Origin of the sequence: Mesorhizobium sp. M4B.F.Ca.ET.214.01.1.1, assembly GCF_004791545.1 — a bacterium.
In the GTDB taxonomy this organism is placed as follows: domain Bacteria; phylum Pseudomonadota; class Alphaproteobacteria; order Rhizobiales; family Rhizobiaceae; genus Mesorhizobium; species Mesorhizobium abyssinicae.
Genome location: NZ_SRUX01000016.1, coordinates 54,745 through 109,984, shown reverse-complemented (window position 1 = coordinate 109,984; position 55,240 = coordinate 54,745). Strand labels below are relative to the sequence as shown.

General features: G+C 65.5%; 54 protein-coding genes, 1 tRNA gene and 1 pseudogene (2 of these 56 running past the window's edge). 33 read left to right on the top strand and 23 right to left on the bottom strand.

Annotation, left to right across the window (positions count from 1 at the left end; translation table 11 throughout):
- The 4 genes from addB to EN857_RS27130 all read left to right on the top strand — a co-directional run.
- Positions 1–1,947, top strand: the 3' portion of a protein-coding gene (gene addB, locus EN857_RS27145) for a double-strand break repair protein AddB (RefSeq protein ID WP_127392975.1). The gene continues 1,173 nt to the left of window position 1, outside the view; 1,947 of the gene's 3,120 nt are visible here — the last part of the coding sequence; its start codon lies off the left edge, out of view; the stop codon is at positions 1,945–1,947.
- The gene (gene addA, locus EN857_RS27140) at positions 1,944–5,456 is read left to right on the top strand and encodes a double-strand break repair helicase AddA (RefSeq protein ID WP_135859391.1); all 3,513 of its coding nucleotides are present in this window, start codon (positions 1,944–1,946) and stop codon (positions 5,454–5,456) included. The genes addB and addA overlap by 4 nt, the downstream gene beginning before the upstream one ends.
- 74 nt (positions 5,457–5,530) lie before the next feature.
- Positions 5,531–5,854, top strand: coding sequence for a thioredoxin (gene trxA / locus EN857_RS27135; protein ID WP_126057124.1), 324 nt, complete (start codon positions 5,531–5,533; stop codon positions 5,852–5,854).
- 133 nt (positions 5,855–5,987) lie between these two features.
- The gene (locus EN857_RS27130; RefSeq protein ID WP_127283612.1) at positions 5,988–6,269 is read left to right on the top strand and encodes a cupin domain-containing protein; all 282 of its coding nucleotides are present in this window, start codon (positions 5,988–5,990) and stop codon (positions 6,267–6,269) included.
- 21 nt (positions 6,270–6,290) lie between these two features.
- Here EN857_RS27130 and EN857_RS27125 read toward each other — a convergent pair whose 3' ends face one another.
- The 6 genes from EN857_RS27125 to EN857_RS27100 all read right to left on the bottom strand — a co-directional run bounded on the left by EN857_RS27125 (position 6,291) and on the right by EN857_RS27100 (position 11,913).
- On the bottom strand, positions 6,291–6,710 hold the full coding sequence (locus tag EN857_RS27125) for a VOC family protein (protein ID WP_127392111.1): 420 nt from the start codon (positions 6,708–6,710) through the stop codon (positions 6,291–6,293).
- A 40-nt stretch (positions 6,711–6,750) separates the two neighbouring features.
- A complete protein-coding gene (locus tag EN857_RS27120) occupies positions 6,751–8,076 on the bottom strand; it encodes a folylpolyglutamate synthase/dihydrofolate synthase family protein (RefSeq protein ID WP_127392112.1) in 1,326 nt (441 codons plus the stop codon).
- 122 nt (positions 8,077–8,198) lie between these two features.
- Positions 8,199–9,125: an acetyl-CoA carboxylase, carboxyltransferase subunit beta gene (accD, locus tag EN857_RS27115; protein ID WP_135859390.1), complete on the bottom strand. Its 927-nt coding sequence runs from the start codon at positions 9,123–9,125 to the stop codon at positions 8,199–8,201.
- Positions 9,126–9,164: 39 nt separating this feature from the next.
- The gene (gene trpA / locus EN857_RS27110; protein WP_127283608.1) at positions 9,165–10,004 is read right to left on the bottom strand and encodes a tryptophan synthase subunit alpha; all 840 of its coding nucleotides are present in this window, start codon (positions 10,002–10,004) and stop codon (positions 9,165–9,167) included.
- A 2-nt stretch (positions 10,005–10,006) separates the two neighbouring features.
- Entirely contained in the window at positions 10,007–11,227 is a 1,221-nt protein-coding gene (gene trpB / locus EN857_RS27105) for a tryptophan synthase subunit beta (RefSeq protein WP_127392113.1), read from the bottom strand.
- 26 nt (positions 11,228–11,253) lie between these two features.
- Entirely contained in the window at positions 11,254–11,913 is a 660-nt protein-coding gene (locus EN857_RS27100; RefSeq protein ID WP_127392114.1) for a phosphoribosylanthranilate isomerase, read from the bottom strand.
- A 111-nt stretch (positions 11,914–12,024) separates the two neighbouring features.
- Between EN857_RS27100 and EN857_RS27095 the strand changes: the two genes are divergently transcribed.
- A complete protein-coding gene (locus EN857_RS27095; protein ID WP_127283604.1) occupies positions 12,025–12,243 on the top strand; it encodes a hypothetical protein in 219 nt (72 codons plus the stop codon).
- A gap of 27 nt (positions 12,244–12,270) precedes the next feature.
- Here EN857_RS27095 and EN857_RS27090 read toward each other — a convergent pair whose 3' ends face one another.
- From EN857_RS27090 to EN857_RS27075, 4 genes are all read right to left on the bottom strand, one after another.
- Positions 12,271–13,029 carry a M48 family metallopeptidase gene (locus EN857_RS27090; RefSeq protein WP_127283603.1) on the bottom strand — a complete coding sequence of 253 codons (759 nt, stop codon included), beginning with the start codon at positions 13,027–13,029 and terminating at the stop codon, positions 12,271–12,273.
- A gap of 119 nt (positions 13,030–13,148) precedes the next feature.
- A complete protein-coding gene (locus EN857_RS27085) occupies positions 13,149–13,634 on the bottom strand; it encodes a DUF2852 domain-containing protein (protein ID WP_127311391.1) in 486 nt (161 codons plus the stop codon).
- A gap of 75 nt (positions 13,635–13,709) precedes the next feature.
- Entirely contained in the window at positions 13,710–14,894 is a 1,185-nt protein-coding gene (locus tag EN857_RS27080) for a benzoate/H(+) symporter BenE family transporter (RefSeq protein WP_127392115.1), read from the bottom strand.
- 2 nt (positions 14,895–14,896) lie between these two features.
- Positions 14,897–15,691: an alpha/beta hydrolase gene (locus EN857_RS27075; RefSeq protein ID WP_127283600.1), complete on the bottom strand. Its 795-nt coding sequence runs from the start codon at positions 15,689–15,691 to the stop codon at positions 14,897–14,899.
- A 219-nt stretch (positions 15,692–15,910) separates the two neighbouring features.
- Between EN857_RS27075 and infC the strand changes: the two genes are divergently transcribed.
- The 8 genes from infC to EN857_RS27035 all read left to right on the top strand — a co-directional run bounded on the left by infC (position 15,911) and on the right by EN857_RS27035 (position 22,932).
- Complete coding sequence (gene infC / locus EN857_RS27070) at positions 15,911–16,447, top strand: translation initiation factor IF-3 (protein ID WP_059187883.1); 537 nt, start codon at positions 15,911–15,913, stop codon at positions 16,445–16,447.
- A 182-nt stretch (positions 16,448–16,629) separates the two neighbouring features.
- On the top strand, positions 16,630–17,280 hold the full coding sequence (locus EN857_RS27065; protein ID WP_127392116.1) for an isoprenylcysteine carboxylmethyltransferase family protein: 651 nt from the start codon (positions 16,630–16,632) through the stop codon (positions 17,278–17,280).
- A gap of 230 nt (positions 17,281–17,510) precedes the next feature.
- On the top strand, positions 17,511–17,714 hold the full coding sequence (rpmI, locus tag EN857_RS27060; RefSeq protein ID WP_027166935.1) for a 50S ribosomal protein L35: 204 nt from the start codon (positions 17,511–17,513) through the stop codon (positions 17,712–17,714).
- A gap of 93 nt (positions 17,715–17,807) precedes the next feature.
- Complete coding sequence (rplT, locus tag EN857_RS27055; protein ID WP_042637600.1) at positions 17,808–18,209, top strand: 50S ribosomal protein L20; 402 nt, start codon at positions 17,808–17,810, stop codon at positions 18,207–18,209.
- A 140-nt stretch (positions 18,210–18,349) separates the two neighbouring features.
- Positions 18,350–19,447, top strand: coding sequence for a phenylalanine--tRNA ligase subunit alpha (gene pheS, locus EN857_RS27050; RefSeq protein ID WP_128346285.1), 1,098 nt, complete (start codon positions 18,350–18,352; stop codon positions 19,445–19,447).
- Positions 19,444–19,881: a GFA family protein gene (locus EN857_RS27045; protein ID WP_127311560.1), complete on the top strand. Its 438-nt coding sequence runs from the start codon at positions 19,444–19,446 to the stop codon at positions 19,879–19,881. The genes pheS and EN857_RS27045 overlap by 4 nt, the downstream gene beginning before the upstream one ends.
- Positions 19,878–22,286, top strand: coding sequence for a phenylalanine--tRNA ligase subunit beta (gene pheT, locus EN857_RS27040; protein WP_127391981.1), 2,409 nt, complete (start codon positions 19,878–19,880; stop codon positions 22,284–22,286). The genes EN857_RS27045 and pheT overlap by 4 nt, the downstream gene beginning before the upstream one ends.
- 43 nt (positions 22,287–22,329) lie before the next feature.
- The gene (locus EN857_RS27035; protein ID WP_135859389.1) at positions 22,330–22,932 is read left to right on the top strand and encodes a nucleotidyltransferase family protein; all 603 of its coding nucleotides are present in this window, start codon (positions 22,330–22,332) and stop codon (positions 22,930–22,932) included.
- Positions 22,933–23,142: 210 nt separating this feature from the next.
- Here the strand turns inward: EN857_RS27035 and EN857_RS27025 are convergent, their stop codons facing one another.
- A complete protein-coding gene (locus EN857_RS27025) occupies positions 23,143–24,138 on the bottom strand; it encodes an aldo/keto reductase (RefSeq protein WP_127391979.1) in 996 nt (331 codons plus the stop codon).
- Positions 24,139–24,234: 96 nt separating this feature from the next.
- Between EN857_RS27025 and EN857_RS27020 the strand changes: the two genes are divergently transcribed.
- The 6 genes from EN857_RS27020 (at position 24,235) to EN857_RS26995 (ending at position 30,905) form a co-directional block, all read left to right on the top strand.
- Positions 24,235–25,125: a LysR family transcriptional regulator gene (locus EN857_RS27020; RefSeq protein WP_127391978.1), complete on the top strand. Its 891-nt coding sequence runs from the start codon at positions 24,235–24,237 to the stop codon at positions 25,123–25,125.
- Between the two features lie 138 nt (positions 25,126–25,263).
- Positions 25,264–25,836 carry a cytochrome b gene (locus EN857_RS27015; RefSeq protein ID WP_127391977.1) on the top strand — a complete coding sequence of 191 codons (573 nt, stop codon included), beginning with the start codon at positions 25,264–25,266 and terminating at the stop codon, positions 25,834–25,836.
- 69 nt (positions 25,837–25,905) lie between these two features.
- Positions 25,906–26,481: a YceI family protein gene (locus EN857_RS27010; protein ID WP_127391976.1), complete on the top strand. Its 576-nt coding sequence runs from the start codon at positions 25,906–25,908 to the stop codon at positions 26,479–26,481.
- A 371-nt stretch (positions 26,482–26,852) separates the two neighbouring features.
- Entirely contained in the window at positions 26,853–27,839 is a 987-nt protein-coding gene (locus EN857_RS27005) for a Gfo/Idh/MocA family oxidoreductase (protein ID WP_127391975.1), read from the top strand.
- 82 nt (positions 27,840–27,921) lie between these two features.
- Positions 27,922–29,580 carry an FAD-binding dehydrogenase gene (locus EN857_RS27000; protein WP_135859388.1) on the top strand — a complete coding sequence of 553 codons (1,659 nt, stop codon included), beginning with the start codon at positions 27,922–27,924 and terminating at the stop codon, positions 29,578–29,580.
- Between the two features lie 125 nt (positions 29,581–29,705).
- On the top strand, positions 29,706–30,905 hold the full coding sequence (locus EN857_RS26995; protein ID WP_135859387.1) for a caspase domain-containing protein: 1,200 nt from the start codon (positions 29,706–29,708) through the stop codon (positions 30,903–30,905).
- 100 nt (positions 30,906–31,005) lie between these two features.
- Here EN857_RS26995 and EN857_RS26990 read toward each other — a convergent pair whose 3' ends face one another.
- Positions 31,006–31,371, bottom strand: a complete 366-nt coding sequence (locus tag EN857_RS26990; protein ID WP_135859386.1) for a VOC family protein — start codon at positions 31,369–31,371, stop codon at positions 31,006–31,008.
- Position 31,372: 1 nt separating this feature from the next.
- Here EN857_RS26990 and EN857_RS26985 point away from each other — a divergent pair, with 1 nt between their 5' ends.
- Complete coding sequence (locus EN857_RS26985) at positions 31,373–31,837, top strand: hypothetical protein (protein ID WP_245511349.1); 465 nt, start codon at positions 31,373–31,375, stop codon at positions 31,835–31,837.
- 56 nt (positions 31,838–31,893) lie between these two features.
- Positions 31,894–32,781, top strand: a complete 888-nt coding sequence (locus tag EN857_RS26980; protein ID WP_135859385.1) for an RNA polymerase sigma factor — start codon at positions 31,894–31,896, stop codon at positions 32,779–32,781.
- 164 nt (positions 32,782–32,945) lie between these two features.
- On the opposite strand, the gene EN857_RS26975 is transcribed toward EN857_RS26980, so the two are convergent.
- Genes EN857_RS26975 through EN857_RS26965 form a run of 3 tightly spaced genes read right to left on the bottom strand, consistent with a single transcriptional unit; the run spans position 32,946 to position 35,580 of the window.
- Positions 32,946–33,842, bottom strand: coding sequence for an NAD(+)/NADH kinase (locus tag EN857_RS26975; RefSeq protein ID WP_135859384.1), 897 nt, complete (start codon positions 33,840–33,842; stop codon positions 32,946–32,948).
- A gap of 10 nt (positions 33,843–33,852) precedes the next feature.
- On the bottom strand, positions 33,853–34,836 hold the full coding sequence (locus EN857_RS26970; protein WP_135859383.1) for an SPFH domain-containing protein: 984 nt from the start codon (positions 34,834–34,836) through the stop codon (positions 33,853–33,855).
- A gap of 21 nt (positions 34,837–34,857) precedes the next feature.
- Positions 34,858–35,580 carry an NUDIX domain-containing protein gene (locus tag EN857_RS26965; protein ID WP_135859382.1) on the bottom strand — a complete coding sequence of 241 codons (723 nt, stop codon included), beginning with the start codon at positions 35,578–35,580 and terminating at the stop codon, positions 34,858–34,860.
- A 223-nt stretch (positions 35,581–35,803) separates the two neighbouring features.
- Between EN857_RS26965 and EN857_RS26960 the strand changes: the two genes are divergently transcribed.
- On the top strand, positions 35,804–36,163 hold the full coding sequence (locus EN857_RS26960; RefSeq protein WP_127286821.1) for a VOC family protein: 360 nt from the start codon (positions 35,804–35,806) through the stop codon (positions 36,161–36,163).
- Between the two features lie 139 nt (positions 36,164–36,302).
- Here the strand turns inward: EN857_RS26960 and EN857_RS26955 are convergent.
- Both EN857_RS26955 and EN857_RS26950 read right to left on the bottom strand, forming a co-directional pair.
- Positions 36,303–36,379, bottom strand: a tRNA-Arg gene (locus EN857_RS26955).
- Between the two features lie 137 nt (positions 36,380–36,516).
- Positions 36,517–38,004, bottom strand: a complete 1,488-nt coding sequence (locus EN857_RS26950) for a HAMP domain-containing sensor histidine kinase (RefSeq protein ID WP_127286822.1) — start codon at positions 38,002–38,004, stop codon at positions 36,517–36,519.
- 275 nt (positions 38,005–38,279) lie between these two features.
- On the opposite strand from EN857_RS26950, the gene rpmH reads away from it, so the two are divergent.
- From rpmH to yihA, 5 genes are all read left to right on the top strand, one after another.
- Positions 38,280–38,414, top strand: coding sequence for a 50S ribosomal protein L34 (rpmH, locus tag EN857_RS26940; RefSeq protein WP_008833937.1), 135 nt, complete (start codon positions 38,280–38,282; stop codon positions 38,412–38,414).
- A gap of 16 nt (positions 38,415–38,430) precedes the next feature.
- On the top strand, positions 38,431–38,784 hold the full coding sequence (rnpA, locus tag EN857_RS26935; RefSeq protein WP_127286823.1) for a ribonuclease P protein component: 354 nt from the start codon (positions 38,431–38,433) through the stop codon (positions 38,782–38,784).
- A 13-nt stretch (positions 38,785–38,797) separates the two neighbouring features.
- Positions 38,798–40,612: a membrane protein insertase YidC gene (yidC, locus tag EN857_RS26930; protein WP_127391942.1), complete on the top strand. Its 1,815-nt coding sequence runs from the start codon at positions 38,798–38,800 to the stop codon at positions 40,610–40,612.
- Positions 40,613–40,886: 274 nt separating this feature from the next.
- Positions 40,887–41,525, top strand: a complete 639-nt coding sequence (locus EN857_RS26925; RefSeq protein WP_127311061.1) for a CatB-related O-acetyltransferase — start codon at positions 40,887–40,889, stop codon at positions 41,523–41,525.
- Positions 41,525–42,175, top strand: a complete 651-nt coding sequence (gene yihA, locus EN857_RS26920; protein ID WP_135859381.1) for a ribosome biogenesis GTP-binding protein YihA/YsxC — start codon at positions 41,525–41,527, stop codon at positions 42,173–42,175. The genes EN857_RS26925 and yihA overlap by 1 nt, the downstream gene beginning before the upstream one ends.
- A 70-nt stretch (positions 42,176–42,245) precedes the next feature.
- Here the strand turns inward: yihA and EN857_RS26915 are convergent.
- Both EN857_RS26915 and EN857_RS26910 read right to left on the bottom strand, forming a co-directional pair.
- Positions 42,246–44,463, bottom strand: a pseudogene (locus EN857_RS26915) (FtsK/SpoIIIE domain-containing protein).
- A 211-nt stretch (positions 44,464–44,674) separates the two neighbouring features.
- The gene (locus EN857_RS26910; protein WP_127311063.1) at positions 44,675–45,391 is read right to left on the bottom strand and encodes a TetR/AcrR family transcriptional regulator; all 717 of its coding nucleotides are present in this window, start codon (positions 45,389–45,391) and stop codon (positions 44,675–44,677) included.
- Positions 45,392–45,537: 146 nt separating this feature from the next.
- Between EN857_RS26910 and EN857_RS26905 the strand changes: the two genes are divergently transcribed.
- From EN857_RS26905 to EN857_RS26890, 4 genes are all read left to right on the top strand, one after another.
- Complete coding sequence (locus EN857_RS26905) at positions 45,538–46,722, top strand: HlyD family secretion protein (protein WP_127391945.1); 1,185 nt, start codon at positions 45,538–45,540, stop codon at positions 46,720–46,722.
- A gap of 132 nt (positions 46,723–46,854) precedes the next feature.
- Positions 46,855–48,462 (top strand): DHA2 family efflux MFS transporter permease subunit, encoded by a 1,608-nt coding sequence (locus tag EN857_RS26900; protein ID WP_135859380.1) that lies wholly within the window; start codon positions 46,855–46,857, stop codon positions 48,460–48,462.
- 175 nt (positions 48,463–48,637) lie between these two features.
- Entirely contained in the window at positions 48,638–49,918 is a 1,281-nt protein-coding gene (locus EN857_RS26895) for an SDR family oxidoreductase (protein ID WP_135859379.1), read from the top strand.
- Entirely contained in the window at positions 49,918–50,406 is a 489-nt protein-coding gene (locus EN857_RS26890) for a DUF2269 domain-containing protein (RefSeq protein ID WP_127284058.1), read from the top strand. Before EN857_RS26895 ends, EN857_RS26890 begins: the two co-directional genes overlap by 1 nt.
- Before the next feature lie 7 nt (positions 50,407–50,413).
- On the opposite strand, the gene msrB is transcribed toward EN857_RS26890, so the two are convergent.
- The 4 genes from msrB to EN857_RS26870 form a co-directional block, all read right to left on the bottom strand.
- Positions 50,414–50,917, bottom strand: a complete 504-nt coding sequence (gene msrB, locus EN857_RS26885; RefSeq protein ID WP_127284059.1) for a peptide-methionine (R)-S-oxide reductase MsrB — start codon at positions 50,915–50,917, stop codon at positions 50,414–50,416.
- A 204-nt stretch (positions 50,918–51,121) separates the two neighbouring features.
- Positions 51,122–51,679 (bottom strand): fasciclin domain-containing protein, encoded by a 558-nt coding sequence (locus EN857_RS26880; protein WP_135859378.1) that lies wholly within the window; start codon positions 51,677–51,679, stop codon positions 51,122–51,124.
- Positions 51,680–51,904: 225 nt separating this feature from the next.
- Entirely contained in the window at positions 51,905–52,609 is a 705-nt protein-coding gene (locus EN857_RS26875) for an anti-sigma factor (RefSeq protein WP_135859377.1), read from the bottom strand.
- Positions 52,606–53,145, bottom strand: a complete 540-nt coding sequence (locus EN857_RS26870) for a sigma-70 family RNA polymerase sigma factor (protein ID WP_127284062.1) — start codon at positions 53,143–53,145, stop codon at positions 52,606–52,608. Before EN857_RS26870 ends, EN857_RS26875 begins: the two co-directional genes overlap by 4 nt.
- 154 nt (positions 53,146–53,299) lie before the next feature.
- Here EN857_RS26870 and EN857_RS26865 point away from each other — a divergent pair, with 154 nt between their 5' ends.
- Both EN857_RS26865 and argB read left to right on the top strand, forming a co-directional pair.
- Positions 53,300–54,796 (top strand): amidase, encoded by a 1,497-nt coding sequence (locus tag EN857_RS26865; RefSeq protein WP_135859376.1) that lies wholly within the window; start codon positions 53,300–53,302, stop codon positions 54,794–54,796.
- An 89-nt stretch (positions 54,797–54,885) separates the two neighbouring features.
- On the top strand, positions 54,886–55,240 hold the beginning of the coding sequence (gene argB, locus EN857_RS26860; protein ID WP_127284064.1) for an acetylglutamate kinase. It continues 539 nt past the right edge of the window; 355 of the gene's 894 nt are visible here — the first part of the coding sequence; its start codon is at positions 54,886–54,888; its stop codon lies off the right edge, out of view.

Below are 55,240 nucleotides of genomic sequence, written 5' to 3'. Positions count from 1 at the left end.
GCGCTGGCGCGGCGCGTCTCCGTCGAGCTCAAGCGCTTCGGCGTCGTCGCCGACGATTCCGGCGGCACACCGCTCGCCAACACGCCGGCGGCGAGCCTGCTGAGGCTGGCGCTGCAGGCCGCATTCCGGCCTGGCGATCCGGTCGGCCTGTTGTCGCTGCTGAAGCACCCGCTGCTTGGCCTCGGCCTCGACCGGGCGCGCGTGCGCCATGCGGCGGAGATCGTCGAGCTGGTGGCATTGCGCGGCGGCACCGGGCGGCCGGACGCGGCCTCGCTGGCGTTGCTTTTCGAGGCCCGCCTTTCGGCTCTCGGCGACAGCCGCCCGCCCTTCTGGCTCTCGCGGCTGTCGGCGCGCGGCATCGACGAGGCGCGGGACATGCTTGCCCGCCTGGCCGAGGCGCTTGCGCCGCTCACCGCCTTTCGCGGCGAACAGGATGCCGACCTCGCCGCCTTGACGCATGCAAGCGTTGTTGCGCTGGAGAACCTTGGCCGGGCAGCCGATGGCGGCCTGGCGCAACTCTATGCCGGCGACGCCGGCGAGAAGCTCGCCGAACTCATGCGCGGCCTTGTCGCCGCTTCGGTGCCGTTCGCCTTCGCGGCAGCCGATTGGCCGGACGTGATGGACGCGCTGATCGCGCCCGAAATGGTCAAGCCGGCGCAAGGCACCGACCGCAACATCGCCATCTGGGGCGCGCTGGAGGCGCGGCTGCAAAGCGTCGACACGCTCGTCATTGGCGGGCTCAACGAAGGCGTGTGGCCGCGCAAGCCGGAGAGCGGCCGCTTCATGTCGCGGCTGATGAAGACCGGCATCGATCTCGAGCCGCCGGAACGGCGCATCGGCCTTGCCGCGCACGACTTCCAGATGGCGATGGGCGCGAAAGAGGTGGTGCTGACGCGCTCGGCCCGCTCCGGCGACGCGCCGGCGGTGCCGTCGCGCTGGCTGCAACGCATGCTGACCTTCATCGGCAGGGAGCATGCGGCAGCGCCCTTGCGGCGCGGCGAGGCGCTGCTCGCCTGGGCGCGCGCGCTCGATGCCGGCGAGCGGCAGGATTTCGCGCCACGGCCGCAGCCGAGGCCGCCGCTCGGCGTGCGGCCGCAGCATTTCTCGGTCACCGAGATCGAGACGCTGCGCCGCGACCCCTATGCCATCTATGCCAGGCGGATCCTCGGCCTGATGCCGCTCGATCCCGTCATTCGCGATCCCGGAGCGGCCGAGCGCGGCACGCTGTTCCACGCCATCCTGCATCTGTTCTCAGCCAGGATCGCCGATCCGCGCCAGCCGGACGCGCTGGCAGGTCTTCTCGAAGCCGGCCGGGCCTGCTTTGCGGAAGCCGCGCTGCCGCCGGACATCGAGGCGGTGTGGTGGCCGCGCTTCGAAAAGCTCGCCGCCAACATCATCGAATGGGAGCATGGCCGCGCCGACGCCGTCGCCCAACGCTATGCCGAGGAACGAGCCGAGAAGACCGTGGTCGGCCGCACCGGCGTGACGCTGTCCGGCTATGCCGATCGCGTCGACCTGCTGGCCGGCGGCATGGCCGACATACTCGACTACAAGACCGGCTCCTCGCCATCGAGGGCGCAGGCGCACACGCTGCTTTCGCCACAGTTGGCGCTGGAAGGCGCGCTGCTCAGGCGCGGCGCCTTCAAGGCGCTCGGCACAGCTGAGCCCTCGCAGCTCGCCTTCGTGCGGCTGAAGCCCAATGGCGACGTGTTCGAGGAATCGATCCTCGAATACAACCGCAAGCCCAGGACCGCCAATGAGCTCGCCGAGGAGGCCTGGGCACGGCTGGAGAAGCTGCTCTTCCACTATGCCGACCCGACAACCGGCTATCTGTCGCGCGCGCTGCCGTTCCGCGAGGGCGAGGCCGATGGCGACTACGACCATCTCGCGCGCGTGCTCGAATGGTCGGCCGGCGGCGATAGCGAGGACGAGGCGGGGGAGGCATGAAGAAGGCCTACCCGATCCCCAGCGACACCGCTGCCAGCCAGGCGCGCGCTTCCGACCCGCTGAATTCGGCCTGGGTGTCGGCCAATGCCGGCTCGGGCAAGACGCATGTGCTGGCGCAGCGCGTCATTCGGCTGCTGCTCAACGGCACCGATCCGTCGAAAATCCTCTGCCTGACCTATACGCGCGCCGCCGCCGCCAACATGTCGAACCGGGTGTTTTCGACGCTGTCGGAATGGACCTCGCTCGGTGACGCCGAGCTCGCCACGCGGATCGCGACGCTGGATGGCCGCCGCGCCGACGCCGACACGATGCGCCGCGCGCGGCGGCTGTTCGCCGAAGCACTGGAGACGCCGGGCGGGCTGAAGATCCAGACGATCCACGCCTTCTGCGAATCGGTGCTGCACCAGTTCCCGCTGGAAGCCAACATTCCCGCGCATTTCGAGATGCTCGATCCGCAGATGGAAGCGTCGCTGTTCGCCGATGCCCGCCGCGACATGATCTCTGGCGCCGGCGCCGGCGCCGAAGGACTGGCCGAGGCCTTCGCCACGGTGCTGGAGCGCGGCGGCGAGGCCGGCCTCGACGCGCTGCTGGCCGAGATCGTGGCGAAGCGCGATGGGCTGCGCGCCTTCCTGTCGGGGCTGGGCGAGGACTTCCGGCCGCTGTTCGCCGAATTCCGCTTCAGGCCAGGCCTGACGGCCGAGGACATCGCCGCCTCGCTCTGGCCATTGCCCGGCTTCCTGCCAGACTATTTCGCCGGCTTCGCGCGCACCGCGGAAACGGCCGATGCTCGCATCGTGCTGAACAACATCCTGCCCTATGCCAGGCTGGCCTTCGCCGAAGCCGACCCGATCCGCAAGCTGCAGCTGCTCGGCAAGGCCTTCCTCAAAGCCGATGGCGACGCTTACGAGCCGGCAAAGACCTTCAAGAGGGCGCTGCTCGACCGGCTGCCCGACCTGCCGGAGCGCTATCTGGCCGCGGCCAAGGCGATCCTCGAGGTGTCGGACCGGCTGGCGCTGTTTCGGATGCTCGAAGGCACGGCGGCGGCGTTGACCGTCGCCCGCTGGCTGATCGCCCGCTATGAGCAGCTGAAGCGCGGCCGCGGCTTCCTCGACTTCAACGATCTGATCACCCGCACCGTCGCCCTTTTGTCGCGGCCCGATGCCGGCCCCTGGGTGCAGTTCAAGCTCGACCAGGGCATCGACCACATCCTGCTCGACGAGGCGCAGGACACCAGCCCCGACCAGTGGGAGGTGGTGAAGAAGCTGACGGAGGAGTTCTTCGCCGGCCTCGGCCAGCGCGAGACGGTGCGGCGCACGATGTTCGCCGTCGGCGACGAAAAGCAGTCCATCTATTCCTTCCAGGGCGCCGCACCCGATTCCTTTGCCGAGAGCAGGCTTTTGTTTGCCGGTCGCGTGCGCGACGCAGAAGCCTCTTTCGCCGATCTCAAGCTGACCTGGTCGTTCCGCTCCAGCGACGATGTGCTAGCCGCCGTCGACCGTGTCTTTGCCGATCCGGGCGTCAGGCGCGGCATCAGCCACGACCCCGATCCGCTCAGCCACAAGGCGATCCGCACCGACGCGCCGGGCTATGTCGAGGTGTGGCCGTCGATCGGCGCCGACGCGGTCGAGGAGCCTGACGACTGGACCTTGCCGGTCAACCATGCCAGCGCGCCGGCGGTGCGGGTGGCCGAGCATGTGGCTGCGACGATCCAGGCCTGGCTCCGGGACGGCGAGGTCCTCGAGGGCAAGGGCCGCAGGCTGACGGCCGGCGACATCCTTGTCCTGGTGCGCAAGCGCGACCGCTTCGTCCATGCTTTGTCGCGCAGCCTGAAGAACCGGCAGATCCCGGTCGCCGGCGCCGACCGGCTGAGCCTGCCCGGGCACATCGCGGTGAAGGACCTGATCGCGCTCGGCCATTTCCTCATCCAGCCGGAGGACGACCTGTCGCTGGCGGCCGTGCTGCGCAGCCCGATCTTCGACGTGTCCGAGGAGCGGCTCTTTTCGCTGGCTAACGGACGGCCGACGGGTCTTTCGCTAATCGCTTCGCTCCGCAAGCAGGGTGGCGAGGATGCCGTACTGGCCGGCATTGTCGCGCGGCTCGACGCCTGGACGGACGAGGCAGCCTTCAAGCCGGTGTTCGAATTCTACGCCGCGGCCCTTGCGCGCGACGGCCTGCGCAAGAAGATGATCGCGCGCCTCGGGCCGGAAGCCGGCGACATAATCGACGAATTCCTGAGCTTCTGCCTTGCTGAGGAGCGCACAGGCCTGCCGGGGCTGGAGGCGTTCCTGGCAACGCTGGAAAGCAGCGGGCCAGAGATCAAGCGCGAGATGGACCAGACCCGCGACGAGGTACGCGTCATGACCGTGCACGCAGCCAAGGGCCTGGAGGCGCCTGTCGTCTTCCTGGTCGATGGCGGTTCGGCGCCGTTCAGCGACCAGCATCTGCCGCGCCTGATGCCGTTCGAGGGTTCGGGCGAGCATCTTGGGGGCAAGGGCTATCTCTGGCGCTCGGCGAGCGACGTTGCCAATAGCTTTTCGAAAGCCGCGGCCGCGCATGCAAGGGAGCTTGCCGACGACGAATATCGCCGTCTGCTCTATGTCGGCATGACACGGGCCGAGGACCGGCTGGTCGTCTGCGGCTATCACGGCAAGCGCGCGCCGAGCACCGGCACCTGGCATGCGATCGTCAGCCGGGCGCTGATCGGCGCGCCGGAAAGCGGGGAGCGCCGGCACCCGGCGACGGACGAGGTCGCAGTGCACCGCTTCCATATGACCAAGCTGCCGCCGGTGGCGTTGGTGGCGGCCGGATCGGCAAGCCCGGTGCAGCATGTCGCGCCGCTGCCGGAAAACCTGTTCCGCCCGTTGCCGCCCTATGAGGAGCTGCCGCGGCCTCTGTCGCCCTCCGGCGCCTCAGCGCTGATCGACGAAGCCAAGCAGACGGTGACCGACACGCGCTCGCCGGTACTGGATGCCGAGGCAGAGCCCGGTTTCGCCGTCCTGCGCGGGCTGGCGCTGCACAAATTGCTGCAAATGCTACCTTCGATCGCTGAAGGCGAGCGTCAGGACGCCGCGGAACGCTATCTGGCGCGCGCCGGCGCCGGCTGGCCAGAAGCAGAGCGCGGCAAAGCGCTGGCAGCCGTGATGGCGATCCTCGCCGATCCCCGCTTCACCGCATTGTTCGCGCCCGCATCGCGCGCCGAAGTCGCGGTCATGGGCAGCCTCGAGGTGAAGGGAAAGCTGCGCTCGATCTCCGGCAAGATCGACCGGCTGGCGATCTCTGGGCACAGCGTGTCGATCGTCGACTACAAGACCAACCGGCCGGCGCCAGCGACGCTGGAGGAGGTGCCGCCTGCCTACGTGCTGCAGCTCGCGCTCTATCGGGCACTGCTTCAGCCGCTCTATCCCGGCCGCGCGGTCCGGGCCGTGCTGCTGTTCACCGAGGCACCAAGGCTGATCGAGCTGCCGGCGCGTGCTCTTGACGATGCCCTTGCCCGACTCACGGGAGCGTGACACAAGAACTGCTTGAATTAGGCCGCTGCCACCACCACATTTGGTGTAACCCGAGTTCTCGAAAGGATTTCCGCATGACCACCGTCAAGGTCGACAAGAGCAATTTCCAGGCCGATGTGCTCAACGCCAAGGAGCCGGTCGTGGTGGATTTCTGGGCCGAATGGTGCGGCCCCTGCAAGATGATCGCCCCGGCGCTGGAAGACATCGCCAAGGAGCTTGGCTCGAAGGTGAAGATCGCCAAGCTCAACATCGACGAGAATCCGGAGCTTGCCGCCCAGTTCGGCGTGCGCTCGATCCCGACGCTGATGATCTTCAAGGGCGGCGAAGTCGCCGACATGAAGGTCGGCGCGGCGCCGAAGACCGCGCTGTCGCACTGGATCAACGGCAGCCTCGCCTGAGCCAATCGAAAAGTTTCAAAGGACAAGCCCGGCCATCGCACCGGGCTTTTTCTTTGGCGCCATGTCTCGGCGCCTTCTGGCCCTCGTGTGCTATGCCTGCATGTCGTCTGCTTGGGACGGACAGGAGAACACCATGACCGGAACAGCCAAGGCCACCGTCTTCATCGACAACGAGCGCGTCATCGTCACCGAATACCGCTTCCAGCCCGGCGACAACACCGGCTGGCACCGCCATGGCCATGACTATGTCATCGTGCCGCTGATGGACGGCAAGGTGAAGCTGCTGACCAAGGACGGCGAATCCTTCGCCGAGATGAAGAAGGGGGCGCCCTATTTCCGCAAGGAGGGCGTCGAGCACGACGTCATCAGCGCCAATGACAGCGAATACGCCTTCATCGAGATCGAGCTGAAATAGCCCATAGACGGCGCGCGGAAGTCACCAGTCGGCGATGCGATCGCCGCCGGTAAATTGCGCGCTTTTGGCGGTGTATTCGAACAGCTCGATCTTCACGCCGTTCGGATCGCGGATCCAGGCCTGAAATGTATCGTCGCAGGCGAGCTTCTTCGATGTGACCTCGACGCCCTTCGACCTGATATGGGCGATCGCCGCGTCGATGTTTTCCACTTCCAGGCAGAAATGGTTGATCTGGTTGCGATCGCTGTATCTGGCCTCGTCCTTCTGGAACACCTCGACATGGCTGCGGCCGCCGCAATCGAGGTAAAAGCCGAAAACCGTGCCGTCACGCAGGAAATTGAACCTTGTGTCCATGCCGAGCACGTCGCGGTAGAAGCTGCGCGTCGCTTCCAGGTCATGCGCGAAGATGCAGACATGGGCGAGTTGCTTGACCTTGATCACGACGGGCTCCTTGCGGTCAGAACAGGTCGGAACCCTGCCCTCAGGTCGGCGGCGTGCCGTTTTCGGCCAGCACCGCGCCGGCCAGGTAAAGCGAGCCGCCGATCAGGATGCGCGGCGGCGGACCGTCCCAGGTGTCGCGCAGCAGCATCAGCGCGCTGGCGACGGAGCTGACGGGTTCTGCCGACAGGCCGGCTTCGGCGGCGCGCAGCGCCAGCTCGTCATTCGGCACGCCGGCGTCGCTGAGGCTCACCGGCACCGTATAGACATGCCGGGCGAGCCCCTTGAAGGCACGGAAATAGCCGCTCTGGTCCTTGGTGTTGATCATGCCGGAGATCAGGAACAGCGGCCGCGGGTGCTTCTCTTCCTGCTCGGCGAGCGCCTCGGCGATGACGATGCCGGCGCCCGGATTGTGACCGCCGTCGAGCCAGATGTCGGCGCCCTTCGGCGCCAATTCGGCCAACTTGCCTTGCGCCAGCTTCTGCATGCGGCCGGGCCAGGCGACGCTGGCCATAGCCTTTTCGGCGGCGCGATGGCTGATCTCGAAGCCGGCGGCCTTGATCGCGGCGATCGCCGCGGCCGCATTGGCGAACTGGTGGCGCCCCGGCAGGCGCGGCGGCGGCAGGTCCATCAGCCCGTCCTCGTCCTGGTAGACCATGCGGCCGTTTTCCTCGAAAGCGAGGAAATCCTGGCCATAGACGAAGGTCGGGCAGTCGAGCCGCTCGGCGGTCTCGATCAGCACCTGCAGCGCCGTCTCGCTTTCCTGCGCGCCGATGACAACCGGGCAGCCGGGCTTGATGATGCCGGCCTTTTCTGCGGCGATCAGTTCGACGCGGTCGCCGAGATAGGCCTCATGGTCCATCGACACCGGCATGATCACCGACACCGCCGGCCGGGCGATGACATTGGTGGCGTCGAAGCGGCCGCCAAGGCCGACCTCGATGATGGCCGCTTCGGCCGGATGCTCCGCGAACAAGAGGAAGGTGACGGCGGTGAGGATCTCGAAGACGGTGATCTTCTGACTGGCATTGGCGGCCGCGACGCGGGCGATGGCATCGGCGAAGACCTGATCGTCGACCAGCTTGCCGCCGCCCTCGGCGGCGAGGCGGTAGCGCTCGTGCCAGTTCACCAGATGCGGCGAGGTGTGCACATGGACGAGGTGACCGGCCGCTTCGAGCAGCGCGCGCGAGAAGGCGGCGCAGGAGCCCTTGCCGTTGGTGCCGGCGATGTGGATCGCCGGCGGGATCAGCTCCTGCGGATTGCCGAGACGTTCGAGCAGCCGCGTGATGCGGTCGAGCGAAAGGTCGAAGCCCTTCGGGTGAAGCGCCATCAGGCTTTCGATTTCGCGGTCGGCGGCAAGCGTTGTCATGGACGAATCCTAGCGCATGACCCCGAAACCGGAAATCGGTTTCGGAAAGGATCATGCGCAAATCAAAAAGCTACAACACCGGACGGTGCGCGCAATCGCGCCTCGCGGCGTTCAGTGTCGCGTCAGGCCTGCGGCCGCGCTTCCTGGTGGGCGAGCGCCGGCGGCAGGATCTCGGGCTCGAGCGGCTTTTCTTCCTGCGGCAGCTTGAGCAGCATCTTCAGAAGCCGCGCGATGGTCTGGCGCATCTCCAGCCTCGACACCACCATGTCGACCATACCGTGCTCCATCAGATATTCGGAGCGCTGGAAGCCGTCGGGCAGCTTTTCGCGGATGGTCTGCTCGATGACGCGCGGCCCGGCAAAGCCGATCAGCGCGCCGGGCTCGGCGATGTGGACGTCGCCCAGCATGGCATAGGAAGCGGTGACGCCCCCGGTGGTCGGATTGGTCAGCACGACGATATAGGGCAGGCCGGCTTCCTTCAGCCGGTCGACGCCGACCGTGGTGCGCGGCAACTGCATCAGCGAGAGTATGCCTTCCTGCATGCGGGCGCCGCCGGAAGCGGCAAACAGGATCAGCGGCTGCTTGCGCTGCAGGGCGACCTCGAACGCATGGACGATGGCGTCGCCGGCAGCCATGCCGAGCGAGCCGCCCATGAAGGCGAAATCCTGCACGGTGACCACCACAGGCAGTCCGTCGATGCTGCCCAGCGCATTGACGATCGCGTCCTCCAGGCCGGTCTTGGCCTTGGCGTCCTTCAGCCGGTCGGTGTAGCGCTTCTCGTCGCGGAACTTCAGCGGATCCTGCACGACCTTGGGATTTTCGAGCGTCTCGTATTTGCCGTCGTCGAAGAAATATTTCAGCCGCTCCTTGGCCGAGATCTTCATGTGATGGCCGGACGACGGGATGACGAACTGGTTGGATTCGAGATCCTTGTGGAACACCATCTCGCCGGTCTCGGGATCCTTGATCCAGAGATTCTCGGGCATGTCGGTGCGCCGACCGAGCATCGAATTGATCTTCGGGCGGACGTAGTTGGTGATCCAGTTCATCGCTTCGGCTCCCGTCCTGACTAGGAAGAGGTAGGAAAACTATTCGGCGGCAGCAAGGCGGGCGGAGCGGACACCCTGGGCAAGGCCGCTGACCAAAGTAGCCACCGCCTCGGCCGGATCGGCGGTCTTTTCGCCCTTCGGCCCCAGCACATTGGCGACAGCGTTGACGATCGCGGTGCCGACGACGACGCCGTCGGCCGAGGCGCCGATGGTGCGCGCCTGCTCGGCGGTCTTGACGCCGAAGCCGACGCAGACCGGCAGCGCGGTGTGGCCCTTGATGCGCTTGACGGCCGCCGCCACCTTGGCGGTGTCGGCCAATGCCGAGCCGGTGATGCCGGTCATCGAGACGTAGTAGACGAAGCCGGAGGTGTTCTCCAAAACCTTGGGCAGGCGCCTGTCGTCGGTGGTCGGCGTCGCCAGGCGGATGAAGTTGATGCCGGCCTTCAGCGCCGGAATGCAGAGCTCCTCGTCCATTTCCGGCGGCAGGTCGACGACGATCAGCCCGTCGATGCCGCTGGCCTTGGCATCGGCAAGGAAACGCTCGACGCCGTAGATGTAGATCGGGTTGTAGTAGCCCATCAGCACGATCGGCGTCTCGTTGTCGGCGGTGCGGAATTCCGACGCCATCTTCAGCGTCTTGACCAGCGTCTGGCCGCCTTTCAGCGCCCTGAGGCCCGCCGCCTGGATGGCCGGGCCGTCGGCCATCGGATCGGAAAACGGCATGCCGAGCTCGATGACGTCGCTGCCTGCGCCAGGCAGCGCCTTCATGATGGCGAGCGAGGTGTCGTAGTCGGGGTCGCCGCCCATGAAATAGGTGACGAGCGCCGGGCGGCCCTCGGCTTTCAGCTTGGCCATGCGGCGGTCGATGCGGGTCGTCATGATCAGATCTCCATGCCCAGCATGTTGGCCACCGTGTGCACGTCCTTGTCGCCGCGGCCGGACAGGTTGACGATGACGATCTGGTCCTTGTCCATGGCCGGCACGATCTTGACCGCATGCGCGATGGCATGGGCCGATTCAAGCGCCGGGATGATGCCTTCGACGCGCGTCGTCAGCTGGAAGGCCTCCAGCGCCTCGTCGTCGAGGATCGGCACATATTCGACGCGGCCAGAGTCGCGCAGCCAGGAATGCTCGGGGCCGACGCCCGGATAGTCGAGGCCGGCCGAGATCGAGTGGCCGTCGAGGATCTGGCCGTCGGCATCCTGCAGCAGATAGGTGCGGTTGCCGTGCAGCACGCCGGGCGCGCCGGCATTCATCGAGGCGCAATGCTCGACGCCATCGAGGCCGCGGCCGCCGGCTTCGATGCCGATGATGCGGACGTCCTTGTCGTCGAGGAAGGGGTGGAACAGGCCGATGGCGTTGGAGCCGCCGCCAACGGCGGCGATGATGGTGTCGGGCAGCCGGCCTTCCTGTTCGAGGATCTGCGCGCGGGCTTCGGCGCCGATGACCGACTGGAAGTCGCGCACCAGCTCCGGATAGGGATGCGGGCCGGCGGCGGTGCCGATCAGGTAATAGGTGTCCTCGACATTGGTCACCCAGTCACGCAGCGCTTCGTTCATGGCGTCCTTCAGCGTGCCGTGGCCGGCGGTAACAGGCCGCACCTCGGCGCCGAGCAGCTTCATGCGAAAGACGTTGGGGCTTTGCCGGGCGACGTCGGTGGCGCCCATGTAGACGACGCAGGGATAGCCGAAGCGGGCCGCGACAGTGGCCGAAGCGACGCCATGCTGGCCGGCGCCGGTCTCGGCGATGATGCGCTTCTTGCCCATGCGCTTGGCGAGCAGGATCTGGCCCAGGCAGTTGTTGATCTTGTGCGAGCCGGTGTGGTTCAAATCCTCGCGCTTGAAATAGACCTTGGCGCCGCCGAGATGCCTCGTCAGGCCTTCGGCGAAATAGAGCTTTGAGGGCCGCCCGGCGTAGTGGGTCGACAGGTTCTGCAGCTCGGCCTTGAACTCCGGATCGTTCTTGGCCTCGTTCCAGTGCCGTTCGAGGTCGAGGATCAGCGGCATCAGCGTCTCGGCGACGAAGCGGCCGCCGAAAATGCCGAACATGCCCTGCTCGTCGGGCCCGGTGCGGAAGGAATTGGGCATAGCCGGCTTGTTCATCGCCGATCTCCTGGTTCAAGAATTGCTCAGGCGGCGCGGTCGTCGCGCGCGGCCCTGACGGCCCGGAAAAACTGCTCGATCAGCGCCGGATCCTTGACGCCCGGGGCGCTTTCCACGCCCGACGAAATGTCGATGCCGGGCGGATTGGCTGATCTCAGGGCGTCGCCGATGTTGACGGCGTTGAGCCCACCGGAAAGCATGTAATCGACGCCGGCGTCAAGGCCGGCAAGGATATGCCAGTCGAAGGCGACGCCATTGCCGCCCGGCAACTCGGAACCTTTCGGCGGCATGGCATCGAAGAGGAAGCGGTCGGCGATGCCGACGAACGGCTTTATCCGCTCCAGATCGGCCGTCTCACTGATCGACAGTGCCTTCATCACCGGCAGGCCATAGCGCGCTTTCACCTCGGCCACCCGCCCGGGCGTTTCGGAACCGTGCAACTGCAACATGTCAGGCTGCATCCTGGCGACGATCTCATCCAGGAAGGTGTCGCTGGCATCGACTGTGACGGCAACCGCCAACGCCTTGCCGCGCGCCGCCTCGCGCAACCAGCCGGCGCCGGCGGGCTCGATATAGCGCGGGCTCTTGGCGAAAAAGATGAAGCCGACATGGCTGGCGCCGCCGGCCAGCGCCGCGGCCATTGCCGCGTCGGTCTTCAACCCGCAGATCTTGATGTCGAGCGCCATGGCGCGGGGATTGGCACGAAAAGCCGCAAGAGTCGAGAAAAAGCATGCTGTTGCCGCCACGGCGGAAAGCACTACCTTTCAAACAGGGGACATTGGCGGGAGCAGACAATCATGACCGACCGAACCGTTGCCGAACTCAGGCAAAAGATCGCGCAGGCGCGCGACGTGATCGCGCATCTGATGGACAAGGCCGCCTTCAACGGGGCCGAGGCGCACCGGGCGCTGGACTATTTCGGCGGTGACGCTTTCGACCGGAATTTCCTGCCGTGGCCGCAACATGGCGCCGAGGGGTTGCGACCGGAGGAACTGAACGCGGCGAATGATGACTGAGCGGCCGGCCCAAGGCCGCCGGACGCGTCAATCGAACACGATCGCCTGCAGGGCGCCGCCGTTGCGCTTCAGCCAGTCCTTACAGCGGTCGGTGTCGGGGCAGAGCTTTTCGCACAGTTTCCAGAATTTCGGGCCGTGGTTCATCTCTTTCAGATGCGCCACCTCATGCGCGACGAGGTAGTTTATCACCGGCGCCGGCGCCATCATGATGCGCCAGGAGAAGGACAGATTGCCTTCCGAGGTGCACGAGCCCCAGCGGCTGGAGGTGTCCTTGAAGCGGATCGCCTTGGCGCGCTTGCCGAGCGCTTCGGTGTGTTTGGCCACCAACTTCTCGATCTCGCGCTTGGCCTCGCGCTTCAGATAGTCGGCGATGCGGCGCGGCAGATGCACGCGCTCGCCATGCACGATCAGCAGCGGGCCACGCTCGTCGCGCGAGATGGTGACGGTGCCGCGCTTAGACGGATCATGGACGATGCGATGCGCCACGCCGCGCACCGGAATCTTGATGCCCGGCCGCACCTGCGGCCGTGTCGGCACCTTGGCCAGCCGCTGCTCCAGCCAATCCTGGTGACGGTCCAGGAATTTCTCCACCTCGCCGCGGCGCAGGCCCGGCGGCACGGTGATGCGCAGGCCCTGGCCGCCGGAATCGATGCGCAGCGTCAGCCGCCGCGCCCTGTGGCTTTCGACGATCTTGAGCGGCAGGGTGCGGCCGGCAACGCTGTGCTCGCGCTCGACGACTGGCGCCGGCTTGGGTTTGGTCAGGCTGCGGAAAAAGCCGATGGTCATGGCCGGACGATACGCGATTCGAGGAAAACGACCAGTGGAGTGAACTTAAAAAGAGAACAAAAACGAAACGGCGCCGCTTGCGCGACGCCGTTCGTCATAGCGAGGCCGGTCGCGCAACCTCAGTCGTCAAGCAGGTTCGAGCCCTTGCGCTTGGGGGTCGACGGGCTTGCCGGCTTGGTCGTCCCGGTCGTGGTTGGCGCGGTCGACTTGTTGCGGTTGGCCATGAAACGATCGAACTCGTCCTGGTCCTTGGCGCGGCGCAGCTCGCGGGCATAGTCGTCGAACTCGGTCAGCATCTCGTCGAGCTTGCGGCGTTCCTCGGCCAGGCGGTCGAGCTCCTTTTCGCGCCAGTCGTCGAAAGCGACGTTGCCGGTGCGGGCCGAGCCGTGACCCCAGCGCGCGGCCTTGTCGGAACCGCGGCGGCAGCCGGCGAAGATGCCGTCGGTGGCGCGGTTCACGTCACGCTTGAAGCCGTCGAGCCGGTCGCCCCAGATGATGTAGGCGAGCATGGCGAAGCCGAGCGGCCAGAACACCATGAAGCCGATCACCATCAGCGCGATGGTCGCCGGCGTCCAAGCCGGACGGATCAATGCAGTTGTGTTCATTTTCTCCCAGTCCTTCCGTTGGGCACAGCCAATCCTGGCTGCGTGGAATCGAGATGGGATGGGCAAAACGGCGATTCAAGACGACCGCATCCAAAACCGGACAAAGGGCTGAAATGATTGTCTCATTTTGAGTTCTTCGAGGAAAAGCACGACCATTCCGGCAACCAGGCCCCAGAATGCCGCGCCGACGCCGAACAGCGTCAACCCCGAGGCGGTGACGGCGAAGGTGACGATGGCGGCCATGCGGTGGCCTTCGTCCTTGAGCGCGATCGACAGCGCGTTGGTCAGCGGCGCCATCAGCGCAAGACCCGCCACGAGCACGATGAGGGCCTGCGGCAGCACGGCGAAGATCGCCACCAGCGAGGCGCCGAACATGGCGAAGACGAGGTAGGCGAGCGTGTAGAACGGGCCTGTCTTCCAGCGCTCGGCCGGATCGGGATGGACATCCGGCCCGGTGCAGATCGCCGCTGAAATCGCCGCCAGATTGGTGGTCGGCCCGCCGAACGGCGCCGACAGCAGCGAGAAGAAGCCGGTGACGCCGATCAACGGACCGGGCTCGGGGTGGTAGCCGGCGGCCTTCAGCACGGCGAGGCCGGACAGGTTCTGCGAGGCCATGGTGACAAGGTAGAGCGGCAGCGCAAGCCCGATGACGGCGCCGGCCGTGAACTGCGGCGCAATCAGCGTCAGCGTCGACAGTTCCGGCGCCGGCAGGCCGCCGACACGGCCGGTGAGGAAGGCGGCCAGGCCACCGCCGATCAGCACCGCCAGCACCGATAGCGCCGGATTGAACAGACGGATGACGAAGAAGGCCGCGATCAGCGGCAGGATCAGCCAGGGATCGGAAGGGATGGTCTTGAAGGCATTGGTGGCGAAGCCGACGAGGATGCCGGCCAGCATGCCGGAAGCGACGGAGGGTGGAATCCGGGCGATGAATTGGGTCAGCGGCTTGAACAGGCCGGTGGCGATCAAAAGCACCGCGGTGACGATGAAGGCGCCGACCGCCTCGTTCACCGAAAAGCCGCTCGATGCCGCGAGCAGCGCCAAGCCGGGCGTCGACCAGGCGGTGATGACAGGCATTTTCGTGCGCCAGGACAGCCACAGGCACTCGACCGCCATCGCCAGGCAGATCGCCGTCACCCCGCTCGCCGTCTCGACCTGCGTCGCGCCGACCGCCTTGGCGGCGGCGATGACGACGGCGAGCGTGCCGCCGAAGCCGACGATCGCGGCGACGAAGGCGGATATCGGAACGGAGATGCGCATGCTCACATGCCCCGCTGCACCATATCGCCCACCGCCCGCAGCAGCAGGTCGAGATCCTGCGGCCGCGACAGGCGGTGGTCGCCGTCGGGAATGAGCGAAAGCGTCACGTCGTCAGCCGGCAGCAAGGCGGCAAGCTTGAGCGCGTGGCTGGACGGCACGTCCGCATCGGCGAGGCCCTGCAGGATGTGGACCGGGCAGTGGGTGTCGATCGGCCCGCCCATCACCAGGTTCTTGCGGCCGTCCTCGATGAGCGCGCGCGTGTAGATATAGGGCTCGGCCGAATAGTCCGATGGCTCGGCGAAGAAGCCTTTTTCGAGCAAATCCTGCTTCTGCGCCTCGGTCAGCGCCGGCTCGACCAGCTCGGCGGTGAAATCCGGCGCCGGCGCCAGGAGCACCAGGCCAGTGACACTGGCGTCGCCCGCCTTGCGCAGTTCCTGCACCATGCGCAGCGCGATCCAGGCGCCCATCGAGGACCCGACCAGGATCTGTTTGCCTTGGGTGAAACGGCGAAAGACGGCGAGGCTCTCGGCCAGCCATTTCGAGATGGTGCCGTCGGCGAAGGCGCCGCCGGACTCGCCATGGCCGGAATAGTCGTGGCGCAGGAAGGCTCTGGGCTCCTTTGCCGCCCATCCGGCCAGCGTCTCGGCCTTGGTGCCCAGCATGTCGGACTTGTAGCCGCCGAGCCAGACGACGCCAGGCGCGGCCCCTTGCGACGGCCTGACGGCCGCGCCTTGCGACTGCCTGACGGCGATGCTGGTTCCCCCGACATCCAGAAACATGGGAGCGGTTGCGGTCATGGCTGGCGTCTGGTCCTGTTCCTTGTGCCGGTCTTTTGGCACGGCGGAGCGTTCGACGAAAAGTGCTCTGCAACTTTCTTTGCTTGGTGCAGACGCGGGATCAGGTGATTTCTTGCGAAGGCTGTGCTATTGACTTGCGCCGCGCGCTCACCACATTGGCGCGTCCCGACCATCCGAACCCTACGAACCCCGAACGAAACGGCCAAGGAGACCACGACCATTCGCAGACCTTTCAAAGCAGCGGCGCCCACCAAGGATGGGCCGCGCTCCAACCGCGACATCCGGGTGCCCCGGGTCCAGCTCATCGACGCAGAAGGCCACAATCGTGGCGATGTTTCCATCAACGACGCATTGCTGCTGGCCGAAGAGGCCGGGCTCGATCTCGTCGAGATCTCGCCCAACGCGCAGCCGCCCGTCGTCAAGATCCTCGATCTCGGCAAGCTGAAATACGCCAACCAGAAGAAGGCGGCCGAAGCGCGCAAGAACCAGAAGGTCATCGAGATCAAGGAGATCAAGATGCGCCCGAACATCGACAGCCATGACTACGAGACCAAGATGAAGGCGGTGCGCCGCTTCTTCGAGGACGGCGACAAGGTCAAGCTGACGCTGCGCTTCCGAGGCCGCGAAATGGCGCATATGGAGCTCGGCATGCAGCTCCTGAACAAGGTTCGCGAGGAAGTGGCGCCGATCGCCAAGGTCGAAGCCGAACCGAAGCTCGAAGGCCGCCAGATGATGATGGTGCTGGCGCCCCGCTGACTGGCGGGCGCCCGACCACCCAGGCGTTGGCGTCGATCACGGCTTCGAGAAGCCGAATTGACCACTTCCCCTGGCGGCGTGCTCTAAAATCCGCCTGAATTGCGGAGCACGGCGTCCCGACGATCGGCGGGGCGCCTGTTTTCAATCCGATCGCCGGCAAACCTCGACGATCGGATTGCATCATGGTCGATGACGTCAAATACCCCGACACCAACCCCGTGAAATACGGGCTGGGCAACTACCAGCAGATTCGCAGGATGGTGCTGGCGGTGCTGATCGCGGTGCTGTTCGCCGCGCTGCTGTTCGGCCAGTCGACCTTTCCGCCCGACACGTGGCTGCATGAGTCGATCGAGATGTTCGGTGTGCTGCTGATCTTCCTCGGCATCGTCGGACGGCTGTGGGCGACGCTCTACATCGGCGGGCGCAAATCCTCCGAAGTGGTCACCGGCGGCCCCTATTCGATCACCCGCAACCCGCTCTATGTCTTCTCGACGGTCGCCGCCGCCGGTGTCGGCGCGCAGATCGGCTCGTTCACCGGGATCATCCTGTTAGCGGCCCTGTGCGCCGGGGCGTTCCACATCGTCATCCTGCGCGAGGAGAAATTCCTCAAGGAGGCGCTCGGCGCCCCTTATCGAGCCTATCTGGCGAAAGTGCCGCGCTTCTTCCCCGACCTCTCGCTCTACGACGAAGGCGACACCGGCAGCTTCAAGCCGCGCCTGCTTCTGAACACGCTGCTCGACGGGCTGGTCTTCCTGGTCGCGCTGCCGGCCTTCGAGCTGATCGACGGCGCGCAGCTGTCGGGCGTGCTGCCCGTGCTCTTCAGGCTCCCCTGATCGCGGGCAGAGCGTCGCATGGCTTGAGGTGTTGCGCGCCGGCCGTGTTTGATCTATAGGACCGCCGTTCCGCGTATCGGCCCGAAATCGTCTTTCGGAAAGATACGCAGGAACAAAAACGAAAACCGCCCGGCAGGGCATGCCGTGGCGGTTTCATTTGCTTTTCGGGCTTTGGTCGGCCCGAAGCGAACAAGAAGCGCGATGGTGCGCCCACAATACGGAGTAGCAAAATGCCCAAGATGAAGACCAAATCGGCCGCCAAGAAGCGGTTCAAGATTACTGCCACCGGCAAGGTGCTGTCGGCTGCCGCCGGCAAGCGCCACGGCATGATCAAGCGTTCCAACAAGTTCATTCGCGATGCCCGCGGCACGATGGTTCTGGCTGAACCGGACGGCAAGAAGGTCATCAAGAATTTTCTGCCGAACGGCCTCTGAGCATTCGGCCTGGACACGCAACTGGTTTGACGCAATTCCCAACGGAAAACCGCTAAACACTTTTCCTGGAATTGCTTTTAAGGAGATCATGACATGGCACGCGTAAAGAGAGGCGTCACCGCTCACGCCAAGCACAAGAAGGTCCTGAAAGCCGCCAAGGGTTTCTACGGCCGCCGCAAGAACACCATCCGCATCGCCAAGCAGGCGGTGGAGAAGTCGCTGCAGTACGCCTATCGCGACCGCAAGAACCGCAAGCGCTCGTTCCGCGCGCTGTGGATCCAGCGCATCAACGCCGCGACCCACGAGCACGGCCTGACCTATGGCCGCTTCATTGACGGCCTCAACAAGGCCGGTATCGAGATCGATCGCAAGGTCCTGTCCGACATGGCCATCCACGAGCCGCAGGCTTTCGCCGCGCTGGTGGCCAAGGCCAAGGTCGCGCTCGAATACCTGAAGAACACCACGCCGAACGCTTTTGAAAGCGCTGTCGCCTAAGCCAGCGCTTCCCAAGCATTCGCAATTCTGATTTGGGGAACCCGCGCTGGCACGGCTGGCGCGGGTTTTTCTTATGCCTGATGCAACCAAAATGGTGACGCACCGGACACTGGTGGTTGCCCTATCGAGAGAGTTTCACCGTGAACGCCAGTGCTGGAAATCTTGAAGTCCTGGAAGGCTCGCTGCTTGCCGACATAGCGGCAGCCGCTGACGAGGCTGCGATCGAGGCGGTGCGCGTCGCGGCGCTGGGCAAGAAGGGCTCGGTCTCCGAAATGCTGAAGACACTCGGCGCGATGACCGCCGAGGAACGCCAGGTGAAGGGCCCGGCGATCAACGGGCTGAAGAACCGCGTCACCGAGGCGCTGACCGCGCGCAAGGCGGAACTGAAGGACGTGGCGATCGCCGCCCGGCTCGCCGCCGAGACGGTCGACGTGACGCTGCCGGTGCGCCAGTCGCCGGCCGAGCGCGGCCGCATCCACCCGATCAGCCAGGTCATCGACGAGATCGCGGCGATCTTCGGCGATCTCGGCTTCGCCATCGCCGAGGGCCCCGATGTCGAGACCGACTATTACAATTTCACCGCGCTGAACTTCCCGGAAGGCCACCCGGCCCGCGAAATGCACGACACCTTCTTCTTCCAGCCGGACGAGAAGGGCGAGCGCAAGCTTTTGCGCACCCACACCTCGCCGGTGCAGATCCGCACCATGGAGCGGCAGAAGCCGCCGATCCGCATCGTCATCCCCGGCAAGACCTACCGGCAGGATTCGGACGCCACGCACTCGCCGATGTTCCATCAGGTCGAAGGGCTGGTGATCGACAGATCAGCCAACGTCGCCAACATGAAGTGGGTGCTGGAGGAGTTCTGCAAGGCCTTCTTCGAGGTGCCGAGCGTCAAGATGCGCTTCCGCCCGTCCTTCTTCCCGTTCACCGAGCCGAGCCTCGAGGTCGACATCCAGTGCGACCGCTCGCGGCCGGGCGAAGTGCGCTTCGGCGAAGGCTCGGACTGGATGGAGATTCTTGGCTGCGGCATGGTGCACCCCAATGTGCTGCGCCATGGCGGGCTCGATCCCGACGAGTATCAGGGCTTTGCCTGGGGCATGGGCATCGACCGCATCGCCATGCTGAAATACGGCATGCCGGACCTGCGCGCCTTCTTCGATGCCGACGTGCGCTGGCTGTCGCATTACGGCTTCAGGCCGCTCGACCTGCCGACGCTGTTCGGAGGCCTCTCGGCATGACGGCGCCGCACACCGGCGGCTGCCGCTGCGGCGCGGTGCGGTTCGAGGCGTCAGTCGAGCCGCACCACATCAGCTACTGCCATTGCGGCGATTGCCGGCGGGCGAGCGGCGCGCCGGTGTCGGCCTTCGTCGGCTTCATGACCGACCAGATCGCGCTTGACGGCAAGGCACTGAAGCGGTTCGAGAACGGCCCGGTAACGCGCACCTTCTGCGGCGTCTGCGGCTCGCCGATCGCCTATACGGATGAGCGGCTCGCCGGCCACATCTATTTCACCCTCGGTTCGATGGACATGCCGGCCTATTTCAAGCCGACGCACCATGCCCATGTGCGCGAGCAGCTCCCCTTCCTGCATATGCCCGACGACCTGCCGCGCCATCTCAGAACCAGCGTGACCAGGCCCGATGGGCAAAGACCAGACGGAACACAGTCATGAAATTCACCCTCTCCTGGCTCAAGGACCACCTCGAGACCGACGCCTCGCTCACAGAGATCGTCGAGCGGCTGACCGCGATCGGCCTCGAGGTCGAGCATGTCGACGACAAGGCGGGGCTAAGACCCTTCGTCATCGCCAAGGTGCTGACGGCGGTGCAGCATCCCGACGCCGACCGGCTGCGCGTGCTGACGGTCGATACCGGCGACGGCAAACCGCCGGTGCAAGTGGTTTGCGGCGCGCCGAACGCCCGCGCCGGGCTGATCGGCGCCTTCGCCGCCCCCGGCACCTACGTTCCCGGCATCGACGTGACGCTCGCGGTCGGCAAGATCCGCGGCGTCGAGAGCCACGGCATGATGTGCTCGGAGCGCGAGTTGGAAATCTCCGACGAGCACAACGGCATCATCGACCTGCCGCAGGACGCGCCTGTCGGCACCAGCTTTGCCGCCTACGCCCATCTCGACGATCCGGTGATCGAGATCAATCTGACGCCGAACCGGCCGGACGCGACCAGCGTCTACGGCATCGCGCGCGATCTTGCCGCGAGCGGGCTCGGGCGCCTCGTCGGCGGCGGGATCATGCCGCATGCCGGCGATGGCCTCTGCCCGGTCAAGGTAACGATCGAGGCGCCGGAACTCTGCCCCGGCTTCGCGCTCACGCTGATCAGGGGCGTGAAGAACGGCCCGTCGCCGAAATGGCTGCAGCAGCGGCTGCTCGCCATCGGGCTCAGGCCGATCAGCGCCTTGGTCGACATCACCAACTACGTCACCTTCGACCGCGGCCGGCCGCTGCATGTGTTCGACGCCGAGAAAGTGACCGGTAACCTCACTGTGCGCCGGGCAAAGGATGGCGAAAAGGTGCTGGCGCTCGACGGCCGCGAATACACGCTGACGCCGGAAATGTGCGTCATCGCCGACGAGGACGGCGTCGAATCGATCGCCGGCATCATGGGCGGCGAGCATTCTGGCTGCGACGAGAACACCACCGACGTGCTGGTCGAATCGGCGCTCTGGGATCCGATCACCACGGCCCGCACCGGCCGCGCGCTCGGCATCATCACCGATGCGCGCTACCGCTTCGAGCGCGGCGTCGACCCTGAATTCATGGTGCCCGGCATCGAGCTGGCGACCAAGCTGGTGCTCGATTTCTGCGGCGGCACGCCGACCGAGATCGAGGTGGCGGGCTATGCCGGCCACAAGCGGAAAACCGTCTCCTTCCCGCTGTCGGAAGTGAAGCGGCTGACCGGCATCGAGGTGCCGCAGGCCGAAAGCCTCGACATCCTGACCCGCCTCGGCTTCGAGCCGCAGGGCTCGGGCGACGTCGTCAAGGTGAAGGTGCCGTCGTGGCGGCCTGATGTCGACGGCAAGGCCGACCTGGTCGAGGAGGTGATGCGCATCCACGGCGTCGACAATATCGCGCCGCAGCCGCTGACCTCGCATGACGCGGTCAACGGCAAGATCCTGACGGTGCTGCAGATCCGCACCCGCGCGGCCAAGCGCGCGCTTGCCGTGCGCGGCATGATGGAGGCCGTCACCTGGTCGTTCATTCCGGCCAAGCACGCCGAACTGTTCGGCGGCGGCCAGACGGCGCTGAAGCTCGCCAACCCGATCGCCGCCGACATGTCGGACATGCGGCCCTCGCTGCTGCCCGGCCTGATCTCTGCCGCCCAGCGCAATGCCGACAGGGGCATTGGCGATGTGGCGCTGTTCGAGGTTTCCGGCACCTATGAGGGCGACCTGCCCGACCAGCAGCGGCGCGTCGCCGCCGGCGTGCGGCGCGGCACGGCCAAGCTCGACGGCTCCGGCCGCCACTGGGCCGGCAATGCCGGGCCGGTCGGCGTGTTCGACGCCAAGGCCGATGCGATCGCGGCGCTCGAAGCCTGCGGCGCGCCGGTCGACCGGCTGCAGATCGAGCCCGGCGGCCCCGCCTGGTACCATCCCGGCCGTTCAGGCACGATCAAGCTCGGCCCGAAGACGGTGCTCGGCACGTTCGGCGAATTCCATCCGAAGACGCTTGAGGCGCTCGACGTTTCCGGACCGATCTGCGGCTTCGAGGTTTTTGTCGACGCCGTGCCGGAGCCGAAGGCCAAGCCGACCCGCACAAAGCCGAAACTGGAGCTGTCGCCCTTCCAGGCGGTGAAGCGCGACTTCGCCTTCGTCGTCGACAGGACAGTCGAGGCCGGCACGCTGGTGCGCGCAGCGCTTGCCGCCGACAAGAAGCTGGTCACCGGGGTCTCGGTGTTCGACGTCTTCGAGGGCGCGTCGCTGGGCGCGGCCAAGAAGTCGATCGCCATCGAGGTGTCGATCCAGCCGGTCGAGAAGACGCTGACCGACGAGGACTTCGAGGCGTTGGCCAAGCGCATCGTCGAGAACGTCAACAAGCAGACGGGCGGCGTGCTGCGCGCTTAAGCAGCGGATTGCCGGAAGGTGGCGAATCGTCCTCCAAAGGGCGATGGACCATCTCCGCTATTCCGGCCTTCCCTTCGAAGTGCAGCGCGCAGCGTTCCTCGGCATCATCGCGAGCGACCCGCTCATTGGCGAAACGCTGGCGCGGGTGCGGGAGCTCGCGCTGCCGGACTGGCTGATGGTTTCCGGCGCGCTCTACAACAGCGTCTGGAACCACCTGACCGGCAAGCCGCCGGGCTACGGCATCAAGGATGTCGACCTGTTCTATTTCGACGATGCCGACCTTTCCTACGAGGCCGAGGACGCGGTCATCCGCCGGGCGGCCAGACATTTCGACGGGCTGACGCTGCCTGTCGAGGTGCGCAACCAGGCGCGGGTGCATTTGTGGTATCCGGAGAAGTTCGGGCAGGAATGCCCGCGCTATGCGAGCGCAAGCGAGTCCGTCAGCTATTTTGCTTCGAAGACGCATGCGGTTGGCGTGCGGTACGGCCGGGACGGAGCGCTGGAGCTGGTGGCGCCGTTCGGGCTGGACGATGTGTTTTCGTTCCGGATTACACCGAACCGGGTGATGGACAACCAGCGGACGCATGAGGCGAAGGGGAAAAGGGCGCAGGAGTGCTGGCCAGAGATTGAGGTGGTGCGGTGGTAGGATATGTAAGCGCGAGGCGCCCCCCTCTGCCCTGCCGGGCATCTCCCCCACAAGGGGGGAGATCAGCAGCTTTGGCGCCGCGCCTTTCCTTCAAACGGTCGTAATTGGCGAAAGCGGCGGTGACAGCCAATCTCCCCCCAAGTGGGGGAGATGTCCGGCAGGACAGAGGGGGGCGCTGTCCCGCCGGCGTCTCAAAGCAAGCTGAACCGTCTAACCATTCACCAGCGCCATCAGCTCCTCGGTATAGCGCTTGCCGACCACCTTATCCGGCGACAGCGCGTCGCCGATCGCGGCAACCTCCGCAGCACTCAATTCGACCCTGGCCGCTGCCGTGTTCTGTTCCAGATGGCGGATTTTCCGCGCGCCGGGGATCGGCACGATGAAATCGCCCTGGTGCAGCACCCAGGCGAGCGCCAGTTGAGCCGATGTCACGCCCTTCTCCGCCGCCATCTTTTCCAGCGTGGCAACAACCTTGGCGTTGGCCGCCATGGCCTCGGCCTGGAAGCGCGGCTGGCCGAGGCGCCAGTCGCCGGCGTCGAGGACGTCCGGCTTGGCGATCGTGCCGGTGAGCAGGCCGCGGCCGAGCGGGCTGTAGGGGACAAAGCCGATGCCGAGCTCGCGGCAGACGGCGAGGACCTCGTCCTCTGGATCGCGGGTCCATAGCGAATATTCGCTCTGCACGGCCGAGATCGGATGCACCGCATGCGCCCGGCGGATGGTCGCGGCACTCGCCTCGGAGAGGCCGAGCGCGCGTACCTTGCCCTCGCGCACCAGCTCGGCCATGGCGCCGACCGTATCCTCGATCGGCACGTTGGGGTCGACACGGTGCTGGTAGTAGAGGTCGATGACATCAGTGCCCAGCCGCTTCAGCGAGGCCTCGGCCACCGCCTTGACGTGCTCGGGGCGGCTGTCGACGCCGGCCATGCGGTCGGTGCCCGTCCCCTCTTCCAGGATCTTGAAGCCGAATTTGGTGGCGATCGTCACCTTGTCGCGCACCGGCTTCAGCGCCTTGCCGAGCAGGATCTCGTTCTCGTAGGGGCCATAGACTTCGGCGGTGTCGAAGAAGGTCACGCCGATCTCGACGGCGCGGCGCAGCGTGGCGATCGCTTCGGCTTCCGGCTGGCCGCCATAGACGAAGCTCATGCCCATGCAGCCGAGGCCGACGGGGAAGACTTCGAGTTCAGTTCCAAGTTTGCGGGTTTGCATCACGCATCTCCTTGTTGTGATGCGGAACAAGTAGCCACTTGCCTTTCGTTCGATAACCGTGTCGCTTTTGCACGGCTTGTTCTATAAAATAGATCAATGAACCGCACCAACTTTTCTCAACTGGCCGTGCTTGCCACCGTCGCCCAATGCGCCAGTTTCCGCGGCGCCGCGCGCGAGCTCGGCATCGCACCGTCCGCGGTGAGCCATGCCGTATCGAGCCTGGAGGCGCGGCTCGGCGTGCGGCTGCTGGCGCGCAGCACGCGCAGCGTGGCGCCGACCGTGGAAGGGGCGCAGTTGCTCGAACGGCTGCGGCCGGCGCTTTCCGAAATAGACCACGCGCTGGAGACGGCGGTGGAGGCGCGCGACCGGCCGGCCGGCAATCTGCGGCTGACCGTGCCGCGCACGGCAGCGCACCTGACGCTGACGCCACGGCTCGGCGCCTTTGCCGCCGCCTATCCCGACATCGTGCTGGAGATCGTCATCGAGGACCGCTTCACCGATGTGGTCGAGGGCGGCTTCGATGCCGGTGTGCGGCTCGGCGAAAGCCTGCAGCGCGACATGATCGCCGTGCGCATCGGGCCCGACCTTCGCGGCGCCGTCGTCGCCGCGCCGTCCTATTTTGCCACGATGCCCAGACCGCGCCACCCGCGCGAGCTCGCCGACCATCGTTGCATCCGCTTCCGCTTTTCCAGCGGCATCCTCTATCGCTGGGAATTCGAGAAGGACGGCGAGGAGATCGAGATCGCTGCGCAAGGGCCGCTGATCCTCGACGAGGACCATCTGATCGCGCAAGCAGCGGTAGACGGCGCCGGGCTCGCCTTCGTCTTCGAGCCCTATGTCAGGGCGCCGCTCGCCGACGGCGGGCTGATCCGCGTGCTGGAAGACTGGTGCCCGACCTTCGACGGCTTCTTCGTCTATTATCCCAGCCGCCGGCAGATGCGGCCGGCGCTGCGGGCTTTCGTGGATTTCTTCAGGGTGGGCGGGTAGGGGCGCTGCAGGCTCGCGGCGAAACCATCGCTCCAAGGTTGGTCGCCAACCCTATTGGCCGCCGGCGCCCGGAATTGTGTGGAGAGTGGGGCATAGGGTAGCCTGGAAGAAAGCTGACCTCAGCGGCGTTTTTCGACCATGGAATCGTCAATCACCAACACCTCAACCCGCTATGGCTGGGCGATGATCGTCCTCCACTGGGTGATCGGGATCATCTTCGTCGGTCAGTTCGTGCTCGGCTTCGTGATGATGCGGATCGAAAGCCAGCGCACCGCCTTCGAGCTGATCCAGTTGCACAAGTCCTTCGGCTTCCTGCTGCTCGGCCTGATCATCCTGCGCATCGCCTGGCGGCTCGGCAACATCGTGCCGGCGTTGCCCTCCTCGGTCGGAGGCCTGGAGCGACAAGCCGCGCCGCTCGCGCATTTCGCGCTCTATCTCTTCCAGATCGCCCTGCCGCTCTCCGGTTGGGCGCTGGTGTCGGTGTCGACGCTGGAGATCCCGAGCATGCCGTTCAACCTGTTCGTGATGCCCAACCTGCCACTGGCTGTATCCGACGCGGCGGAGAGTTTTTGGACGGCAGCGCACTGGTACCTCGCCTATGCCGGCATCGCGCTCGTCGTCCTGCATATCCTGGCCGCGTTGCGCCATCATTTCTGGCTGCGCGACAGCGTGCTTGCGCGCATGATCACGCCTTCGTCAGGCCGGGAATAGAAGACCGCCGTCGTTCGTTGGTGAGGCGAGAAGACAGCAATGCGCTGCCTCAGAAAAAGGACCTCCCCCATGCATGCGCGCATCCTTGGATTGGCGGCCCTTGCCGCTTGCCTTGCCGTGCCCGCCATCGCGGCGGTGGCGCTCAGCGACGCCGCCGGCAGCTACACGATCAGCCCGGCCGCATCGAACATCCGCTTCACCATCGGCAAGGCGGGCGGCGGCGGCTTCGACGGCGCCTTCGCCCGCTTCAAGGGCAGCATCCGCATCGACAACGGCAATGTCGAACGCTCGCAGGTCAACCTCACCATCTTTCCCGAGAGCGTCGGCACCGGCCAGAACCGCATCGATGCCTTCCTGCGCTCCGACGCGGTGTTCGACAGCACCAACAGCCCGGAAATCCAGTTCCGCTCGACCAATGTGACCCGTACCGGCGACACGACGGCCTTGGTCACCGGCCGGCTGACGGCGCGCGGCAAGACGTTTCCGGAAAAATTCACCGCCGAGCTCAGCAGCCTCAAGGCCGGCACGATCAAATTCCACGTCACCGGCAAGGTGTTGAGGTCACGCTACGGCATGGATGTCGGCACGCCGATCTATTCCAACGTCGTCAACTTCGACATGACGCTGACGGGCAAGAGGGGCTGAGGCGCATTTCCTCGCCCCCGGCAAAGCGGGCCACGCTATGCACACATCTTCTGTGATTGGCGTGACTGATCAGGCCGTAGCTTGATTGCCACGTGGTTCCCCCAATCCGTCGCTGCTTCGCAGTGCCACCTTTCCCCCCTCCGGAGGGAAAGGAAGGGAGCGTTGCTGGAGGAGCGTTGATGGCAAAAAGCTAGGCGCCTTCCTCTACCCCGTCGATCGGGGGAGAGGTGGCTCGGCGAAGCCGAGACGGAGTGGGGGTCGACCAGCGCTACATTGGACAATGCATGCGCCAAGCCACGGAGTGTCTGCGATTGGCTTTTCCCCTGAATTGGGGCACACCTCCATGATGCAATTCGACATGGAGAAGCGTGATGTTCCGATGGGGTGTTCTGTCGACGGCCAAGATCGGCCGCGAGCAGCTGTTACCGGCGATCGTCGAGGCGGAGAACGGCATCCTGTCGGCGATCGCCAGCCGCGATCTGGCGAAAGCCCGGGCACTGGCCGACCGTTTCGGCGCGCCGCATGCTTTCGGCTCCTATGAGGAACTGCTCGCGTCGAAGGACATCGACGGCGTCTACATCCCGCTGCCCACCTCGCAGCATGTCGAGTGGACGGCCAAGGCGATCCAGGCCGGCAAGCATGTGCTGGTCGAGAAGCCGCTGGCGCTCGACGCCAAGGACATCGCGCCGCTGATCAAGCTGCGCGACGAGAAGAAGGTGCTGGTCTGCGAAGCCTTCATGGTCATCTACCACCCGCAATGGATCAAGGTGCGCGACCTGATCGCCAGCGGCGCCATCGGCCGGCTGCGCCACGTGCAGGGCGCGTTCTCCTATTACAATGTCGACCCCAAGAACATGCGCAACCAGCTTGACCTCGGCGGCGGCGCGCTGCCCGACATCGGCGTCTACCCGACGGTGTCGACGCGCTTTTCGACCGGCAAGGAACCGCAGCGCGTGCAGGCGACGATCGAGCGCGACAAGACCTTCGGCACCGACATCTATTCCTCGATCCGCGCCGACTTCGGCGACTTCGAACTGTCCTTCTACCTGTCGACGCAGATGGCGGCGCGGCAGGTGATGGTGTTCCACGGCGAGAAGGGTTTCATCGAGGTGTTCTCGCCGTTCAATGCCGGGCTCTACGACCACCATCGGGTCGAGCTGCATAACCAGAACCACACCGAGGCGCAGGTGTTCCGCTTCCCCGGCACGCAGCAGTACCGGCTGGAGGTCGAGACCTTCGCCAGGGCGGCGCAGGGCGGCAAGGAGCGCGTCTTCACGCTGGAGGAATCGGTGCTCAACCAGAAGGTCATCGATGCCATCTTCCGCGCCGGCGGCAAGGACGGCTGGGAACCGGTCTGAGTCTTTGTCTTGACGCAATCCGGACGGAAAACCGCTTCACACTTTTCCTGGAATTGCTCTATCGGCCTTGGGGGGAGCAAAAATGGCTGACGACGCGGACGTCATCATTGTCGGCGCGGGGCTGGCCGGCCTCGTCGCCGCGGCCGAGCTGGCCGAGGCCGGCAAGAAGATCATCATCGTCGACCAGGAACCGGAGCAGTCGCTGGGCGGCCAGGCCTTCTGGTCGTTCGGCGGTTTGTTCCTGGTCGACTCGCCGGAGCAGCGACGCATGCGCATCCGCGATTCGCACGATCTCGCGCTGGAAGACTGGATGGGCACCGCGGCTTTCGACCGCCCGGAAGATTTCTGGCCGCGCAAATGGGCCGAGGCCTATGTCGGCTTTGCCGCCGGCGAAAAGCGTTCCTGGCTGATCGAACGCGGGCTGAAATTCTTTCCCGTCGTCGGCTGGGCGGAACGCGGCGGCGGCAACGCCATCGGCCACGGCAATTCGGTGCCGCGCTTCCACGTCACCTGGGGCACCGGCCCCGGCGTGCTCGAACCTTTTGTCCTGCGTGTCCGCGAGGCGGCGATGCGCGGGCTTGTCCAGTTCAAATTCCGCCATCGTGTCAACGAGCTGACGCGAACGGGCACGACCGTCGATGGCGTGCGCGGCGACATCCTCGAGCCAAGCAGCGTGGAGCGCGGCCGCAAGAGCGCGCGTGACATCGCCGGCGATTTCGAACTTCACGCGCAAGCGGTGATCGTCGCCTCCGGCGGCATCGGCGCCAATCACGAGCTGGTGCGCAAGAACTGGCCCGAGCGCCTGGGCAAGGCCCCATCGCGGATGATCACCGGCGTGCCCGACCATGTCGATGGCCGTATGCTGGCCATCACCGAAGCGGCCGGCGGCAGGGTCATCAACCGCGACCGCATGTGGCACTATGTCGAGGGCATCAAGAACTGGGCGCCGATCTGGACCGACCACGCCATCCGCATCCTGCCCGGCCCGTCGTCGCTGTGGCTCGACGCGCGCGGCAAGCGGCTGCCGGTGCCGCTCTATCCGGGCTTCGACACGCTCGGCACGCTCAGCCACATCATGCGCACCGGCTTCGACTATTCCTGGTTCATCCTGACCAGGAAGATCATCCAGAAGGAGTTCGCGCTGTCGGGCTCCGAGCAGAACCCGGACCTGACCGGCAAGAGCTGGCGCCAGGTGCTGGGCCGCGCCACGTCGGGCATTCCCGGCCCGGTGAAAGCCTTCATGGAGAAGGGCGAGGATTTCATCGTCGAGGCCGACCTTTCGACGCTGGTCAAGCGCATGAACGCGCTGGCCGGCGGCGAACCGCTATTGGAGGAGGCCCAGGTCGAGCGCGAGATCCGCGCCCGCGACCGGCAGCTCGACAATCCGTTCTCGAAAGACATGCAGATCACGGCGTTGCGCGGCGCGCGCGCCTATCTCGGCGACAAGCTGATCCGCACCGCAAAGCCGCACAAAATGCTCGATCCGGCGAACGGCCCGCTGATCGCGGTGCGCCTCAACATCCTCACCCGCAAGACGCTCGGCGGCCTGCAGACCGATCTCGACAGCCGCGTGCTCGATGCCGGGGGCCTGCCGGTCCCCAGCCTCTATGCGGTCGGCGAAGCCGCCGGCTTCGGCGGCGGCGGCGTGCATGGCTATGCGGCGCTGGAAGGCACATTTCTCGGCGGCTGCATCTTCTCCGGCCGCAGCGCCGGGCGGTCGGCGGGCGGCGCGGTGGTCTGAACGATCGACGGCGTTCCCGCAGGCTCGTGCCGTCGGGGGCGCCTCGTTTGCCGCATCAATCTCTTGTGTGGGTACCCCCGCGCATTAACAGATGCTAACATTCTTCGTTCCTCGGGAACGTCGCAATGTCCAAGATTTGCTTGTTGTGCGCGTGCCTTCTTTTTCTGGCTGGCTTGTCGGGACCTGCGTCCTCTGAGGCCGAAATCATTCAGCGCAGTCACAGATATGCACTTGTCATCGGCAACTCCGCCTACCGCTATGCGCCATCGCTCCCCAACGGGGTGAATGACGCGAATGCGATCGCTCGAATTTTGGAAGAGACCGGGTTTAAGGTCACGCTTGGCCTGGATGCCGACGCCTCAACGTTCAGGGAACTCATCGGGAAATTCAGGCGAAACTTGCAGCCGGGTGATGTCTCGCTTTTTTACTACGCCGGACACGGGCTCCAAGCGAACGGAGAAAACTACCTATTGCCTGTTGATGCCGCCCTTCACCGTCCGGCCGACTTGGCTCTGGAGGCTGAGCGCTTGCAAGACATTATCGCAGCCATGACGGCCGAGGAAAATACCGCCATCGTCCTTCTCGATGCCTGTCGGGACAATCCTTTCGTCAAGCAGCTAAGTGGACAGAGTCAGAGTCGCGGCTTTGCGATAGAAAAGGGGCTGGGAGCCCTGGATGCCGGCAGGGGGGTCTTCATCGGCTTTGCAACACAGCCCGGCAATGTCGCTCTCGATGGAGCCGTCAATCATAGCCCGTTTGCAGACTCTCTTGTGAAGCGCATAAAGACTCCCTCGATCGACATTGAAATTCTCATGCGTCGCGTCCGCTTGGACGTCATGAACGCGACGGCTGGAAGGCAGGTTCCCTGGAGCAATTCGTCCTTGGTGGAGCCGGGGTTCTCATTCAACCCAGATCCCACATCCAATAATCAGTCTCCGTCAGAGCTTCCTCAGCCAGACATCAATACGGCGAAAGACCTCGAGTTTTGGAAATCGATCAAGGATACATCCGATGTCTCCATGTATCGTGCCTATCTGGCGGCATTTCCGAATGGTGCGTTCATCGAAATAGCGAAGAGCCGAATTGCCAAGTTCCAAGCACCTTCGCCGCCACGCAAGAAAACCCTAACAAGGAAAGTCAGTCGCAAGCCGCAAGTCTCGCTGCCGATCAACGAGCCTTCCGCCAATCGTTCGGCGGAAACGACCGCACCTGCCAAGCAGGAATCCGTTGGACGATGCAGGGATGGCAACAAAGAGAGATGTCGCGAGAGATGCCGTGAAGGCGTAAGGCGAGCCTGTCGCAAGCTGCAACAGCTTGGGGGTTAGACGAGCCACGGATTATCGCCTTGCGTAGCAAATTCGGGTGCGGCGGGCGTGTTCGCTTGATCCCACAATCCGACATTGCACGTGAGGGCATGCGTCCAGATTACCGGCTTGCCAGCACCATTCGGTTGCCCTCGCTGTCGCGGAACTCGGCGACGGTGCGGCCAGGCTGCCATGGCGCTTGCTGCGGCTCGGTGATGATTTCGACACCGCGCGCCTTCAACGCGGCGATTGTCGTTTCGACATCGCCATCGACCAGCACCAGCACCGGTTCGACCCCCGGCGCCTCGTCGGCGCGTCTGACAAAATGCAGGTTGGTGACGGCGTCGGGCAACGCCAGCTCGATCCAGCGCCAGCCGCCCTCGCCGATCGGCTGGTCGGCTATCACCTGGCAGGCGAAATGGTCGGTGTAGAACGCCTTGGCGCGGTCCTGGTCGAACACCGGAAGTTCGGCAAACTGGATATGCATGATGTCTCTCCTCATCGCGGAGGCCGCCGCGCGGCCTCGACGAATGAAAGACGACGCAGACGCGCAAAAAGATTCGGGCCACCTTGAGAATCTTTTCGATGCTGCGGAACGTCTTTTGTGGGCAACCCCAGAAGAGGAGATGACAATGGGCTACACTCTCATCCGCTACGGCGTGAAGGATGAAAGCATCGCCGAAAACCGTACCCTGGTTGCAAAGGTCTTCGAGGCGCTCGACGAAACGAAGCCGCTATCCGTGCGCTACCTCGTTCTGGAGCTGGAGAATGGCGAGTTCGTGCATCTTGTCGGGTATGACAAGGACAGCGCCGCCCTGACCGGGCTCGACGCCTTCAAGGCTTTCAGCGCCGACCACGCCGGGCGGCGGTCTGGCCCTCTCGCCCGATCGGCGGCAAAAATCGTCGGCAACTATCGTATGCTGGACAATGCCAGTGAGGCCATGCCGGCCTGACCTCAGTGCCGGCACGGCCCTGGCGCCGTGCCGCAGCCTGCTCGGGAATGAACGCAATGATGTCATCGAAATTCGACCGGGCGGCGCTGGACGCGATGCTGGCCGGCCTGCGTCCGAAGTTGCACCGCTACGCAGCCCGCATGGCCGGCTCCGTCATCGACGGCGAGGACATCGTGCAGGAGACGGTGCTGAAGGCGCTGCAGGCGCTCGACGGCAACGCCGCAGTCGACCGTCCGGAGCAATGGCTGTTTCGCATCGCCCACAACGCGGCGCAGGACCATCTGCGCCGCCGCCAGCGGGAGCGTTCCCGCCTAAGCGAGGCCGATATGACCGGAGTGGAAGACCTCTCCGCCAGCGCGGAGGCGAGGCTTGCAGCTGCCACCAGCCTGCGCACCTTCATGCAGCTCACTCTGCCGCAGCGCAGCGCCGTTATCCTGGTCGACGTGCTCGGCCTCAGCCTTTCCGAAACCTGCGAAGCGACGGGCGCGACGCTGGCCGCCACCAAGGCGGCACTGCATCGCGGGCGGGCCGAGTTGAGGGCGTTGGCAGCAGCGCCGGAAGAGGCCGTCATGCCGGCGCTCGATGCCGACGACGAGCGGCGACTGCGCCACTACGTCGACCTGTTCAACGCGCGCGACTTCGACGCCGTCAGGGCGCTGATCGCCGAGGATATCCAGCTCGAAGTCGTCAACCGCACGCGTCTCAGAGGCAAGAAGCAAGCCTCGACCTATTTCGGCAATTACGACCGCGTCAGCGATTGGGCATTGTCGCTCGGTTTTGTCGACGGCCGGCCGGCGATCCTGATCCGCGATCCGAAGGTTCCGGACGGCGCGGCGCGCGGTTTCATGCTGGTCGAGTGGCGCGGCGAAGAGGTCGCGGGTATCCGCGATTTCCGCTACGCGCCCTACTGCCTGGCGGATGCGGATATCCGTCCGATCGACTGAACGGAAGCAAGGCGCCATCACTGCCCGAACAGGTCGGTGGACATGCCGGATCGGGCCACTCGGCCGTACCGGCAAGGCAACGCAGGCGGGGTGGCCCTAGACCGTCCCGTCGAACTGGCTGGCTCCGACGCGGCGGCATCCACCTCGCGCCAGCATGCTGTCGGTCACTGATCGACGACGAGCCGCAGCGCCCGCGATGCCGGCTGCAGCTGGACCTGCCTGCCCCAGTCGAAAGCGATGAAATCCTGTTCGATGCCGTCGGCGAAGATCACGCCGCCCTCGTTCATCCGCGATGTGATGAGGAGCGGGCTTTCGGTGATCTTGCCGGCGCGCAAATTCGTGGCGGTGGCGACGCTCGGAAACGGCTCGCGCACCCAGAAGCCCACCGCGTGCTCTTCGCGCCCGAGCGACAGGTCGAGATGCGTCGCTTCCATGATCGAGCGCGCCCAGCCCGTCGCGCCGGTGCCGGAGGCGACGATGAGGCCGCTGGAGGAATGGTTTTCCGCCTCGCCCTCCGCCTCGATCCGGTAACAGGCCGACTGGTGGCTGCGGTGGCCGACGAAGATCTCGTTGAGCGCGAGGAGCGTTTCGCCGCCATCGAGCTCGGCCTGAACCATGGTTCGCGATTCGATGCCGACATTGCCGGCTATGCTGGCGGCGAGCAGCTTGCCCAGCCGGCCGACGCCGATGCGGACCAGCACACCGTCATAGAGATCCGGCGCCGGATTGACGCCGACCACCGGCTGGCCGTCGAGGTACTTGGCGACATTGGCGACCAGCCCATCCTGTCCCACCGGCACGACAACGTCGTCGGCCGCGAACAGGAAGCGGTCGAGGTCGGCGCGCTTGACCAGGGTCTGGCGCCAATCCGCCGGCACCGAGGCCCGCGCCGCGCCCAGCACGGCATGGAACTTGTCGTGCCGGACCTCGACATCCTCGAGACGCTGGCCGCGCGTCTGCAGGAAGAAGCGTGCCTGGTCGCGCGTCGCGTGGCGCGCGACCAGAAGCTCGTAGTCGGTCTCGCGCGTCACGAAGACCGCGCGGGGTCGGTTCGCCGCCATGCTTCACCCCTCAGCGGGCCTCGATCACCGCCGGGCTCTTGCGGAATTCGCCGAGCACGGTGGCGAGCAGGTCCGGCGTCACGTTGACGTGCTCGATCTTCTCCAGCTTGCCGGCGAGCTGCTGGGCGGCGAGGCCGAGCAGGATCGCGGGCGGCAGGTCGCGGTAGATAGCGATGCGCTGCCGCTCGGCCTCGGCCCTGGCGCCCTCGACGGTGCGGATGCGCTCCGCCTCGGCGGCCGCCTCGACCTGCTGCGCCTCCGCCGCGCCGGTGGCGCGGTTGCGGGCGTTTTCGGCCTCCTCGGCAATCAACAGCTTCTCGCGCCGCGCCAGTTCCGTCCTGGTCGCCATTTCATTTTCGGCGATGGCGCGCTCCTTTTCGACGGCGAGCGCCCGACGCTCGAAGGTCGCTTCGTCGGCCTTCTGCTGCAGCGCCTCGAAGGTCGGTGTCTGCAAGGCCCGCTCGAGCTCGCTCGTCGGGGTGAGGTTGGTGAGCCGCACGGTGACCGCGGCGACGCCAATGTCGATCAGCGCCGGGTCGGCGGCGACAACCGCCTGCAGCCGCTCGCGCAACGGGGCGGGGCCGGCGTCGAGAAGCGCGCGGACCGGCGCCTGTCCGAGATATTGCTGCACCGCCTGGTTGGCGATGCCGGCGATGCGCGCCTGTATCTTCTCGATCGGCTCGCCCTGTGGCTTGCCGGTCCTCAGATTGATGCTGAAATCGACGCGCTCCGCCAGCCGCCCGGGATCGACGACATGCCAGCCGATCGTGCCCTGCACGGCCACGGTCTGGAAATCCTGGCTGCGGCCCTTGACGAACAGCGTCATCTCGCGGTCGTCCATCGGCACTTCGGCAATGCTGGCGGTTTCCGGCGCGAACCAGAATACCAGGCCGCGGCCGCTCTGCTTCACGCGACCATCGCGATAGCGGATGACGTGGCTGCTTGCCTCGCTGCGGAGCTGGGCGATGAAGCCGAAGTTGCGGATGGTGGCCATGGTAGTCTCTCCCTCAATCGGTTACGGACGCTGGAAACGGTAAAGTTCTGCCGGTCGGTAGGCGGTGCCCGCCTCATAGGCGCCGGTCGCCGTCAACCAGCCCTTGTCGAGCAGCCGCCGGCGAAAGGCCGGCTTGTTGAGCGATGTGCCGAGAATCGCCTCGTGCACATCCTGGAGCTGCCGCAGCGTGAACAGTTCCGGCAGCAGCGCGAAGGCGACGTCGGAATAATCGAGCTTGCCGCGCAGCCTGAGCATCGCCATCGCCAGGATGTCGGCGTGGTCGAAGGCGAGCGTGAGCTTTTCGTTGTCCAGCGACAGCACGTTGACAGCACCGCCGGCCTCGCCGGTCCAGGGCACATGGATCGCTGCAGGCAGCAGGGCCGGCATCGCGCGAATGGCTGCTTCGAAGGCCTCCTCGGTCAGCAGAACGAGATTGGCAACGCTGATGATGCGCATGCGCGGATCGCGATCGACCGCGCCGAAGGTGTAGAGCTGTTCGATGCGAGCACCCTCAATTGCGGCCTTCTCGCGCAGCACCCGCGCGGCAACGGCATCGAGGGACTCGTCGATGCCGACAAAGCCGCCCGGCAACGCCCAGCGGCCTGCGTGCGGATGCTGGTCGCGCCTGAGCAGCAGGACCGTGGGGCGCCCGTCGCGCAGCCCCAGCAGGACGAGGTCGACCGCCACCGACGGCCGCTGGAATGCGCTGGGGTCGTAGTCCTTGAGGAAATCGGTCTCGCTCATTGACGTGTCTCGTGTCTATTGCGCAAGTTACATATATCTATCTTGAATATATGTCAACTGACACGCAGGAGTTCGAGAGACGGTCAAGAAGGTGAGCGTAGATCGTCCGTGCACCTGTCCTGCGCGCTGATCGCCGTCAACTCGATGTCAGGGTGCTGTTGGAACGCCACGCGGATCCGCGCGTTTGCAGGTCAAGCTGTGCGGTCAAAACGGAGCTCGCGCAATGGCCTCCATCCGCTACATCGTGACGGACGTCGATAGGTCGGTCGAATTCTATCGCGACAGACTCGAGTTCTCTGTGAACATGCACAATCCCGGCAAGTTTGCAGCGCTCGCTCGTGATGATCTGACGCTCTACTTGAGCGCCCCCGGAGCGGGTAGTGGAGGAACAGCCGGCGGCACTCCGGAGCCTGGCGGCTGGAACCGGTTCATGATCATCACGAAGGACCTGGATGGGCTCATCAGCCGGTTGAATGCCGATGGGGCCGAATTCAGAGGCGAAATCAGCGAAGCGGGAGCCGGTCGAGCCAGGCTTCTGAAAGACCCATCGGGCAACCTGATTGAACTGTTTGAGTTCAAGTAATTGAAGCTCCTGACGCCCGCCGCAACCTGGGGCAACCCCAAGGGCCATCGAGCTGTTGAGGAGGTGTCGGATTGCGGGTAGGTGACGATCTGCTCGTTGCCCAGGCGGAAGGACGGAGTTCAACGCATCGATGGTGAAATGGCGCGCCCGAAGAGATTCGAACTCCTGACCCCCAGATTCGTAGTCTGGTGCTCTATCCAGCTGAGCTACGGGCGCGCAACAGGCCATGCTTTGCATAGCCCCGCGATCCGATCGTGACGACCGGCCGCGACGAGACGTGTTCCCTAACGACTGAATTTCCGAAAAGCAAGCCGATCCGGCAAAAGTTTTGTCGCAGGTGCTTTTTGTCCGGACTAGGCCGGTCGGCGCAAACTTCCGCGCGCCTGGTCGAGGCGGACCGGCTGGTCGGGGATGGTGACGGCGAAGGTGGTGCGCCCGCCGATCGATTCGACCAGCTCGACCGTGCCGCCATGGGCGCGGATCAGCTCGTAGGCGATGGCCAGCCCCAGCCCGGTGCCGCCGCTGCGCGCCGAGCCGCGGAAAGCGGCGAACAGGTTCTCGCGCGCTTTCGGCGGCAGGCCAGGTCCGGTGTCGGTGACGACGATGCGGCTGACGCTGCCCAGGCGCTCGGCCGAGACCGCCAGCCGGCGCACGACCGCGCTTTCGGTGTCGGCCGCCATCGCCTGCACCGAGTTGCGGCAGAGATTGGTGAGCACGCGAAACAGCTGGTCGGAATCGGCGTCGACCTCGAAGGCGTGCTCGACACCGTTGACGAAATCGATGCCCTCCTCGATGTCGAGCAGGCCGTGCACGTCCTCGACCAGTTGGCGCAGCCGCACGCGGCGGCGCGACGGCGGCGGCTCCTGCGTGCGGCCATAGGCGAGCACGCCTTCCGAATAGGACACGGCGCGGTCGAGCGCGCGCAGCAGCTTCGGCGCGAAGGACTGCACGGTCGGGTCCTTGACCAGCCGCAGGCGGTCGGACATCAGCTGCGCGGAGGCCAGGATGTTGCGCATGTCGTGGTTGATCTTCGACACGGCCAGCCCGAGATCGGCGAGGTGCTTCTGCTCGGAAAGCATCTTCTGCAGCCGTTCCTGCATCTGCGACAGCTCGCGTTCGGCGACGCCGATCTCGTCGGCGCGGGCGGCGGGACGGATGATGCGGCCGGGGTCGTCGGGCGCCTCGGAGAAGGACAGCATCGAGCGCGTCATGGTGCGGATCGGGCCGATCATGATCAGGTCGATCGCGGCATAGACCAGCATGGCGGTGAACAGCGAGATCAGCAGCGAGACGAAGGCGACGTTGCGCGAATAGACCAGCATGGCGCTGCGCAAGGCATAATCGGGCATGATCAGCTCGAATTCCTTGTCGCTCTCGCCGACCGGGCCGAACACGCGCAGCATGCGCTTGCCGCCGAAAAACAGCGTGTCGAGCGCCCCGGTCATGCCGTCGATCATGCCGACCTTGGAAATGTCGATGTGCTCGTCGACCTGCGGCGGCATCTCGGACACCACCAAAAGCCGCGAGACGCCGCCGTCGCGCACGGCGATCGCCTTGGCGCCGATCGCCATCAAAACGTCGTTCTGGGCCGTGCGCGAGAGCGAGTTGGGCTCGCCCTGCACCAGCACGATCGAGACCGCGGCCGCCGTGCCCAACCGCTCCTTCAGCCAGCTCACCCGGTAGCTGGCGATCCAAGGCAGGAAAATCAGGATTTCGGCCAAGAGCACGAAGACGATGGTGAGCAGAAGAAGCTTGGTCGACAGGCCGCGCGACAGGGGCACCGTGCGGGCGGCGGTGCTCGCCGCGCCGGCCCTGTCGTCCGTGGCTTGGGCTTCAGTCATGCTTCAGGTCTTCACAAACACTTGATAGCGAAGATTAGGCGATTACGGCTTTTTTGCCAATTTCGTCCTTGCCGGATAAAAAACATCCACCGCGCGATCGCGACAAAGGGCGCAGCGGCGCCGGATTGACTTCCAAAACCCTTCTTTCTATAAGCCCGCTCACGCTCGGGCCATTCGTCCCGGCGCGGTTTCGATCGCGCCTAAACCGGCCCGGCAAAGCTCCTGTTACAGAGTGACAGAATCAAGAAGGGCCGCACCCCGCGGTATTAAAACAAATGAAGCGTACCTACCAACCGTCCAAACTCGTCCGCAAGCGCCGGCACGGTTTCCGTGCTCGCATGGCCACCAAGGGTGGTCGCGGCGTCGTCGCAGCCCGCCGCAACCGCGGCCGCAAGCGGCTCAGCGCCTGAACGGAAGACGAGATCGTTGCCCGCAACCGGCAAGCCAGTGGGAGCACATCCCAAGCGGCTTCTGAAGCGCGCGGATTTCCTGGCTGTCCGCGGCGGCGAGAAGCGCCGCGGGCGGCTTTTCCTCGTCGAGGTTCTCGACCGTGGCGACGGATTGTCGCCGCGCGTCGGCTACACCGTCACCAAGAAGGTCGGCAATGCGGTCGTGCGCAACCGCGTCCGGCGCCGGCTGAGAGAAGCCGTGCGCACGCACGCGGCCGATGACATGGCGCCCGGCAATGACTATGTCATCGTCGGGCGTGAAGACGTGATCGCCATTCCGTTCGGCCAGTTGAAGGCCGAGCTTTCCCGCCGACTGCGCGGAACACGATAGGCCAAGGGCTTCGATGGAAAACAACCGCAATTTCTTCATCACCATCGCGCTGTCGGTGCTGATCCTGACGCTGTGGCAGGTGTTCTACATGAACCCGCGCGTCGAGCAGCAGCGCGAGGCGGCCCGCATCGAGGAACAGCGGCAGGCCGAGCAGAAGAAGGCGGCCGAAGCGGCCAATCCGGGTGCTGCCGTCACGCCGGCCCCCGCGCCCGGCGCCATTCCGAGCGCTCCTGGCGGCGAGGCCGTGACGGCGGCCGGCCGCGCGCAGGCGCTGGCCGCGACCAGCCGCGTCAAGATCGACACGCCGAGCCTGGAAGGTTCGATAAACCTCACCGGCGCGCGCCTCGACGACCTCAAGCTCAAGCACTACACCGAGACCGTCGACAAGAACTCGCCCGAGATCGAGCTGCTCAACCCGTCGGCGCTGCCCAACGGCTATTTCGCCGAGATCGGCTTTGTCGGCAACGACAAGACCGGCGCGGTGCCGGGCGCCGACACGGTGTGGACGGTCGACGGCAACGCCACGCTGACGCCGTCGACGCCGGTGACGCTGACCTATACGAACGACAAGGGCCTGACCTTCAAGCGCACCGTCTCAGTCGACAACGACTATATGTTCACGGTCTCCGACACTGTGCAGAACTCAGGTACGGCGCCCGTCTCGCTGTTCAATTACGGCCGCGTCACCCGCTTCGACAAGCCCGCCGTCGCCAGCACCTATGTGCTGCATGAGGGTCTGATCGGCTATACCGGCACGGAAGGCCTGCAGGAGCACAAATACGCCTCGATCGAGAAAGACAAGCAGGCCCAGCCCGGCAAGTCGACCGACGGCTGGCTCGGCATCACCGACAAATACTGGGCGGTGACGCTGGTGCCGACCGAGAAGCAGCCGTTCCAGCCGCGCTACGCCTATTTCGAGGACGGCCGCCACCGCTACCAGTCAGACTTCCTGACCGACGCGATCAATGTCGATGCCGGCCAGTCGGCGACGGTCGAGACCGAGGTGTTCGCCGGCGCCAAGGAAGTCGCCAAGATCAACGCCTACGCCGAGGACCGCCACATCAAGCGGTTCGACCTCTTGATCGACTGGGGCTGGTTCCACTTCATCACCAAGCCGATGTTCTGGCTGATCGACACGCTCTACAAATTCTTCGGCAATTTCGGCCTGGCCATCCTCGCCACCACCGTCATCGTCAAGGCCATCTTCTTCCCGCTCGCCAACAAGTCCTACGCGTCGATGGCAAACATGAAGAAGGTGCAGCCGAAAATGCTCGAAATCCGCGAGAAATACGCGGACGACAAGATGAAGCAGCAGCAGGCGATGATGGAGCTCTACAAGACCGAGAAGATCAATCCGCTGGCCGGCTGCTGGCCGGTGGCGCTGCAGATCCCGGTGTTCTTCTCGCTCTATAAGGTGCTCTACATCACCATCGAGATGCGCCACGCGCCGTTCTTCGGCTGGATCCAGGACCTTGCCGCGCCCGATCCGACCTCGATCTTCAACCTGTTCGGCCTGATCCCGATGACGCTGCCGCATATGCTGATGATCGGCGTCTGGCCGCTGCTGATGGGCGTCACCATGTTCCTGCAGATGCGCATGAACCCGACGCCGCCGGATCCGACGCAGGCCGCGATCTTCACCTGGATGCCGATCATCTTCACCTTCATGATGGCGGGCTTCCCCGCCGGCCTGGTCATCTACTGGGCCTGGAACAATCTGCTGTCGATCCTGCAGCAGGGCGTGATCATGAAGCGCCAAGGCGCCAAGATCGAATTGTGGGACAATCTGGCGGCGCTGTTCCGCAAGAAACCCTCGCCGGCGGAATAGCCGGCAGCCCGATCAATTGTCTTCGAAAAACCCGGCTCGTCCGGGTTTTTTGTTGGCGCCCGGAAACTACGGCTCGGCGTGGTCCGTAGCTTTCTCAGTCCTCCCCAAGAAGCCGCGACGGCTTCCGGCGCAGCGACGCCGGTGTTTGGGAGGTCGTCCGGCAGGCCGGGGTCACCGCGCTGCTTCGCGGGACCCCGGCTTCAACAGCGCGGGTAGACCCGGTCGCCGCCCGTCCCTAAGCTCCGTATGCTGCAAGTGTGGACGGAGCCAGCCGATGACCGGACCCAACCCCAACATCAAGCACCCGATCCCGATGCATCCGCGCGTCGGCTTCCTGAAAGGACTGGTCAGCGCGCCCAACATCGAGGTCGGCGACTTCACCTACTATGATGATCCGGACGGACCGGACAAATTCGCCGAGCGCTGCGTGCTGCACCATTATCCGTTCATCGGCGACAAGCTGATCATCGGCAAGTTCTGCGCCATCGCCGAGGGCGCGCGCTTCATCATGAACGGCGCCAACCACGCAATGTCGGGCTTCTCGACCTATCCGTTCAACATCTTCGGCCATGGCTGGGAGGAAGGCTTCGACCCGAAGACATGGGCGAAGGAGATCCGCGGCGACACGGTGGTCGGCAACGATGTGTGGATCGGCATGGATGCGGTGATCATGCCCGGGGTGACAATCGGCCATGGCGCCATCGTCGCGGCGAAATCGGTTGTCACGCACGACGTGCCGGCCTATGCGATCGTTGCCGGCAACGCGGCCAAGGTGGTGAAGATGCGCTTCGACGACAAGACGATCCGGCGGTTGCTGATGGCAGGCTGGTGGAACTGGCCGGTGGACAAGATCGGCCGCAACCTCGACGCCATCAGGGGCGCCGACATTGCCCGGCTGGAGGCAGCCGTCTGATGGACAAGACCGTGATCGGCACCGACCTGTTCACCCGCGGCTGGGTCTTCATCCGCGGCGTGCCGGCGATGAAGTTCCTGCCGCAGGAGGGTCCGCCGGAGATCGCCTTCGCCGGCCGTTCGAATGTCGGCAAGTCGTCGCTGATCAACGCGCTGGTCGGCCAGAAGGGGCTGGCGCGGACCTCGAACACGCCGGGGCGCACGCAGGAACTCAACTATTTCGTGCCCGACGGTTTTTCCGGCGAAGGCGCCGACCTGCCGCCGATGGCGCTGGTCGACATGCCCGGCTACGGCTATGCCAGCGCGCCGAAGGAAAAGGTCGACGACTGGACGAAGCTGGTCTTCGACTACCTCAAGGGCCGCGTCACGCTGAAGCGCGTCTATGTGCTGATCGACGCCCGCCACGGCATCAAGGCCAAGGACGATGAGGTGCTGTCGCTGCTCGACAAGGCGGCAGTCTCCTACCAGATCGTGCTGACCAAGACCGACAAGATCAAGGCAGCCGGCGTGCCGCGGCTGATCGAGGAGACGCTGGCCAAGATCAAGAAGCGGCCGGCCGCCTTCCCGTTCGTCCTGGCGACGTCGTCGGAAAAGAGCGACGGGCTGGAGGAACTGCGCGCCGCGATCGTGCTGGCCGCCAACGGCGGCTGACGCACCCGCCGCGAAGGCACGTCCGGTCAAGCAAGACCGGCGTATCGCCCGGCCCCATCCCCGATCCTCGTCAATCCGTTTCGTCGCGCTCCGGCGCGTGGTCCCGCCGGCCGGCCAGGATTTCACGCTTGCCGACGTGGTTGGGCGTGCCGACCAGGCCCTCCTTCTCCATGCGTTCGACCAGCGATGCGGCGCGATTGTAGCCGATGCCGAGGCGGCGCTGGATGTAGGAGGTCGAGCATTTCTTGTCGCGCTTGACCACTTTGATGGCTTCCTCGTAGAGGGCGTCGCCGTCCTCTTCGGCCATCGCGCCCTTGTCGAAGACGGGACCCGCGTCGGCCGCCTCTTCTTCCGCCTCCTCGTCGGCGGTGACCGTTTCGAGATATTCCGGACGCCCCTGCGCCTTCAGATGCGCCACGACATGCTCGACCTCCAGGTCGGAGACGAAGGGTCCGTGCACGCGGACGATGCGACCGCCGCCGGCCATGTGCAGCATGTCGCCCTGGCCCAGCAACTGCTCGGCGCCCTGCTCGCCCAGGATGGTGCGGCTGTCGATCTTCGACGTCACCTGGAAGGAGATGCGGGTGGGGAAATTGGCCTTGATGGTGCCGGTGATGACGTCGACCGAGGGGCGCTGCGTGGCCATGATCAAGTGGATGCCGGCGGCGCGCGCCATCTGCGCCAGCCGCTGGATGGCGCCCTCGATCTCCTTGCCGGCCACCATCATCAGATCGGCCATCTCGTCGACGATGATGACGATGTAGGGCATCGGCGCCAGGTCGATTTCCCGTTCCTCGAACAGCGGCTCGCCGGTGCCCTTCTCGAAGCCGACCTGCGCCTGCATGACAACGACCTCGCCGTTGTCGCGGGCGGTGGCGGCGCGCTGGTTGTAGCCGTCGATGTTGCGCACGCCGAGGCGCGCCATCTTGCGGTAGCGGTCCTCCATCTCGCGCACTGCCCATTTCAGCGCCGTGACGGCCTTCTTGGAATCGGTGACGACGGGCGTGAGCAGATGCGGGATGCCGTCATAGACGGACAGTTCCAGCATTTTTGGGTCGACCATGATGAGGCGGCATTCCTCCGGCTTCATCCGGTAGAGCAGCGACAGGATCATGGTGTTGATGGCGACCGATTTGCCGGAGCCGGTGGTGCCAGCGACCAGCAGATGGGGCATCTTGGCCAGGTCGGCGATGACCGGCTCGCCGCCGATCGTCTTGCCGAGGCCCAGCGCCAGCTTGCAGGACGTGTTGCGGAAGCCGGCCGATGCGATCAGCTCGCGGAAATAGACCGTCTCGCGCGTCGTTCTGTTCCATCCGCTCCTGCGACATGTAGAAGCCCTGGCCCTCCGGCGGCATTTGCAGCAGGTCCTCGGACGGCAGCTCGTAGCCGGACGGGGCGGCCGACGGCACCACCTTGCCGGCGACGGGCAGAGACGGCGCGCGCTTCGCGGTCCGGGCGCTTTTTGGAACGGAAATTGGCGCGGCAGGCTCCGCCGCGGGCGCGCGAGGTTCAATCTCCACCGAAGCAGGCCGTGCGGCAGGCGTGCCGGCCTGTGCAGGGCTTGCGGCCGGCCCGTTCGAACGCCATTCGATGATGCGGTAGGACGAAATTGCCTCGACCGGGGCGGCGGATCCGGACCGGATCGGTCGCGCCGGAGGATGCACCGGCGCGGAGGTGGGAGGTGGCGACGATTCGTTCAGGCGAGCCCGTGCCAGGCGCTCGGCGAGCAAGGGCATGCTGAATTCGAAAAACGCATCATCGGAAAGATAGGACCAGCGGAATTTCGGCGGCTGCGCCTTTTGCGCCGGAGCAGCGACCGCCCGCGGCGGAGCGGCGATGGCCTGTGGCGGCTTGACGATGGCCTGCGGCGGCTTGATCGAAGCAGTAGAGGGCGCAGCAAGGATTTCCCGGGCCGGCGCGACCGGCCGGGGGGCCGACGGCGCGGGGCGGACGGAATCGCCGCGGGAAGGCGCCGCCTTGGCCGGTGGTTCATCATCCGGCTGCGCCGTGGGCCGCTTGTCGGACTCCGGCGTGCGGGTGAAACGCACATTGGGCGCGAGGAAGAAATATTGCTGCCAGGTCGGGCGGCCGAACTCGCCGCCTTCAGTCGAATCAACCGAGGCGGCAGCGTCCGAATCGCCTTCATCGGCGGCTCGCAGCGTGACGACCTGCCCGGTTTGCCGTTGCGGCGGCGCGGCCGCGCCATGGTGCCGGGCATCTTCCGGATGACTGCCATCGCTGTCGCCGTAGGGGGAAGCGCCGGAAGGATTGGCACGGGTAAAACGCATGGATGTCACACTCGAGATTCGTCGAACAAACGTGTCCCGAGACATAGGAACCGATGGTTAACAAGCTCTTCCGGAGAGCTCCGATCGACAGTCGATTTAGGCTGGAGCACGGACGTGCCCGGCGGACACCGAGGCCGGTTACGACGCTGTCTGCGTCGCGTCGTCAAGGCACGCCGCGAACCTTCGCAACCGCTCCGCGCGCTTCAGGTTTTCACACCGACTGTGCCGCCTGCTCCTCGGCCGCGAGCTTCTCGGTCCCGTAGGCCTTCAGGAACATGCCGACGCCCGACCTGACGACATGGTCGATCTCCTCCTGGCTGGGGGCCTTGGTGCGGTAGGAGAATATGCACTGCCGGAAAATACCGGCCAGGCAGAGTTCGGTGAACTGATAGGCGGCAAGATCGACATCGTCGATCTTGAGCAGGCCGCGCTCGATGGCGGCATTGAGGAAGGCCATGACCTTGTCATGGCCGCGTTTCGGGCCGCGCTCGTAAAACCGGGCGCCCATGTCGGGTATCCTGTCTGCCGCGCCGATCACCGTGCGCTGCGCCTGGATGACCTTGGCCGAGGTGATCTTGAGCGACAGCACCTTGCCGAACTTGACCAGTGTCTCGCGCAGATCGCCGGCGCGATCGAGCATCTCGTACATGTTCTTGAAGATGGTGCCGCGCTCTTCCTCGATCAGCGCCTCGAACAACTCTTCCTTGTTGGCGAAGTAGACATAGATGGTGCCCTTGGAGACACCGGCCTCGCGGGTGATGTCGTTCATCGACGCGGCCTCGAAGCCCTTGTCGATGAAGACACGGCGCGCGCCCTCGATGATCTGGCTGCGCTTGACCGGATCCTGCCCGGCCGCCGGGCGGCCGCGACGCAGGCTGTCCAGCACGTCGCACTGGTCGTTGCCGGGGTCCGACACTGTTTCGCCCATAAAAGTCACACCTCGCAAAATAATTCGAACCAACCGGTTCGATTGCCTCTTGATATGGGCCTGTTTTAGCGCTAAGTCAATCTCCAGATCGAACCGAACGGTTCAGTATAACAGAATTTCCTCATATAAACCTGCTGAGAGATATCATGTCCTCGAACGCGCCCGCCACCGCCGAAGTCCGCACATTTCCCAACGCCAAGGTCCAACCATCGACCGAAGCGCCGGAAGCGCTTCCGCAGCCCGCCACCGTGACCCCTGCCGAGGCGCCCGCCAAGAAGAAGCGTTCGGTGCGCTCGCTGCTTCTGCCCATCATCGGGCTTGGGCTGCTCGGCGCCGCCGGCTGGTACGGCTACGACTACTGGACCGACGGCCGCTTCATGATCTCAACCGACGACGCCTATGTCCAGGCCGACATGTCGTTCGTGTCGCCGAAGATTTCCGGCTATGTCGACAAGGTCCTGGTGAGCGAGAACCAGCAGGTGAAGGCCGGCGACCCGCTGCTGACCATCGATGACGGCGACTACAAGATAGCCGTTGCCCAGGCCGAGGCGCAGATCGCCACGTTGGCGAAGACGCTCGACCGCATCGACGCGCAGACCAAGGCTGCCCAAGCGTCGCTGCAGCAGGCGCAGGCGTCGAAGGTGGCCGACCAGGCCGCGGCCGACAATGCGGCGCGCGCCCAGGACCGCGCGGCGCAGTTGCTCAAGACCCATGTCGGCACGCAGGCGCAGCTCGACGACGCGCAAACCGCGCTCGACCAGGCCAAGGCGGCGCTTGTCGGCGCCGACGCGCAGATCGCCGCCGCGCAGGCCAATATCGGTGTGCTCGAAGCGCAGCGCGCGGAGTCCGCAAGCACGCTGGCCTCGCTGCAGCTCGGCCGCGACAAGGCGGCGCGCGATCTGTCCTTCACCGTCCTCAAGGCGCCCTATGACGGCGTCGTCGGCAACCGCTCGGTCGAGCAGGGCGACCTCGTCAGCCCCGGCCAGAAGCTCGCCGTCGTCGTGCCGATGGACAAGCTCTACATCGTCGGCAACTTCAAGGAGACGCAGCTCGGCCATCTGGTGGCCGGCGAGAAGGTTCGCATCACGGTCGATGCGATCGACGGCCAGAGCTTCGAAGGCACGGTGTCGTCGCTGGCGCCGGCTTCGGGTGCGGTGTTCTCGCTGCTGCCGCCGGAAAACGCCACCGGCAACTTCACCAAGGTGGTGCAGCGCGTTCCGGTCCGCATCGACGTGCCGGCCGACGTCCTGAAGACCGGCAAGCTGCGCGCCGGCCTCAGCGTCATCGTCGCCGCCGACAGCCGCACCGCGCCGGCCGCGACTGCCAACTAGGCACTTTTGGGGGGCGGCCCGGCGGCTTGTCGAGCGCCGGGCCGCCCAGCCAGCCCAAGTATTTGTTTTGACGCAATTCCGGACGGAAAGCCCCGCACGCCTTTCCTGGAATTGCCGCAGGGAGGCCATGACATGGCAACCGCAACCGTCACCGCAGGATCGATACCGGCACGGCCGGCGGCACCCGCCCTACCGGCCGACCATATGCCGGTTCGCCGCGTCATCGCCTTCCTGGCGATGGTGTTCGGCATGTTCATGGCGATCCTGGACATCCAGATCGTCTCGGCCTCGCTGGCCGAGATCCAGGCGGGCTTGAGCGCCAGCTCGGACGAGATCCCGTGGGTGCAGACGGCCTATCTGATCGCCGAGGTGGTGATGATCCCGCTGTCCGGCTTCCTCAGCCGGATGCTGTCGACGCGGGTCCTGTTCACAATCGCTGCCGCCGGCTTCACCGCGGCCAGCGCGCTGGCCGCGACCGCCACCAACATCGACCAGATGATCGTCTACCGCGCCATCCAGGGCTTCATCGGCGGCGGCATGATCCCCAGCGTCTTCGCTGCCGCCTTCACCATCTTCCCGCCGTCGCGCCGCGCCGTCGTCTCGCCGATGATCGGCCTGGTGGCGACGCTGGCGCCGACGATCGGCCCGACGGTCGGCGGCTATATCAGCCACGCCATGTCCTGGCACTGGCTGTTCCTGATCAATGTCGTGCCCGGCATCCTGGTGGCGACGGCGGCCTGGACGCTGATCGATTTCGACAAGCCCAACCTCAAGCTGTTCTCGAAGTTCGACTGGTGGGGCCTCGCCGGCATGGCCGCCTTCCTCGGCTGCATGGAATATGTGCTGGAGGAAGGCCCGAACAACGACTGGCTGCAGGACCAGGCGGTGTTCCTCTGCGCCGCCGTCATGAGCATCGGCGCGGTGCTGTTCTTCTGGCGCGCCTTCACCGCCGAGGAGCCGATCGTCGACCTGCGCGCCTTCACCAACGTCAACTTCGCCTTCGGCTCGCTGTTCTCCTTCGTCGTCGGCATCGGCCTCTATGGGCTCACCTATCTCTATCCGGTGTTCCTCGGCCGCATCCGCGGCTACGATTCGATGATGATCGGCGAAGCGCTGTTCGTCAGCGGCCTGGCGATGTTCTTCACAGCGCCCGTTGCCGGCATCCTGTCGAACAAGATCGATCTCAGGCTGATGATGATGATCGGCTTCTTCGGCTTCGCCACCGGCACCTGGTGGATGACGCATCTGACCGCCGACTGGGATTTCTACGAGCTGCTTATCCCGCAGATCCTGCGCGGCTGCTCGATGATGCTGTGCATGGTGCCGATCAACAACATCGCGCTCGGCACGCTGCCGCCGGAGCGGCTGAAGAATGCGTCTGGCCTGTTCAACCTGACCCGCAACCTCGGCGGCGCCGTCGGCCTTGCCGTCATCAACACGGTGCTGATCGACCGCAACGCCTTCCACTATGCCAGGCTCGCCGAGCATGTGCAGTGGGGCAGCGCCGAAGCGCAGCAGAAGCTGCAGAACATGACCATGAACTTCGAGCAGACCGCCGGTCTCGACGCCACCAAGGCGGCGATCTCCAAGCTGTCCGGCATGGTCCAGCAGCAGGCATCGCTGCTGTCCTTCATGGACGTGTTCTACATGCTGACGGTGCTGTTCGCCACGCTCGGCCTGTTCGTCCTGTTCATCCGCAAGCCGGCCGACCAGGCCGGCGGCGGTGGCGGAGGCCATTGAGGCGCGCCGGAACCCCCGCCTGGCGCCCCTCGTGCATGACCCCGGAATCGGCGACGATTCCGGGGGCATGCTTTAACTCCACCCGTTTGGCGGCGAGGCGTCGGCGGCGATCGCGCCTTGGATGAGAGCCATCCGAACTGGTTTCGGCCGAAGTGGTTTCAGCTAAAGTTCCGGCATGAACATCCTGATTCTCGGCGCGACCGGCTTCATCGGGTCCGCCGTCACAAGAAGACTTGCGGAGGAAGGCCACCAGGTCACTGGGCTTGGACGCGAGCCGGCGCGCGCGGCGCTGAAGATGCCGCAGGCGCGCTGGCTGAAGGCCGATCTCGCCGGCATGACGCGGAGCGTGGACTGGCAGACCGCACTGGATGGCCAGCAGGCCGTCGTCAATTGCGCCGGCGCGCTTCAGGACGGGCTCGCCGATGACCTGACGGCCACCCAGGAAAAGGCGATGCTCGCTCTCTATGAGGCTGCGCGCGACCGGGAATTGCTGATCGTCCAGATCTCGGCGGACACAGGGGGAACCGGCCGCGACCTGCCCTTTCTCGACACCAAGAGGCGGGCCGACGGGGCGCTCGCGGCAAGCGGCGTGCGCCATGTCATCCTGCGGCCGGCGCTGGTGCTCGGCCGCAATGCGCATGGCGGCTCCGCCTTGTTGAGGGCGCTGGCGGCCTTCCCGCTGGCGATCCCTCTGGCTTACGCCGACAGCCCGGTCACGGCGGTCGCGCTCGACGATGTCGCCGGCGCGGTCAGCGCCGCGATCGGCGGCGTCTTGCCCTCCGGCTCGGACCTCTCGCTCGGCGGCGATGAAGGCCTGACGCTGAAGGACCTAGTCCTTTTGCATCGCAACTGGCTCGGCCTGCCCCCGGCCCCTGTGATTGCCGTTCCGCCGATGGCCGCACGGCCGGTGACGTGGCTGGCCGATCTCGCCGGCCGGCTCGGCTGGCGCTCGCCGCTCCGCTCGACCGCACTGGCGGTGATGGCGGGCGGTGTCGAGGTCCGGCGGCAGCCAGGCACAGACCAGCGCCTTTCGTCGGCGGCCGAGACGCTCGCCGCCGCTCCTTCGGGCGTGCAGGATCTATGGTTCGCCCGGCTCTATCTCTTGAAAGCGCCTATCATCGTCACGCTGGCGCTGTTCTGGCTCATTTCCGGCCTCGCGCCGTTCCTGGCATTCGAGGCGGCGCGCAGCCATTTCGCAAACTTCCTGCCTGGCCGCGCCGCGAACGCGATGGTGGCGGTGACGTGTCTTGCCGATGTCGCGCTGGGGCTTGCGGTGCTTTTCCGGCCCTGGGCGCGGCGTGCTCTGATCGGCATGCTGGTGCTGACGCTCGCCTACCTGCTTGCCGCTACATTCGCGGAGCCGGCGCTCTGGCTCGATCCGCTCGGCCCCCTGGTCAAAGTGGTGCCGTCGATCCTGCTGGCGCTCACGGCCCTTGCCATTCTGGACGAACGCTGATGGCGCTGGAAGACGTGCTGCGACTTGTCCATGTGCTCGGCGCGACGGTGCTGTTCGGCACCGGCATCGGCATCGCCTTCTTCATGGCGATGGCCGTCAGGACCCGCGACCCCCGCATCATCGCCCATGTCGCCGGCATCGTGGTGATCGCCGACACCATCTTCACGGCGACTGCCGTGGTGCTGCAGCCGCTGACCGGGTACGGACTGGCGCGCGTCGTCGGCTGGCCGCTCAACGAAGGCTGGATCCTGCTGTCACTGGCGCTCTATGTGGTCATCGGCCTGTTCTGGCTTCCGGTGGTCTGGATCCAGATCCGCTTGCGCGACATGGCCAGGCACGCCGCGGCGGAAGCGACCGGCCTGCCACCAGGCTTCGACCGCCTCTACCGCGTCTGGTTCGCGTTCGGTTTTCCGGCTTTCTTCGCCGTGGTCGCCATCTTCTGGCTGATGCTGACCAAGCCCAGCATCATGCTTCTCGGCCTGAACTAAGCGCGTCTCAGGCGGCGGCCGGCTTGAAGCTCAGCGCCACGCCGTTGATGCAATGGCGCAGGCCCGTCGGCGCCGGACCATCGTCGAAGACATGGCCGAGATGGCCGCCGCAGCGGCGGCAATGCACCTCGGTGCGGGTCATGCCGAGCGAGCGGTCCGCGGTCGTGCCGATGGCCTTGGGAATTTCCTGCCAGAAGCTCGGCCAACCGGTGCCGGAATCGAATTTGGTCTCCGAGGGATAGACCGGCAGGTCGCAGCCTGCGCAGGCGAAGATGCCCTTGCGGTGCTCGTCGAGCAGCGGGCTGGTGCCCGGATATTCAGTGCCTTCCTTGCGCAGCACATCATACGCCGCGTCGGACAGGATGGCGCGCCATTCGGCGTCGGTCTTGGTCACTTCGAAGGTCTCGGCGGCGCGGGCGTCTGGCGCGCCACCAATGCGCAGCAAGGCAGCCGTGCCGGCCAGCACCGCGGCGGCCGCGGCGCCGCTCAGGAGAAGATCGCGACGGTTCATGGGACAATTCCTCCAATGCCGGTTTGCCAGATTTTCGCGCCAAGCGAAAATCAAAAGCGGTTGACGCCTCCCAACGAAAACTCCGCGCCGGCTCCACTTCACGTGGACGGCGCGGAGCAAGCTGTCAGTCGCACGGCCTACAGGAGAGGAGCCGCGCAACCGGGGAAGGCCTTTGCCATGTCTTCGCTGGCAGCGGCGTCTTTGTTACATCTTCGGCAGCAGCACCTTGTCGATGACGTGGATGACACCATTCGACTGCCGGACGTCGGCGATGGTGACATTGGCGACATTGCCGTTCTCGTCGGTCACGGTGACCTTGCCCTTGTCGGCCTTGAGCGTCAGTTCGCAGCCGCCGGCGGTCTTGACCTTATGCGCGCCGCCATCGGCCTTGGCCATCTTGGCGACGTCGGCGGCCATCGCCTTGGCGGCGATGACGTGGCAGGTCAGGATCTTGGTGAGCTTGTCCTTGTTCTCGGGCTTGAGCAGCGTCTCGACCGTGCCGGCGGGCAGCGCGGCGAAGGCCTCGTTGGTCGGCGCGAAGACGGTGAACGGGCCGGCGCCCTGCAGCGTGTCGACCAGGCCGGCGGCCTTGACGGCAGCGACCAGCGTGGTGTGGTCCTTCGAATTGACGGCATTCTCGATGATGTTCTTCTTGGCATACATCGGCGCGCCGCCGACCATCGGATTGGCGGCATAGGCGGCGGCACCGAGCGCGGAAAGACCAATAGTACCGGCGAGCAAAAGGGTGGCGAATTTACGCATGATTTCTATCTCCTCTGGATATCGTTGCCCGTCTTTGGGAACACCAGGAGATACGGGGTAGACTTTTAGGAGTTTCGTCGGGCTCTCAAAAAATTTTATCTGACCTTGCGCGCGGCGAAATTGCGTTGACGAGCGCGCAGTCGGAAAGAAACTTTTCTCGCTTCAACCTGACGCAGGATAGATTTCGATTATTCTTTCAGGCATGGCGCTCGACCCTCGAAGAGACTAGATGCCCTTCAGGTCGCCCGCAGCGACAACCGGCCCGGTCGGCTGGCCGGTCGGCGAGCCCCCGACAGGCTCGACGCTGACCGCGAGCACGGCGCCTTGCGCGAGCTTCTGCTCGACGGCCGGGGTGACCACCATATGCGTGGTCTGGCCGGCGGGGATGACGCCCATCGAGACCGGCGCGTTCTTGCCTTCGATCATCCACAACTCGAAATCCTTGCCGGCGGCGCGCTGGCCGGAGACAAGGGAGAGGCCGACATCGCGCCGCGCCGCGTCGTAGACGACGAGATATTTGACGTCGCTGCCGTCGGCGGCCAGCGAGGCGACCAGCCGCGCCTGCGGCTCGACCACCGGCGGATTGACGTAGGGCAAGGCAATGGCGATCGCTAGGGCTGCGACCGCCGCGGCGGCGAGGCCGCGCCAGAAGGCGAGGCTCGACCAGAGGCCAGGGCGCGATTCCTGCGCGAACAGCCGGCGATCGATCGCCTCCTTGACCCTGATCGGAGGCTCGGTCTCCGGAAAGGCAGCGGCCATCGGCGAAAGGTGAACCTCCCAGCGGTCGACAAGGCGCGCGAAAGCGGCGTCTCCCTCGATGCGGCGGGACGCGATCTGGCGTTCGTCCGCGGCCAGGACGCCAAGAACGTATTCGGCGGCGAACAGGTCGTCGCCTCCACGTTCCGGTCCGTTTTCCTCTGCCAGCGTCATCTTTCCAGGCATTCCCTGAGTTTCAACAGGCTGCGCCGCAGCCAGGTCCGCATCGTGTTCAGCGGCACGCCATGGCGCTCCGCCAGCTCGGCATAGCTTTCGCCGTTCAGATAGGCGCCCCGGACGGCCGCCGCCCGGTCTTTCTCCAACTCATCGAGGCAATGGTAGATGCGCACGGATTCACCGCCCGCCACGGCCATGGCCTCCGGTCCCGGCGCCGGATCGGCCACGTCGAGCGCGGCATCGATGTAGGCGGCAGGCTCTCGCCGCGCCCGGATGCGATCGATCGCATGATTGCGCGCAATGGCCACCAGCCAGGAAATCGGGCTTAGATCGGAGACCGCGAAACGATCCGCCTTCGTCCAGATTTTGACGAAGACCTCCTGAAGCGCTTCTTCCGCATCTCCCCTGTCCTTCAATACACGAAGGCAGACGCCGAAAAGTTTCGCGCTGGTCTGCCGGTAGAGCAGATCAAACGCTGCCCGGTCCTTCATTGAAGTCCGGACGATCAGCTGGCTGATATCCTGCGGCGCCATGGCGGCAAATTAGAGGATTGCCATACATTTGCAACGGCGCAGGCAATACTGTCCCCCTCAAAGCTTGCGATGATCTTTGCTGACGATGGGTTCGCGCGCCGTTGCCAAGCAAATCGGCTGCCGCTAGCCTCCGGGCCGGCGGAGGACAGCGGCGATGTCGGTCGAACGGGTGCTGTGGGAAGAGGATGCGACCGGCCTGGCCGGCCTTGTCCAGAAGGGTGAGCTCTCGCCGCAGGAGCTTGTCGACGCGGCAATCGCGCGCGCCGAGGCGACGCGCCCCGACATCAATGCCATCGCCGAGCCGCTCTATGATGCGGCGAGGTCGCGTGCCAAAAATGTCGACCGCAAATTGCCGCTCGCCGGCGTGCCCTTCGCGCTGAAGGACCTCGGCATCGGCCTGAAGGGCGTGCCGATCCATGGCGGCAGCCGCATCCCGGCTTTCACGGCCGACTACAATTCGGTGATGGTCGAGCGCCATCTCGCCGCCGGCCTGATCCCGATCGCCACCAGCACCTCGCCCGAGCATGGGCTCAGGCTGATGACGGAATCGGCGGCTTTCGGCATCACCCGCAATCCGTGGAATACCGGCCACACAACCGGCGGCTCGTCGGGGGGCGCGGCGGCACTGGTGGCTGCCGGCGTGGTGCCGGCGGCACATGCCTCCGATGGCGGCGGCTCGATCCGGGTGCCTTCGGCCTGCAGCGGGCTGGTGGGCCTGAAGACCTCGCGCGGCCGCGTGCCGCTGACGCCGCTCACCAGCGAAAGCTGGTTCGGCATGGTCGTCGACCACGCGGTCGCCCGATCGGTCAGGGATTCGGCGCTGTTGCTCGACCTGACGCATGGGCCGGATCCGCTGTCGCCCTATGGCGCGCCGGCGCCGAAAGGCAGCTTCGCCGCGGCGGCGGCGCGCGATCCCGGCAAACTCAGGCTCGCCGTCTACCGCAAGTCGCCGCTCGGCCTGCCGATTTCGGCCGAGACGCTGAGAGCGCTGGACACGGCGATCGCGCTGGCCCGCGAGGGCGGCCATACGGTCGAAGAGATCGACCTCCCCTATATCGGGCGCGATTTCATGGCCGATTTCTGCAAGACGGTGACCTCGGCGGTGGCCGGCACGATACGCGCCGAGGCGCTGCGCGTCGGCCGCAGCGTTCTCGGCGACGTCGAGCGGGCCACGCGCGTGCTTGCCCGCTTCGGCGATATCATCCCGGCCGGCGAACTCTATGAGATCCTGCAGCGGCTCAATGCCACGTCGCGCCGGCTGATCGCCGAGACGGCGCCGTACGACGCCGTGCTGATGCCGATCATCGCGCACCCGCCGCTGGCCTGCGGCGCCATGGATCCGAAGGGCGCCGACGAGTTGATCGAGAACCTGCTGGACAAGCTGCATTTGACCAGGCTGCTCAGGATCAAATCGTTCCTCGGGCAGCTGATGGACAAGAGCCTCTGGTTCACCCACTGGCCGGCGATCCAGAATGTCACCGGCCAGCCGTCGATCGCGCTGCCGGTGCATGTCACCGAGGCCGGCCTGCCGCTCGGCATCCAGGCGGCGGGGCGCCCGGGCGACGAGGAGACGCTTTTGTCCTTCGCCGCGCAGATGGAGAAGATCTCGGGCTGGCAGAAGCGGCGGGCGCCGCTGAAGGTGCCCGGCTAATTTCATAAATTGTGACAGCAAAGCCGTTTGCGACCCGAACCAATTCCCGCTAAGACGCGCGCCATCCTTGCCACTTGGGAACAAGACCGATGACGGACATCGCCGCCACCGCCGAAATGCAGGCCGCGCTGCTTTCGCGGGCGCTGCCCTACATGCAGCGCTACGAGAACAAGACCGTCGTGGTGAAATATGGCGGCCACGCTATGGGCGACAGCGAGCTCGGCAAGGCCTTCGCTCGCGACATCGCGCTGTTGAAACAGTCCGGCGTCAATCCGATCGTGGTGCATGGCGGCGGACCGCAGATCGGCGCCATGCTCAACAAGATGGGCATCGAATCCAAGTTCGAAGGCGGCTTGCGCGTCACCGACCAGAAGACGGTCGAGATCGTCGAGATGGTGCTGGCCGGCTCGATCAACAAGGAGATCGTGGCGCTGATCAACGCCG

What these genes read in the sequence shown, in the direction of transcription:
- accD (WP_135859390.1), bottom strand. Translation starts at nt 9,125, where the DNA reads ATGAACTGGATCACCAACTACGTCCGCCCGAAGATCAATTCGATGCTC.
- rpmH (WP_008833937.1), top strand. Translation starts at nt 38,280, where the DNA reads ATGAAGCGTACCTACCAACCGTCCAAACTCGTCCGCAAGCGCCGGCAC.
- EN857_RS27035 (WP_135859389.1), top strand. Translation starts at nt 22,330, where the DNA reads ATGGACCATCTCCGCTATTCCGGCCTTCCCTTCGAAGTGCAGCGCGCA.
- EN857_RS27010 (WP_127391976.1), top strand. Translation starts at nt 25,906, where the DNA reads ATGCATGCGCGCATCCTTGGATTGGCGGCCCTTGCCGCTTGCCTTGCC.
- EN857_RS26880 (WP_135859378.1), bottom strand. Translation starts at nt 51,679, where the DNA reads ATGCGTAAATTCGCCACCCTTTTGCTCGCCGGTACTATTGGTCTTTCC.
- trpB (WP_127392113.1), bottom strand. Translation starts at nt 11,227, where the DNA reads ATGAACAAGCCGGCTATGCCCAATTCCTTCCGCACCGGGCCCGACGAG.
- EN857_RS27080 (WP_127392115.1), bottom strand. Translation starts at nt 14,894, where the DNA reads ATGCGCATCTCCGTTCCGATATCCGCCTTCGTCGCCGCGATCGTCGGC.
- EN857_RS26995 (WP_135859387.1), top strand. Translation starts at nt 29,706, where the DNA reads ATGTCCAAGATTTGCTTGTTGTGCGCGTGCCTTCTTTTTCTGGCTGGC.
- msrB (WP_127284059.1), bottom strand. Translation starts at nt 50,917, where the DNA reads ATGAACCGTCGCGATCTTCTCCTGAGCGGCGCCGCGGCCGCCGCGGTG.
- EN857_RS27025 (WP_127391979.1), bottom strand. Translation starts at nt 24,138, where the DNA reads ATGCAAACCCGCAAACTTGGAACTGAACTCGAAGTCTTCCCCGTCGGC.
- EN857_RS27020 (WP_127391978.1), top strand. Translation starts at nt 24,235, where the DNA reads ATGAACCGCACCAACTTTTCTCAACTGGCCGTGCTTGCCACCGTCGCC.
- EN857_RS26960 (WP_127286821.1), top strand. Translation starts at nt 35,804, where the DNA reads ATGGCCTCCATCCGCTACATCGTGACGGACGTCGATAGGTCGGTCGAA.
- yidC (WP_127391942.1), top strand. Translation starts at nt 38,798, where the DNA reads ATGGAAAACAACCGCAATTTCTTCATCACCATCGCGCTGTCGGTGCTG.
- trxA (WP_126057124.1), top strand. Translation starts at nt 5,531, where the DNA reads ATGACCACCGTCAAGGTCGACAAGAGCAATTTCCAGGCCGATGTGCTC.
- EN857_RS26965 (WP_135859382.1), bottom strand. Translation starts at nt 35,580, where the DNA reads ATGAGCGAGACCGATTTCCTCAAGGACTACGACCCCAGCGCATTCCAG.
- EN857_RS26895 (WP_135859379.1), top strand. Translation starts at nt 48,638, where the DNA reads ATGAACATCCTGATTCTCGGCGCGACCGGCTTCATCGGGTCCGCCGTC.
- EN857_RS26890 (WP_127284058.1), top strand. Translation starts at nt 49,918, where the DNA reads ATGGCGCTGGAAGACGTGCTGCGACTTGTCCATGTGCTCGGCGCGACG.
- EN857_RS26970 (WP_135859383.1), bottom strand. Translation starts at nt 34,836, where the DNA reads ATGGCCACCATCCGCAACTTCGGCTTCATCGCCCAGCTCCGCAGCGAG.
- EN857_RS27015 (WP_127391977.1), top strand. Translation starts at nt 25,264, where the DNA reads ATGGAATCGTCAATCACCAACACCTCAACCCGCTATGGCTGGGCGATG.
- EN857_RS26975 (WP_135859384.1), bottom strand. Translation starts at nt 33,842, where the DNA reads ATGGCGGCGAACCGACCCCGCGCGGTCTTCGTGACGCGCGAGACCGAC.
- EN857_RS27045 (WP_127311560.1), top strand. Translation starts at nt 19,444, where the DNA reads ATGACGGCGCCGCACACCGGCGGCTGCCGCTGCGGCGCGGTGCGGTTC.
- EN857_RS27085 (WP_127311391.1), bottom strand. Translation starts at nt 13,634, where the DNA reads ATGAACACAACTGCATTGATCCGTCCGGCTTGGACGCCGGCGACCATC.
- EN857_RS26985 (WP_245511349.1), top strand. Translation starts at nt 31,373, where the DNA reads ATGTCTCTCCTCATCGCGGAGGCCGCCGCGCGGCCTCGACGAATGAAA.
- EN857_RS26925 (WP_127311061.1), top strand. Translation starts at nt 40,887, where the DNA reads ATGACCGGACCCAACCCCAACATCAAGCACCCGATCCCGATGCATCCG.
- EN857_RS27000 (WP_135859388.1), top strand. Translation starts at nt 27,922, where the DNA reads ATGGCTGACGACGCGGACGTCATCATTGTCGGCGCGGGGCTGGCCGGC.
- EN857_RS27065 (WP_127392116.1), top strand. Translation starts at nt 16,630, where the DNA reads ATGGTCGATGACGTCAAATACCCCGACACCAACCCCGTGAAATACGGG.
- pheT (WP_127391981.1), top strand. Translation starts at nt 19,878, where the DNA reads ATGAAATTCACCCTCTCCTGGCTCAAGGACCACCTCGAGACCGACGCC.
- EN857_RS27090 (WP_127283603.1), bottom strand. Translation starts at nt 13,029, where the DNA reads ATGACCATCGGCTTTTTCCGCAGCCTGACCAAACCCAAGCCGGCGCCA.
- EN857_RS26875 (WP_135859377.1), bottom strand. Translation starts at nt 52,609, where the DNA reads ATGACGCTGGCAGAGGAAAACGGACCGGAACGTGGAGGCGACGACCTG.
- EN857_RS26910 (WP_127311063.1), bottom strand. Translation starts at nt 45,391, where the DNA reads ATGGGCGAAACAGTGTCGGACCCCGGCAACGACCAGTGCGACGTGCTG.
- EN857_RS27100 (WP_127392114.1), bottom strand. Translation starts at nt 11,913, where the DNA reads ATGGCGCTCGACATCAAGATCTGCGGGTTGAAGACCGACGCGGCAATG.
- rpmI (WP_027166935.1), top strand. Translation starts at nt 17,511, where the DNA reads ATGCCCAAGATGAAGACCAAATCGGCCGCCAAGAAGCGGTTCAAGATT.
- EN857_RS27075 (WP_127283600.1), bottom strand. Translation starts at nt 15,691, where the DNA reads ATGACCGCAACCGCTCCCATGTTTCTGGATGTCGGGGGAACCAGCATC.
- EN857_RS27130 (WP_127283612.1), top strand. Translation starts at nt 5,988, where the DNA reads ATGACCGGAACAGCCAAGGCCACCGTCTTCATCGACAACGAGCGCGTC.
- EN857_RS26865 (WP_135859376.1), top strand. Translation starts at nt 53,300, where the DNA reads ATGTCGGTCGAACGGGTGCTGTGGGAAGAGGATGCGACCGGCCTGGCC.
- yihA (WP_135859381.1), top strand. Translation starts at nt 41,525, where the DNA reads ATGGACAAGACCGTGATCGGCACCGACCTGTTCACCCGCGGCTGGGTC.
- EN857_RS26990 (WP_135859386.1), bottom strand. Translation starts at nt 31,371, where the DNA reads ATGCATATCCAGTTTGCCGAACTTCCGGTGTTCGACCAGGACCGCGCC.
- EN857_RS26980 (WP_135859385.1), top strand. Translation starts at nt 31,894, where the DNA reads ATGATGTCATCGAAATTCGACCGGGCGGCGCTGGACGCGATGCTGGCC.
- EN857_RS26870 (WP_127284062.1), bottom strand. Translation starts at nt 53,145, where the DNA reads ATGGCGCCGCAGGATATCAGCCAGCTGATCGTCCGGACTTCAATGAAG.
- EN857_RS26950 (WP_127286822.1), bottom strand. Translation starts at nt 38,004, where the DNA reads ATGACTGAAGCCCAAGCCACGGACGACAGGGCCGGCGCGGCGAGCACC.
- trpA (WP_127283608.1), bottom strand. Translation starts at nt 10,004, where the DNA reads ATGACGACCCGCATCGACCGCCGCATGGCCAAGCTGAAAGCCGAGGGC.
- addA (WP_135859391.1), top strand. Translation starts at nt 1,944, where the DNA reads ATGAAGAAGGCCTACCCGATCCCCAGCGACACCGCTGCCAGCCAGGCG.
- EN857_RS27095 (WP_127283604.1), top strand. Translation starts at nt 12,025, where the DNA reads ATGACCGACCGAACCGTTGCCGAACTCAGGCAAAAGATCGCGCAGGCG.
- EN857_RS27120 (WP_127392112.1), bottom strand. Translation starts at nt 8,076, where the DNA reads ATGACAACGCTTGCCGCCGACCGCGAAATCGAAAGCCTGATGGCGCTT.
- EN857_RS27005 (WP_127391975.1), top strand. Translation starts at nt 26,853, where the DNA reads ATGTTCCGATGGGGTGTTCTGTCGACGGCCAAGATCGGCCGCGAGCAG.
- EN857_RS26900 (WP_135859380.1), top strand. Translation starts at nt 46,855, where the DNA reads ATGGCAACCGCAACCGTCACCGCAGGATCGATACCGGCACGGCCGGCG.
- rplT (WP_042637600.1), top strand. Translation starts at nt 17,808, where the DNA reads ATGGCACGCGTAAAGAGAGGCGTCACCGCTCACGCCAAGCACAAGAAG.
- EN857_RS26905 (WP_127391945.1), top strand. Translation starts at nt 45,538, where the DNA reads ATGTCCTCGAACGCGCCCGCCACCGCCGAAGTCCGCACATTTCCCAAC.